Origin of the sequence: Mesorhizobium sp. M1365, assembly GCF_040317865.1 — a bacterium.
In the GTDB taxonomy this organism is placed as follows: Bacteria; Pseudomonadota; Alphaproteobacteria; order Rhizobiales; family Rhizobiaceae; genus Mesorhizobium.
This window is the reverse complement of sequence record NZ_JAMYLG010000009.1, coordinates 1-56,318: the sequence shown is the minus strand read 5'-3', so window position 1 is coordinate 56,318 and position 56,318 is coordinate 1. Positions and strand designations below refer to the sequence as shown.

Annotated in this window: 55 protein-coding genes and 1 other RNA gene (1 of these 56 running past the window's edge); 16 read left to right on the top strand and 40 right to left on the bottom strand. The window is 62.9% G+C overall.

What is annotated here, in order from left to right; genetic code table 11:
• The 12 genes in view from murB to mraZ are tightly spaced (at most 54 nt apart) and all read right to left on the bottom strand, a layout consistent with a single transcriptional unit that may run on beyond the window.
• A protein-coding gene (murB, locus tag NKH04_RS13345; protein WP_353044423.1) for a UDP-N-acetylmuramate dehydrogenase crosses the window boundary here: on the bottom strand, positions 1-847 show its 5' portion. Its footprint begins 119 nt before the window's first position; the window shows 847 of its 966 coding nt (coding positions 1-847); the start codon lies at positions 845-847; its stop codon lies beyond the left edge, outside the window.
• Positions 844-2,250: a UDP-N-acetylmuramate--L-alanine ligase gene (gene murC, locus NKH04_RS13340; protein ID WP_353044422.1), complete on the bottom strand. Its 1,407-nt coding sequence runs from the start codon at positions 2,248-2,250 to the stop codon at positions 844-846. Before murC ends, murB begins: the two co-directional genes overlap by 4 nt.
• Positions 2,247-3,374, bottom strand: coding sequence for an undecaprenyldiphospho-muramoylpentapeptide beta-N-acetylglucosaminyltransferase (murG, locus tag NKH04_RS13335; protein ID WP_353044421.1), 1,128 nt, complete (start codon positions 3,372-3,374; stop codon positions 2,247-2,249). The genes murC and murG overlap by 4 nt, the downstream gene beginning before the upstream one ends.
• 1 nt (position 3,375) lies before the next feature.
• Positions 3,376-4,527 (bottom strand): putative lipid II flippase FtsW, encoded by a 1,152-nt coding sequence (ftsW, locus tag NKH04_RS13330; protein WP_353044420.1) that lies wholly within the window; start codon positions 4,525-4,527, stop codon positions 3,376-3,378.
• Positions 4,527-5,927 carry a UDP-N-acetylmuramoyl-L-alanine--D-glutamate ligase gene (gene murD, locus NKH04_RS13325; RefSeq protein ID WP_352471558.1) on the bottom strand — a complete coding sequence of 467 codons (1,401 nt, stop codon included), beginning with the start codon at positions 5,925-5,927 and terminating at the stop codon, positions 4,527-4,529. The genes ftsW and murD overlap by 1 nt, the downstream gene beginning before the upstream one ends.
• Before the next feature lie 8 nt (positions 5,928-5,935).
• Positions 5,936-7,018 (bottom strand): phospho-N-acetylmuramoyl-pentapeptide-transferase, encoded by a 1,083-nt coding sequence (gene mraY, locus NKH04_RS13320; protein WP_023676767.1) that lies wholly within the window; start codon positions 7,016-7,018, stop codon positions 5,936-5,938.
• A gap of 24 nt (positions 7,019-7,042) precedes the next feature.
• On the bottom strand, positions 7,043-8,476 hold the full coding sequence (locus NKH04_RS13315; RefSeq protein WP_353044419.1) for a UDP-N-acetylmuramoylalanyl-D-glutamyl-2,6-diaminopimelate--D-alanyl-D-alanine ligase: 1,434 nt from the start codon (positions 8,474-8,476) through the stop codon (positions 7,043-7,045).
• Entirely contained in the window at positions 8,473-9,927 is a 1,455-nt protein-coding gene (locus NKH04_RS13310) for a UDP-N-acetylmuramoyl-L-alanyl-D-glutamate--2,6-diaminopimelate ligase (protein ID WP_353044418.1), read from the bottom strand. The genes NKH04_RS13315 and NKH04_RS13310 overlap by 4 nt, the downstream gene beginning before the upstream one ends.
• Before the next feature lie 54 nt (positions 9,928-9,981).
• On the bottom strand, positions 9,982-11,709 hold the full coding sequence (locus NKH04_RS13305; protein ID WP_352471555.1) for a peptidoglycan D,D-transpeptidase FtsI family protein: 1,728 nt from the start codon (positions 11,707-11,709) through the stop codon (positions 9,982-9,984).
• Between the two features lie 14 nt (positions 11,710-11,723).
• On the bottom strand, positions 11,724-12,101 hold the full coding sequence (gene ftsL / locus NKH04_RS13300) for a cell division protein FtsL (protein ID WP_352501064.1): 378 nt from the start codon (positions 12,099-12,101) through the stop codon (positions 11,724-11,726).
• A gap of 4 nt (positions 12,102-12,105) precedes the next feature.
• Positions 12,106-13,137 carry a 16S rRNA (cytosine(1402)-N(4))-methyltransferase RsmH gene (rsmH, locus tag NKH04_RS13295; protein ID WP_353044417.1) on the bottom strand — a complete coding sequence of 344 codons (1,032 nt, stop codon included), beginning with the start codon at positions 13,135-13,137 and terminating at the stop codon, positions 12,106-12,108.
• Positions 13,134-13,592, bottom strand: coding sequence for a division/cell wall cluster transcriptional repressor MraZ (mraZ, locus tag NKH04_RS13290; RefSeq protein ID WP_353044416.1), 459 nt, complete (start codon positions 13,590-13,592; stop codon positions 13,134-13,136). Before mraZ ends, rsmH begins: the two co-directional genes overlap by 4 nt.
• Before the next feature lie 405 nt (positions 13,593-13,997).
• On the opposite strand from mraZ, the gene NKH04_RS13285 reads away from it, so the two are divergent.
• Positions 13,998-15,113 (top strand): cystathionine gamma-lyase, encoded by a 1,116-nt coding sequence (locus NKH04_RS13285; RefSeq protein ID WP_353044415.1) that lies wholly within the window; start codon positions 13,998-14,000, stop codon positions 15,111-15,113.
• Positions 15,114-15,121: 8 nt separating this feature from the next.
• Here the strand turns inward: NKH04_RS13285 and NKH04_RS13280 are convergent, their stop codons facing one another.
• The 7 genes from NKH04_RS13280 to NKH04_RS13250 form a co-directional block, all read right to left on the bottom strand.
• On the bottom strand, positions 15,122-15,415 hold the full coding sequence (locus NKH04_RS13280) for a type II toxin-antitoxin system RelE/ParE family toxin (protein ID WP_353044414.1): 294 nt from the start codon (positions 15,413-15,415) through the stop codon (positions 15,122-15,124).
• On the bottom strand, positions 15,412-15,696 hold the full coding sequence (locus tag NKH04_RS13275; protein ID WP_352501068.1) for a type II toxin-antitoxin system ParD family antitoxin: 285 nt from the start codon (positions 15,694-15,696) through the stop codon (positions 15,412-15,414). Before NKH04_RS13275 ends, NKH04_RS13280 begins: the two co-directional genes overlap by 4 nt.
• Positions 15,697-15,849: 153 nt before the next feature.
• Positions 15,850-16,248, bottom strand: an RNA gene (rnpB, locus tag NKH04_RS13270) — RNase P RNA component class A.
• Positions 16,249-16,307: 59 nt separating this feature from the next.
• The gene (locus NKH04_RS13265; RefSeq protein WP_353044413.1) at positions 16,308-17,057 is read right to left on the bottom strand and encodes a lytic transglycosylase domain-containing protein; all 750 of its coding nucleotides are present in this window, start codon (positions 17,055-17,057) and stop codon (positions 16,308-16,310) included.
• A gap of 185 nt (positions 17,058-17,242) precedes the next feature.
• Positions 17,243-18,010, bottom strand: coding sequence for an N-acetylmuramoyl-L-alanine amidase (locus tag NKH04_RS13260; RefSeq protein WP_352471548.1), 768 nt, complete (start codon positions 18,008-18,010; stop codon positions 17,243-17,245).
• A complete protein-coding gene (locus tag NKH04_RS13255) occupies positions 18,007-18,726 on the bottom strand; it encodes a TerB family tellurite resistance protein (RefSeq protein WP_352471547.1) in 720 nt (239 codons plus the stop codon). The genes NKH04_RS13260 and NKH04_RS13255 overlap by 4 nt, the downstream gene beginning before the upstream one ends.
• A gap of 197 nt (positions 18,727-18,923) precedes the next feature.
• The gene (locus NKH04_RS13250) at positions 18,924-19,136 is read right to left on the bottom strand and encodes a hypothetical protein (RefSeq protein WP_352453143.1); all 213 of its coding nucleotides are present in this window, start codon (positions 19,134-19,136) and stop codon (positions 18,924-18,926) included.
• A 181-nt stretch (positions 19,137-19,317) separates the two neighbouring features.
• Between NKH04_RS13250 and NKH04_RS13245 the strand changes: the two genes are divergently transcribed.
• The 5 genes from NKH04_RS13245 to NKH04_RS13225 all read left to right on the top strand — a co-directional run bounded on the left by NKH04_RS13245 (position 19,318) and on the right by NKH04_RS13225 (position 25,955).
• Positions 19,318-23,211, top strand: coding sequence for a hydantoinase B/oxoprolinase family protein (locus NKH04_RS13245; RefSeq protein ID WP_353044412.1), 3,894 nt, complete (start codon positions 19,318-19,320; stop codon positions 23,209-23,211).
• Positions 23,212-23,293: 82 nt separating this feature from the next.
• Positions 23,294-24,541, top strand: coding sequence for a BtaA family protein (locus tag NKH04_RS13240; RefSeq protein WP_352850490.1), 1,248 nt, complete (start codon positions 23,294-23,296; stop codon positions 24,539-24,541).
• Positions 24,538-25,203: a class I SAM-dependent methyltransferase gene (locus NKH04_RS13235; RefSeq protein ID WP_353044411.1), complete on the top strand. Its 666-nt coding sequence runs from the start codon at positions 24,538-24,540 to the stop codon at positions 25,201-25,203. The genes NKH04_RS13240 and NKH04_RS13235 overlap by 4 nt, the downstream gene beginning before the upstream one ends.
• 135 nt (positions 25,204-25,338) lie before the next feature.
• Positions 25,339-25,638, top strand: coding sequence for a type II toxin-antitoxin system RelE/ParE family toxin (locus NKH04_RS13230; RefSeq protein ID WP_353044410.1), 300 nt, complete (start codon positions 25,339-25,341; stop codon positions 25,636-25,638).
• 8 nt (positions 25,639-25,646) lie between these two features.
• The gene (locus NKH04_RS13225; RefSeq protein ID WP_352820363.1) at positions 25,647-25,955 is read left to right on the top strand and encodes a HigA family addiction module antitoxin; all 309 of its coding nucleotides are present in this window, start codon (positions 25,647-25,649) and stop codon (positions 25,953-25,955) included.
• Positions 25,956-25,979: 24 nt separating this feature from the next.
• Here the strand turns inward: NKH04_RS13225 and NKH04_RS13220 are convergent, their stop codons facing one another.
• Entirely contained in the window at positions 25,980-27,359 is a 1,380-nt protein-coding gene (locus NKH04_RS13220) for a serine hydrolase domain-containing protein (RefSeq protein WP_353044409.1), read from the bottom strand.
• 405 nt (positions 27,360-27,764) lie between these two features.
• On the opposite strand from NKH04_RS13220, the gene NKH04_RS13215 reads away from it, so the two are divergent.
• Positions 27,765-28,562, top strand: a complete 798-nt coding sequence (locus tag NKH04_RS13215; RefSeq protein ID WP_502896455.1) for a glycoside hydrolase family 25 protein — start codon at positions 27,765-27,767, stop codon at positions 28,560-28,562.
• An 80-nt stretch (positions 28,563-28,642) separates the two neighbouring features.
• The gene (locus NKH04_RS13210; RefSeq protein WP_352501074.1) at positions 28,643-29,815 is read left to right on the top strand and encodes a lytic murein transglycosylase; all 1,173 of its coding nucleotides are present in this window, start codon (positions 28,643-28,645) and stop codon (positions 29,813-29,815) included.
• A gap of 129 nt (positions 29,816-29,944) precedes the next feature.
• Here NKH04_RS13210 and NKH04_RS13205 read toward each other — a convergent pair whose 3' ends face one another.
• The gene (locus NKH04_RS13205; protein WP_352767725.1) at positions 29,945-31,165 is read right to left on the bottom strand and encodes an alanine racemase; all 1,221 of its coding nucleotides are present in this window, start codon (positions 31,163-31,165) and stop codon (positions 29,945-29,947) included.
• 225 nt (positions 31,166-31,390) lie between these two features.
• Between NKH04_RS13205 and NKH04_RS13200 the strand changes: the two genes are divergently transcribed.
• Positions 31,391-32,308, top strand: coding sequence for a DMT family transporter (locus tag NKH04_RS13200; protein ID WP_352767723.1), 918 nt, complete (start codon positions 31,391-31,393; stop codon positions 32,306-32,308).
• Between the two features lie 36 nt (positions 32,309-32,344).
• Here the strand turns inward: NKH04_RS13200 and NKH04_RS13195 are convergent, their stop codons facing one another.
• The 4 genes from NKH04_RS13195 to NKH04_RS13180 form a co-directional block, all read right to left on the bottom strand.
• Positions 32,345-33,034, bottom strand: a complete 690-nt coding sequence (locus NKH04_RS13195) for an RES family NAD+ phosphorylase (RefSeq protein WP_352471536.1) — start codon at positions 33,032-33,034, stop codon at positions 32,345-32,347.
• Positions 33,035-33,472, bottom strand: coding sequence for an antitoxin Xre/MbcA/ParS toxin-binding domain-containing protein (locus NKH04_RS13190; protein ID WP_352501077.1), 438 nt, complete (start codon positions 33,470-33,472; stop codon positions 33,035-33,037).
• A 607-nt stretch (positions 33,473-34,079) separates the two neighbouring features.
• Positions 34,080-34,997 (bottom strand): methylenetetrahydrofolate reductase [NAD(P)H], encoded by a 918-nt coding sequence (metF, locus tag NKH04_RS13185; protein ID WP_023676795.1) that lies wholly within the window; start codon positions 34,995-34,997, stop codon positions 34,080-34,082.
• A complete protein-coding gene (locus NKH04_RS13180) occupies positions 34,997-36,019 on the bottom strand; it encodes an ArsR/SmtB family transcription factor (RefSeq protein ID WP_352492725.1) in 1,023 nt (340 codons plus the stop codon). Before NKH04_RS13180 ends, metF begins: the two co-directional genes overlap by 1 nt.
• A gap of 124 nt (positions 36,020-36,143) precedes the next feature.
• Here NKH04_RS13180 and tsaA point away from each other — a divergent pair, with 124 nt between their 5' ends.
• On the top strand, positions 36,144-36,680 hold the full coding sequence (gene tsaA, locus NKH04_RS13175) for a tRNA (N6-threonylcarbamoyladenosine(37)-N6)-methyltransferase TrmO (protein WP_353044408.1): 537 nt from the start codon (positions 36,144-36,146) through the stop codon (positions 36,678-36,680).
• The gene (locus NKH04_RS13170) at positions 36,680-36,991 is read left to right on the top strand and encodes a DUF2293 domain-containing protein (protein ID WP_352769083.1); all 312 of its coding nucleotides are present in this window, start codon (positions 36,680-36,682) and stop codon (positions 36,989-36,991) included. Before tsaA ends, NKH04_RS13170 begins: the two co-directional genes overlap by 1 nt.
• Before the next feature lie 290 nt (positions 36,992-37,281).
• Here NKH04_RS13170 and NKH04_RS13165 read toward each other — a convergent pair whose 3' ends face one another.
• Complete coding sequence (locus tag NKH04_RS13165) at positions 37,282-37,899, bottom strand: MOSC domain-containing protein (protein ID WP_352501081.1); 618 nt, start codon at positions 37,897-37,899, stop codon at positions 37,282-37,284.
• 207 nt (positions 37,900-38,106) lie between these two features.
• Between NKH04_RS13165 and NKH04_RS13160 the strand changes: the two genes are divergently transcribed.
• Positions 38,107-38,673: a methyltransferase family protein gene (locus NKH04_RS13160; RefSeq protein WP_352471529.1), complete on the top strand. Its 567-nt coding sequence runs from the start codon at positions 38,107-38,109 to the stop codon at positions 38,671-38,673.
• Positions 38,674-38,758: 85 nt separating this feature from the next.
• Here the strand turns inward: NKH04_RS13160 and NKH04_RS13155 are convergent, their stop codons facing one another.
• From NKH04_RS13155 to ettA, 6 genes are all read right to left on the bottom strand, one after another.
• Complete coding sequence (locus NKH04_RS13155; RefSeq protein WP_353044407.1) at positions 38,759-39,880, bottom strand: beta-ketoacyl-ACP synthase III; 1,122 nt, start codon at positions 39,878-39,880, stop codon at positions 38,759-38,761.
• 121 nt (positions 39,881-40,001) lie between these two features.
• Positions 40,002-40,340, bottom strand: a complete 339-nt coding sequence (locus NKH04_RS13150) for a hypothetical protein (RefSeq protein ID WP_352767715.1) — start codon at positions 40,338-40,340, stop codon at positions 40,002-40,004.
• A 114-nt stretch (positions 40,341-40,454) separates the two neighbouring features.
• A complete protein-coding gene (tam, locus tag NKH04_RS13145; protein ID WP_353044406.1) occupies positions 40,455-41,246 on the bottom strand; it encodes a trans-aconitate 2-methyltransferase in 792 nt (263 codons plus the stop codon).
• Entirely contained in the window at positions 41,243-41,506 is a 264-nt protein-coding gene (locus tag NKH04_RS13140) for a type II toxin-antitoxin system RelE family toxin (protein WP_352501113.1), read from the bottom strand. The genes tam and NKH04_RS13140 overlap by 4 nt, the downstream gene beginning before the upstream one ends.
• A gap of 2 nt (positions 41,507-41,508) precedes the next feature.
• A complete protein-coding gene (relB, locus tag NKH04_RS13135; RefSeq protein WP_352471524.1) occupies positions 41,509-41,742 on the bottom strand; it encodes a type II toxin-antitoxin system RelB family antitoxin in 234 nt (77 codons plus the stop codon).
• 58 nt (positions 41,743-41,800) lie between these two features.
• Positions 41,801-43,450, bottom strand: a complete 1,650-nt coding sequence (ettA, locus tag NKH04_RS13130) for an energy-dependent translational throttle protein EttA (RefSeq protein WP_352453385.1) — start codon at positions 43,448-43,450, stop codon at positions 41,801-41,803.
• A gap of 345 nt (positions 43,451-43,795) precedes the next feature.
• Here ettA and NKH04_RS13125 point away from each other — a divergent pair, with 345 nt between their 5' ends.
• The gene (locus NKH04_RS13125) at positions 43,796-45,091 is read left to right on the top strand and encodes a GGDEF domain-containing protein (RefSeq protein WP_352747548.1); all 1,296 of its coding nucleotides are present in this window, start codon (positions 43,796-43,798) and stop codon (positions 45,089-45,091) included.
• Between the two features lie 26 nt (positions 45,092-45,117).
• Here the strand turns inward: NKH04_RS13125 and NKH04_RS13120 are convergent, their stop codons facing one another.
• The 4 genes from NKH04_RS13120 to NKH04_RS13105 all read right to left on the bottom strand — a co-directional run bounded on the left by NKH04_RS13120 (position 45,118) and on the right by NKH04_RS13105 (position 48,165).
• Positions 45,118-45,726, bottom strand: coding sequence for a hypothetical protein (locus tag NKH04_RS13120; protein WP_353044405.1), 609 nt, complete (start codon positions 45,724-45,726; stop codon positions 45,118-45,120).
• Between the two features lie 73 nt (positions 45,727-45,799).
• On the bottom strand, positions 45,800-46,813 hold the full coding sequence (locus NKH04_RS13115; RefSeq protein ID WP_353044404.1) for a ribonuclease T2 family protein: 1,014 nt from the start codon (positions 46,811-46,813) through the stop codon (positions 45,800-45,802).
• Between the two features lie 120 nt (positions 46,814-46,933).
• Positions 46,934-47,383, bottom strand: a complete 450-nt coding sequence (locus NKH04_RS13110; protein WP_352769105.1) for a MarR family winged helix-turn-helix transcriptional regulator — start codon at positions 47,381-47,383, stop codon at positions 46,934-46,936.
• On the bottom strand, positions 47,380-48,165 hold the full coding sequence (locus NKH04_RS13105; protein ID WP_353044403.1) for an alpha/beta fold hydrolase: 786 nt from the start codon (positions 48,163-48,165) through the stop codon (positions 47,380-47,382). The genes NKH04_RS13110 and NKH04_RS13105 overlap by 4 nt, the downstream gene beginning before the upstream one ends.
• A 264-nt stretch (positions 48,166-48,429) precedes the next feature.
• Here NKH04_RS13105 and NKH04_RS13100 point away from each other — a divergent pair, with 264 nt between their 5' ends.
• From NKH04_RS13100 to NKH04_RS13090, 3 genes are all read left to right on the top strand, one after another.
• The gene (locus NKH04_RS13100; RefSeq protein ID WP_353044402.1) at positions 48,430-49,365 is read left to right on the top strand and encodes an alpha/beta fold hydrolase; all 936 of its coding nucleotides are present in this window, start codon (positions 48,430-48,432) and stop codon (positions 49,363-49,365) included.
• 78 nt (positions 49,366-49,443) lie between these two features.
• On the top strand, positions 49,444-50,619 hold the full coding sequence (locus NKH04_RS13095; protein WP_353044401.1) for a CaiB/BaiF CoA transferase family protein: 1,176 nt from the start codon (positions 49,444-49,446) through the stop codon (positions 50,617-50,619).
• Positions 50,616-52,265: a thiamine pyrophosphate-binding protein gene (locus NKH04_RS13090; protein ID WP_352851538.1), complete on the top strand. Its 1,650-nt coding sequence runs from the start codon at positions 50,616-50,618 to the stop codon at positions 52,263-52,265. Before NKH04_RS13095 ends, NKH04_RS13090 begins: the two co-directional genes overlap by 4 nt.
• Positions 52,266-52,305: 40 nt before the next feature.
• Here NKH04_RS13090 and NKH04_RS13085 read toward each other — a convergent pair whose 3' ends face one another.
• From NKH04_RS13085 to NKH04_RS13070, 4 genes are all read right to left on the bottom strand, one after another.
• Positions 52,306-52,749: a CHRD domain-containing protein gene (locus NKH04_RS13085; RefSeq protein ID WP_352851539.1), complete on the bottom strand. Its 444-nt coding sequence runs from the start codon at positions 52,747-52,749 to the stop codon at positions 52,306-52,308.
• A 147-nt stretch (positions 52,750-52,896) separates the two neighbouring features.
• Entirely contained in the window at positions 52,897-53,868 is a 972-nt protein-coding gene (locus tag NKH04_RS13080) for an ABC transporter substrate-binding protein (RefSeq protein WP_352471510.1), read from the bottom strand.
• Between the two features lie 40 nt (positions 53,869-53,908).
• A complete protein-coding gene (locus tag NKH04_RS13075) occupies positions 53,909-55,045 on the bottom strand; it encodes an ABC transporter permease (RefSeq protein WP_352851540.1) in 1,137 nt (378 codons plus the stop codon).
• A complete protein-coding gene (locus tag NKH04_RS13070) occupies positions 55,042-55,920 on the bottom strand; it encodes an ABC transporter permease (RefSeq protein ID WP_352919603.1) in 879 nt (292 codons plus the stop codon). Before NKH04_RS13070 ends, NKH04_RS13075 begins: the two co-directional genes overlap by 4 nt.
• Positions 55,921-56,318: the final 398 nt, after the last annotated feature.

Genomic DNA, 56,318 nt, shown 5'->3' with positions numbered 1-56,318 from the left:
CACCGAGATATTCAAGCTCGTAGCCCGTGGCCGTTCCGGTGTTGATCATGAAGTTGCAATGCATCGGCGACATCTGCGCCCCGCCGACCATCAGGCCGCGGCAGCCGGCCTTGTCGATCTCCTTCCAGGCGGAGGTGCCCTCAGGATTCTTGAAGGTAGAGCCACCGGTCTTTTCGCGGATCGGCTGCACGGTCTCGCGATGGTTCTGGACAGCATCCATCGCGGCCTTGATCGCCGCCTTGTCCTCAGGAATGCCTTCGAGCAGCGCCGACGTGAAGATCAGCCCGGACGGCGCCGCTGAACGGCGATAGGCATAGCCCATATCGGCATTGCTCAGCGTATGAACATTGCCCTTGCGGTCGAGTGCCCGTACCTCGACCACGCGCTCGCGCGTCTCGACGCCATTGGCGCCGGCGTTCATCCTCAGCGCTCCGCCAATGGCGCCGGGAATGCCGTGGTAGAAATGAAAGCCACCGATGCCGGCCTCGTAGGCAACGGCCGCAAGGCGCTTGTCGGGTGTCGCGGCACCCGCCTTGATCGTGGTCGGCGCAATCACTTCGGTCTCGCCAAAGCCTTTGGCCGAAAGCCGGATGACAAAGCCCGCAATGCCGCCGTCACGGACAAGCAAGTTCGAGCCGACGCCGACGATGGTCAGCGGAATTTCCTCCGGCACCGCCTTCAGGAACGTGGCAAGATCGTCCTCGTCGGCCGGCTGGAACAATGCGTCCGCCAGCCCGCCGGCTCGAAACCAGGTGATCTTGTCCATCTCGGCATTGGGCGTGATGCGGCCGCGCAGTCCGGCAAGCCGGTCGCCAAGCTTCTCGATCAACGCCTGGCCGCGCATCATGAGATGGTCCCGCCGAGTTCCTTGGGCAGCGCATAGGCCCATTGGGTGATGTTGCCGGCGCCGAGGAAGACGACGAAATCGCCCGGCTTCGCCACCTCGCGCACGATCGGCGCAATCGCCGCCGGACCTTCGATGTAGCGTGCGTCGCGATGGCCGCCGGAGCGGATGCGCGACACCAGTGCGTCGGACGTGACGCCGTCGATCGGTTCCTCGCCGGCTGCATAGACGGGCGCCACCATTACCGTATCGGCGTCGTTGAAGCAGACGGAAAACTCGTCGAACAGATCGCGCAGCCGGGTGAAGCGATGCGGTTGGGTAACGGCGATGATGCGACCCTTGGTAGCGCTGCGCGCAGCCTTCAGTACCGCCGTGATCTCGACCGGATGATGACCGTAATCGTCGAACACATCGACACCGTTCCACGAACCGGTATGGGTGAAGCGCCGCTTGACGCCGGCGAAAGACGACAGGCCCTTCTTGATTGCCTCAGCCGAAAGGCCGAGCTCATGCGCGACGGCAATCGCCGCCGTCGCATTGGAGACATTGTGGCGCCCGGGCATGGGCAGCCGCAGGCCTGATATCGTTATCTGGCCGTGCGTCTTGCGGTCGCGGATCACCACGTCGAATTCCGAGGTCGGGCCGTCCATGCGATGATTGGTGAAGCGCACGTCGGCCTGCGCATTTTCGCCATAGGTGATGACGCGCCGGTCCTCGATGCGGCCGACCAGCGCCTGCACCTCGGGATGGTCGGTGCACATCACACCAAAGCCGTAGAACGGCACATTCTCGACGAACTGACGAAACGCTTCGCGCACTTTGTCGAAGGAGCCGTAATGGTCGAGGTGCTCGGGGTCGATATTGGTGACGACGGCAATCTCGGCCGGCAGCTTGAGGAAGGTGCCGTCGCTCTCGTCGGCCTCGACCACCATCCATTCGCCGTCTCCCATGCGGGCATTGGTGCCATAGGCATTGATGATGCCGCCATTGATTACCGTCGGGTCGAGCCCGCCGGCTTCGAGTAGCGTCGCCACCATCGAAGTCGTCGTCGTCTTGCCATGCGTGCCGCCGATCGCCACCGCTTGGCGGAAACGCATCAGCTCTGCCAGCATCTCCGCGCGGCGGACAATGGGAAGCAATTTTTCCCGCGCGGCCTTCAGTTCCGGATTGGATTTCTTGATTGCGGTGGAGACGACGACCACTTCGGCCTCGCCGAGGTTCTCGGCCTGATGGCCGACGAAGCATTCGATGCCCTTGTCGCGCAGCCGCTGCACATTGGCGCTTTCGGCCTGGTCGGACCCTTGTACCTTGTAGCCGAGATTGTGCAGCACCTCGGCGATGCCGCTCATGCCGATGCCGCCAATGCCGATGAAATGCACGAGGCCGATCGTCTGCGGCATCTTCATGCGTGCGTCTCCTTCCTGAATTCCGAAACGGTTTTCCTGGACGCAATAGCCTCTGTCAGATCGGCGAGCAACCGCGCGGCATCCGGTTTTCCGGACGATTTCGCCGCCGCGGCCATTGTCGCCGCCTTGCCTGGATCATCCATCAGCCCACCGACAAGCACGGCGATCCGCTCCGCCGAAAGCGTGGATTGCGGATGCACCTCGGCGCCGCCCGCTGCCGCAAGGGCCGCCGCATTCGCCGCCTGGTCGTGGTCGAGCGCGTGCGGATAAGGCACCAGCAGCGCCGGCCGGCCGATCACCGCGATTTCCGATACGGTCGATGCGCCGGAGCGCGACATCACCAGATGCGCCGCCGCCAGCCGCGCCGCCATGTCGGTGAAGAAGGGCGACACCTCGGCCTCGATGTCAAGCGTGGCATAGGCCGCTTTCACCCGCGGCACATCGTCGGCGCGCGCCTGCTGGGTGATCGCCAGCCGCCTGCGCTGTGCATCGGAAAGCCGGGCGATCGCCGCCGGCACCGCATCGGAAAAGAACTGCGCGCCTTGGCTGCCGCCAAACACCAGAAATCGGAACGGCTCTTCACCGGCCGATGCGGCATAAGGCGTCTTCGCCGCTTCCAGCACTTGCGGCCTGACCGGATTGCCGGTGGTCACCGTCTTGACGCCTGTAGCACTTGTGTCTTCCGGCAGGAACCCACCGGCAATGGCGTCGACGCGGCCGGCAAGCGCCCGGTTGGCGCGGCCCATCACCGCGTTCTGCTCGTGGATCAGCGTCGGCACCTTGCGCCGGGTCGCCGCGTAAAGCGGCGGCAGCGTCGGATAGCCGCCGAAGCCGACCACGATGGCGGGCTTGATGCTGGCGATGAGGTTCGATGCCTGCCGCACCCCGCGCCAGATTTTCCAAAACGCGGCGAGCACGGCAAAAGGATTTTTCGACCCCATCGTCGCCGACTGGATCGAATGAATGGCGGCTGCCGGGAACCGCCCGGCAAAACGCTCGGCGCGCTCGTCCGTCGCCAGATGCATCGTCCAGCCGCGCCTGGTCAGTTCGTGCGCCAGTGCCTCGGCCGGGAACAGATGTCCGCCCGTGCCGCCTGCCGCCAGCAGGATGACCCCCTTCGCCATCTCACTCCGCCGGCATCGCACGCGCCGACGGCATGAAGCCCAGCTGCTTGCGCTTTTCCGGGCGCTTGCGCGTCAGCGCCAGCACCATGCCCATCGAGATGGCGATCGCGATCTGCGAGGAGCCGCCGTAGGAGATGAACGGCAGCGTCATGCCCTTGGCCGGCATCAGCTGCAGATTGACGGCCATGTTGATGACCGACTGCAGGCCGAAGACCGTGACCAGGCCGCCCACCGCGTAGCGGGTGAAATCGTCCTGCTCCCTGAGCGCCGTGTTGAGACCGCGCAGCACGATGAAGCCGAAGATGGACATGATGAAGAAACACATGATCAGCCCGAATTCCTCGCCGGCGACGGAGAAGACGAAGTCGGCGTGGCTGTCGGGGATGACCCGCTTGACGGTACCCTCGCCCGGCCCGACGCCGAACCAGCCGCCATTGATCAGCGCCTCGCGGCCCATGTCGACCTGGAACGTGTCGCCCTCGCCGGTCATGAAGCGGTCGATGCGGCCGGCAACGTGCGGGAACACCGCATAGGCAGCGAACACGCCGCCGACGCCGGCAGCACCCAGCGCGACGATCCACAGCCACGGCAACCCGGCCATGAAGAACATCACCCCCCAGGTGCCGAGCACCAGCATGGTCTGCCCAAGGTCAGGCTGCGCCACCAGCAGCGAGATGACCAGCGCAAGCAGCAACATGGCGAACAAATTGCCCGGAATGTCGGGCTGGCGCTTGTGCTCGGCGAACAGCCAGGCGCAGATGATGACGAAGGCCGGTTTCAGGAACTCGGACGGCTGGATCGAGAGGCCGGCAAGCGACACCCAACGCCGCGCGCCCTTCACCTCGACGCCGATATAGAGCACCGCCACCATCAAAAACAGCATGATGCACAGCATGACCAGCGCCATGCGCCGGATCTGCCTGGATTCAAGGAACGAGACGGCCAGCATCACCCCAAGTGCCGGAATGGTGAAGATAATCTGGCGCGTCGCGAAGTGGAAACTGTCTAGCCCGATGCGCTCGGCCACCGCCGGGCTTGCGGCGAAGGACAAAACGATGCCGAGCCCCATCAGCGACAGGAACGCCGCCAGGAACCACCGATCGATCGTCCACCACCAGGTCGCCACAGGGCTTTTGTCGAGACGGCTTTGCATTATCGTGTCCCTCCGATGGGCTTCACGCCATCAATGGCGGTTGCGGCTTGCCTGAACGCCTCGCCGCGGACTTCGAAATTCTTGAATTGGTCGAAACTGGCGCAGGCCGGCGACAGCAGCACCACTGCCTCGCCGCTACTATCCCCGGCCGCATCGCGGGCGGCGTGTTCGACTGCCGCCGCCAACGTGCCTGATATCTCGTAGGGCACCGCTTCGCCCAGCGTCGCCGAAAAGGCCGGTGCGGCTTCGCCGATCAGATAGGCCTTGGCGATGCGCGGGAAGAAGCCGCGTAACGGCTCGATGCCGCCCTCTTTCGGCAGGCCGCCGGCAATCCAGTAGATACGCGCAAAGCTCGACAGCGCCGGTGCAGCGGCATCGGCATTGGTCGCCTTGGAATCGTTGACGAACAGCACATGCCCTTTGCGGCCGACCTGCTCCATGCGGTGCGCCAGCCCAGGGAAACTCTCCAGTCCGGATTGGATCTCGCCGAGCTCGAGCCCGACCTTGAGGCAGGCGGCGGCGGCGGCCAGCGCGTTCTGCGCATTGTGCTGGCCGCGCAACGAGCCGATGCCTTCGAGGAAGGCGACACGGCTGTAGCGGCCGTGCACGGCTTCCATTAAGTTGGTGCCGTCAGCGAAATAGCCGTCGGTCAGCGGCAGCCGCTTGGAGATGCGGATGACCTGCCGGCCGGCCCGCTCCAGCCGATCGGCGATCTGGGCGCACCAGGAATCGTCGACACCGATGATTGCCGTCTCGCTGCCGGCCACCAGCCGCTCCTTGATCGAGGCGTAGTGTTGCATCGTGCCATGGCGGTCGAGATGGTCCGGCGTCAGGTTGAGCAGCACACCGGCCGTCGGGTTAATCGAAGGGGCAAGATCGATCTGGTAGGAAGAGCACTCAACCACATAATGCCGTTCAGGCTGCGGCGGATCGAGCGTCATCACTGCGCGGCCGATATTCCCGCCCATCTGCGTGTCGCGCCCAGCCGATTTTAGGATGTGCGCCGTCAGTGCCGTGGTCGTCGACTTGCCGTTGGTGCCGGTAATGGCAATGAAAGGTGCTGCCGGTGCCAGCAGCATCCGCTCGCGGCAGAAAAGCTCGATGTCGCCGATGATCTCCACGCCTGAGCCCCGCGCCAACTCGACGGTCCAGTGTGGCTTGGGATGCGTCAGCGGCACGCCGGGCGACAGCACGAAGGCGGAAAACCTCGCCCAGTCCGCACCGCGCAGGTCCGCTGTCGTGATGCCGACCGCGCCGGCCTTGGCGACGCTGTCGGGATTGTCGTCCCAGGCCAGCACATCCGCGCCGCCCTCGATCAGCGCGCGCGCCGTGGCAATCCCCGAGCCACCGAGCCCGAAGAGCGAAACGCGCTTGCCTGAAAAGGATGCGGCGGGGATCAAGCGGCCTCCTATCTGAGCTTCAGGGTCGACAGGCCGACCAGCGCCAGGATGACGGCGATGATCCAGAAGCGGATCACCACCTGGCTTTCGGTCCAGCCGAGCTTTTCGAAATGATGGTGGATCGGCGCCATCAGGAAGACGCGCTTGCCGGTCATCTTGAAGTAGCCGACCTGGATGATGACCGAGAATATCTCGACGACGAACAGGCCGCCGACGATGACCAGCACGATCTCGTGCTTGGTCGCCACCGCGACCGTGCCGATCAGCCCACCCAGCGCCAGCGAGCCGGTGTCGCCCATGAAGATCGCCGCCGGCGGCGCATTGAACCAGAGGAAGCCGAGACCGGCGCCGATCACCGCTCCAAGGACCACCGCAAGTTCACCGGTGCCGGGCACGAAATGGATCTGCAGATATTCGGCGAACACCGCGTTGCCGGAGAGATAGGCGATGACGCCGAAGGATGCGGCGGCGATCATGATCGGCACGATCGCCAGCCCGTCGAGACCGTCGGTCAGGTTCACCGCATTGCCGGCGCCGACGATGACGAAGCACGAGAACGGGATGAAGAACCAGCCGAGATTGACGAGAAACTCCTTGGCGAAAGGGAATGTCAACGATGACGAGAACGGCGCCTGGCCGTTATGCATGATCACCCAAGCGGCGATGCCGGCGATGACGAATTCGAGCCCCAGCCGCGCCTTGCCGGAAAAGCCGAGATGCGATTGCTTGGTTACTTTGAGATAATCGTCGTAAAAGCCGATCGAGCCGAATCCCAGCGTCACCAGCAGGACCACCCAGACGTAGATGCTCGACAGGTTCGCCCACAGCAGCGACGAACCGACGATGCCGGACAGGATCATCAGTCCGCCCATTGTCGGCGTTCCCGCCTTCTTGAAATGCGTCTGCGGCCCGTCGGCACGGATCGGCTGGCCCTTGCCTTGCCGCAGCCGCAGCGAATTGATGATGGTCGGTCCGAAAATGAACACGATCAGTGCCGCTGTGATCAGCGCTCCGCCGGTGCGGAAGGTTATGTAGCGGAAGACGTTGAAGACCGAGATCTTGTCCGCAAATTCGACGAGCAGTGTTAGCATGCGCTTGCGTCCCCCGGACCGATCCTAGGTCTGTCTGCTGGTTGTGGCTTCCGCCGGAAACTTGCCGAGCAACGCCTCGACCAGCTTTGAAAAGCCTGTGCCCTTCGACGATTTGATCATGACCACGTCGCCGGGCTTCAATTCCGATAGAAGAACCGGTTTCAGATCTTCCGCACCGGCGCGGTATTCCGTCCTGATCTCGTCGGGCAAAACGTCGGCCAGCGCCCGCATTTCCGGGCCTCCGAGAAAGACCGTGCGCGTGTCGGTGCCGACGATCAGACCGGCAAGCGCGGCATGCAATTTCGCCGAATGGCTGCCGAGCTCGAGCATATCGCCGAGCACGGCAATGCGCCTGCCCTCGCCCGACACCGGCGTCGTGTTGAGCAGTGCCATTGCAGCGCTCATCGACGCGGGATTGGCGTTGTAGCTCTCGTCGATCAGCGTGATCGGCCCGTTGGGATGACGCAACACATAGCGCTTGCCGCGTCCGTGTTCGGGCGAAAGATCGGCCAGCGCCTGCGCAACCCTGTTAACGTCGGCGCCGACCAGATGCGCGGCACCAAGCACCGCGAGCACGTTCTGCACCATATGGCGGCCCGGCGCGCCGATCCTGGCGACAATCTCGTGCCCGCCAATCTTGGCGGTGATGACCGAGTGATCGGCATTGAGCTCGCATTTGATCAGTTTGAAGGTCGCCCGGGCATTCTCGCCGAACCCGTAGACATGCTCGACGCCGGCCTCTTTGGCCATCTTCTCCAGCAGCTTCCAGCGTGCATCGTCGCGGTTGAGAAGGGCGGCGCCACCGGGCTCCAGTCCCTCGAAAACCTCTGCCTTGGCTTTGGCGATCTCGTCCAGGTTGCGGAAGAAGCCGAGGTGAGCGGCCGCTATCAACGTGACGATGGCGACATGCGGCCGGACCATCTTGACCAGCGGCCGGATCTCGTCGGGATGGTTCATGCCGATCTCGAAGACGGCATAGTCGCAATCCTGCGGCATGCGCGCCAGCGTCAGCGGCACGCCCCAGTGATTGTTGAACGACTGGGCCGATGCATGCACCGTACCGACCGCGGAGAGAGCGTGGCGTAGCGCTTCCTTGGTGGTGGTCTTGCCCGCCGATCCGGTCACGGCAATGACCCTGGCCTTTGAGCGTGCGCGCGCCGCAACGCCGAGCTTTTCCAGAGCGACAAGCACGTCCTCCACGACGATCATCGGTGCAGTCAGCCGCCCCAGCGACGGCAGCTTGCCCTCGGCGACGACCAGCACGCCGGCGCCCGCCTTGATGGCGGCGGTCACGAAATCATGGCCGTCCATGGCCTCGCCCTTGATGGCGAAGAAAGCGTCTCCCGGCTGCAGGCTGCGGCTGTCGATGGAAATGCCGGCGATGGCTTCAGGCATCGGACCGAGCGGCCGGCCATCCATGGCGGCAACCAGCGCCTCGGAGGTCCACAGATAGCTCACGCCGCTTGCTCCCGCAGCGCCGAGCGAACTTCCTCATGATCGGAAAAATGCAGCGTCTCGGTGCCGATGGTCTGGCCTTCCTCATGGCCCTTGCCGGCCACGATCAGCGTGTCGCCAGCGTGAAGCATCCCGACCGCCTCGTGGATGGCCTTGCGCCGGTCGCCGATCTCGATGGCGCCAGGTGCGGCTTCCAGGATCGCGGCGCGGATCGTCTCGGGTACTTCCGAGCGGGGATTGTCGTCGGTGACGATGACCACGTCGGCCAATCTTGTGGCGATCTCGCCCATGATCGGCCGCTTGCCTCGGTCCCGGTCGCCGCCGCAACCGAATACGACGATGACGCGGCCGGTGGTAAAGGGGCGCACCGAAGCCAGCACGTTTTCCAGCGCATCCGGCTTGTGCGCGTAGTCGACATAGACCGGCGCGCCGTTGGCGGCCGTCCCGACAAGGTCGAGCCGTCCCGGCGCGCCCTTCAATTTCTCCAGCGCCATCAACGCCTTGGCAACAGATGTACCAGTCGAAATGGCGAGGCCGGCCGACACCAGCGCATTTGCAATCTGGAAGTCGCCGGCCAGCGGCAAGTCGACTTCATGGAGAACGCCGTCCGCTTCGACCTCGGCGCGCTGGCGGTGGCGCTCGTGCTCGACCCGCTTCAGCCGCAGGAAATCGCCGTGGCGGCCGACCGTCAGCACATTCAGTCCCGCTGCCCGCGCCGCCTTGATCGTCGGCTCCGACCACGAGTCGTCGGCAAAGATGACCGCCGGCGCGCCCTTCGGCAGCAACGCGTCGAACAGACGCAACTTGGCGCGATGATAGTCCTCGACCGTCGGATGATAGTCCATATGGTCGCGGCCGAGATTGGTGAAGCCGCCGGCCGCAAGCTTGACGCCGTCGAGCCGGCGCTGGTCGAGGCCATGGCTGGACGCTTCCATCGAGGCGTGGGTGACGCCGGCCTCCGCCAGCTCCTTGAGCAGCCTGTGCAGTGCCACCGGATCCGGCGTGGTCAGCGAGCCATATTCGTTGCGGCCCGGCGCCACCACGCCGGTCGTGCCGATCGAGGCGGCGGCAAAACCCGCCTGCTCCCATATCTGCCGGGTGAATGCGGCGACCGAGGTCTTGCCGCTGGTTCCGGTCACCGCGACCATGGTTTGCGGTTGCATGCCGAAAAAACGTGCAGCACTCAGCGCCAGTGCAAGGCGCGGATCGTCTACGACAAGAACCGGGACTGGCAGCCCGGCGACCGCACTGCCTTTGCCGACCACGATCGCTGCAGCGCCGCGGCTTGCGGCATCGGCTGCGTAGGCTGCGCCATCCGCCTTGGAGCCGCTGAGCGCGAAAAAGACGACGCCCCGTGTTACCTGGCGGGAATCCGACGAAATCCCTGTAACCTCCATGTCGAAGGAAGCTGTCCCCTCGACAGGCAGGATACCGACTAGATTTTTCAGCTTCATCGAACCCCGTTCATCGCAACAAAATAGCGCGCAGTTGCCGGCGCGCCCCAAGAATCACTGATAGGAAACCAGCGTTGCACCATTTTCATGGCTGAAATCTGGCTTCACGCCAAGCATGGAAGCCGCACGTCGGATGATGTTTGCAGCCATGATGCCCGCGTTCGAGGCGGCCGTACCACCCATGCCGGGCTTTTCCGGCTTCGGTTCGTCGGCGATCGTAAGCACTATGTATTGCGGATCGTCCATCGGGAAAGCCGCAACGAAGGCGTTGAAATTCTTTTCCTTCGAGTAACGGCCGTTGACAACCTTCTCCGCCGTTCCCGTCTTGCCGCCCACCCGGTATCCTGGCACCCGTGCATTGCGGCCGGATCCCTTTTCGGCATTGAGTGCATAGAGATAGCGCATGCCCTCGACCGTCTTGTCGCTGACCACTTTCTTGGCCACCGCCATCGCCTGCTCCTGCGTGCGCGGCAGGAAGGTCGGGTCCATCAGATAGCCGCCATTCATCAGCGCGGCGCAGCCGACCGCTGTCTGCAGCGGCGTCGTCGACACACCGTGGCCGAAGGCGATGGTGATCGAATTGACCTGCTTCCAGACCTTGGGCTCGGTCGGCCGAGCGACTTCGGGCAGTTCGGTCTGCATCTTCTCGAGGATTCCCAGGCGATGCAGGAATTCGCGGTGTCCGTCGATGCCAACCGCTTCGGCTTCCTTGGCAGAGCCGATATTGGAGGAGTAGATGAACACTTCCGGCACCGACAGTACCCGGCCCTTGCCATGGAAATCATGGATGGTTTGATGGCCGATCCTGATCGGGCGCGACGCGTCGAAACGGCTTTGCAGCGTTATCTTGCCGGAATCGAGCGCCATAGCGGTGGTGAAGCTCTTGAAGGTCGACCCCATTTCATAGAGGCCGGCCGACATACGGTTGAGCCTGTCCTTGTCCTGCGCGTTATAGGGGTTGTTCGGATCGAAATCCGGAACCGACGCCATCGCCAGCACCTCGCCGGTCTTGACGTTGAGCACGACGGCGCCCGCCGCGATCGCGTGGTACTTTTCCATGCCGGTGGCGACCTCATCGCGCACGATATGCTGGACGCGCAGGTCGATCGAGAGCTGCACCGGCTTCAAATCCTTGGCCACCGCCAGACCCGACGCCTGAAGGTCGCTCAAGCCTTGTTCGTCGATGTATTTCTCCATGCCGGAGATGCCCTGATTGTCGATGTTGGTGAGGCCGACAATGTAGGACGAGGTTTCACCGGCCGGATAGAACCGGCGCTTTTCGGTGCGAAAGCCGAATCCGGGGATGCCGAGTTGCATGATGTCGGCCTGCTGCTTCGGCGTCAGTTGCCGCTGCAGCCAGACGAACCCGGCGCCGCTCTTCAGCTTGTTGTATGTCTGCTCGTAGTCGATCTCGGGAAGCACCGTCGACAGCTTTTCGATCGCCTCGTCGGCATCGACGATGCGGCGCGGTTCGGCAAACAGCGACGCGGTCTTGATGTCGGTCGCCAGCACTTCGCCGTTACGGTCGACGATGTCGGGTCGCGATGCCGTCACCCGGCTCTGCGGGCCGCCCGACAGGTCGGGATTCTGGAAACCCAGATAGACCAGCCGCCCGGCAATGGTCGAATAGATGCCGAAGAACACTGCCATCGTCATGACGATGCGGGTCCTGCCCTTGCCACCGGTCGCCTTGCGGGCACCTTCGACCACGATTGATCCGCCTGCACCGGGCTTCGAACCGCGCTTCAGCAGCCTGCCAATCTTTGGAAATCTGGCAGCCATTGGAAATCCGGTGATCATTGGACGACGCCTCCGGTCACCACGGGATCCTTGCCGCCGATATCGGCCATGCCGCCCAGCCGCTGCGATGAAAGGTCCTCGATATTGACGGGTTTCGCCGGCAGATCGTCCAGCCCGACGATCTGCCGCGCATTGACCGGCTCGAGTCCGAGTTGCGATTTGTAGATTTCGGTGAGCTTCTGCAGGCGCGACGGCTGGGTAAGCAGGCTCCAGTCCGCCTTGAGCAGGTCGATCGTGTCCTCCTCATAACGGATCTGCGCCTGGATCTTGTGCACTGCCGCCAGTTGCTCCTCGGCCTCGCGCTTGGTCTTGTAGGTCAGGGCGGCCGCCGAAACCATCACGGCGATCAGGACTATGTCGCTGGTACGAAACACGTGCTCACCTCTCTCCCGGTCGATCGGCGCCGGGAAGCTTTGGGCCAGGCAGTTTTGGCAGGCCGAAAATCGAAAAATCGCCGGCGCGCGCCGGCGCCGCTGTACGGATCGCAGCGCGCAGCCTTGCCGAGCGCGCCCGCGGATTTGCCGTTATCTCGGCATCGCCAGGCGTTACGCCGCCGCCCTTCTTGGTGAAGGTGGCGGTGCGCGCCTGCGCCTCGGGCAGGTGCCGCGATCCGGTCGCTGAATCGGCTCTGTCGGCGATGAAGCGCTTGACGATGCGGTCCTCCAGGGAATGGAAGGTCACCACGACAAGCCGCCCGCCCGGTTTCAGCACGCGCTCTGCGGCAAACAGTGCCTTGGCCAGTTCGCCGAGTTCGTCATTGACGAAGATGCGCAGCGCCTGGAAAACGCGGGTGGCCGGATGGATCTTGTCCTTTGGCGCGCGACCGATATGCGTCTCGATGGCATCGGCAAGATCGAGCGTGCGCTCGAAGGGGCGTTTTTCGCGACGGCTCTCGATCATGCGGGCGATGCGCCCGGCATGGCGTTCCTCGCCGAGAAAACCGAAGATGCGGGCAAGATCGCCCACCTTGAAGGTGTTCACGACGTCGGCGGCGCTCAGGCCCGCCTGCGCCATGCGCATGTCGAGCGGCCCATCGGCCCGGAACGAAAAGCCGCGCTCCGGCTGGTCGATCTGCATGGAGGAGATGCCGATGTCGAGCACGACGCCATCGGCACTTTCAACCTGTTCGTCGAGCGTCGAGAACGGTGCCTGGACAAGCCTGAGCTTGCCGCCGGACTGCTGTTCAAGGGCCCGCCCCGCCGCGATCGCATCCGGATCGCGGTCGATGGCGACGACCGAGGCTCCGCTTGCCAGAATGGCCTTCGTGTAGCCGCCGGCACCGAACGTGCCGTCGACGATCACCTCGCCTTTTGTCGGCGCCAGCGCCTCCAGAACTTCGGCAAGGAGGACCGGAATGTGACGGGCTGGTCCGCCAGCGGCATGAACTTCATCGCCGTCGCCCACCATCATTCCGGCCGCTCCCCGGGCTTCGTCCCCTGCCGAAGTTGCAAAAGCCGGGCGCGTGCTTCCGTCCCATAGGCGCTGAGCCGTTCCGGCTCCCAGATCTGAAAGAAATTGCCGCGGCCAACGAAGGCCACTTCCGCTGAAATGCCGGTATGCTCGCGAATGAAATCGCTCATCGTGATACGGCCGTCCTGGTCGAGCTTCAGAAACGTTCCATCGCCATGGCAGAAGAACGACATGTCGTCCGCCGTCTGCAGGAACGGGTCTTCCTGGGCGATGCGCTGCTCGTAGCGATCGAGCAGGTCGAGCCCACCGACATCCATCGCCGGGCGATCCAGGCAGCGTAGCGCATAAAGTTCCGAATAGCCGCGTTTCTGCACAACGGCACGGAAATGCGCCGGCACGGACACCCGTCCCTTCGCATCGATCCTGTTCACCGCGCTCGACAGAAACCGGTCCATTACGCGTTACGGCCGCTTGCGCCGCCGCACCCCTCTGCATCTTCCTGTCCGCGCCGCCCCAGCCCGGTCGGCGTCCAAAACCCACTTCGTTATAACGGGCGAACGCAGGCAAACGCGCAGCCGCCGCGGCTGCCCGATTGGCGTACGCTTCACCCTGACACGAAACGAAGGCTTGAGTATCGGAATGGGATATCATGGGGTGTTATGGGCGTCAACGGGAACAGTCTTCAAAACGCGCCTGCCACGACTGGGGAGAGCAGCTTTGACGGCACTCCCGTCTTTATCGTCTATTAAGCCTAACGAAGCGTTTAGAGCCGTGTGGCCCAACCGGAGCCGGCTTGCTGCGGATCGCTGCCGCGCATAGCCTCGGCATGTCCTTTTCCGGTCAGTAACGAGGTTGAAACCATGTCCGAAACAGCCAAGTCACGCGCCGCGGCACTTCCCCATCTGCGCCGCGGCGGGCTGGCCAAGGGCGACCCGATCCCCTTGCCCCTGACCATGGCCGCCATCTTTCATGCGCCCGGCGACGCCACCGGCTATGATCAATATGGCCGCTTCAGCAATCCAACCTGGGATGCGGTCGAGCACATGCTGGCGCATCTGGAAGACGCCCCATGCGTCGCCTTTCCCTCGGGGATGGCTGCCATCTCGGCGGTATTTTTCGGCCTGCTCAAAGCCGGCGACCGTATCCTGCTGCCGTCCGACGGCTATCACACGACGAGAGCGCTGGCAGAGCGCTTCCTCAAGTCCTTCGACGTCACTTACGATGTCCGGCCGACGTCGAGCTTCCTCGACGGCGGCTTCGACGGATACCGGCTTGCCTTCGTCGAAACGCCCGCCAACCCGGGACTGGATATATGCGACATCGCAGCCGTCGCCGAAGCCGTGCACAAAGCGGGTGCGGGGCTTGTGGTCGACAACACGACGATGACGCCTTTCGGCCAGCGCCCGCTCGATCTCGGCGCAGACATCGTCATTGCCGCCGACACCAAGGCACCAAACGGCCATTCCGATGTGCTGTTCGGCCATGTCGCCAGCCGCGACGCGGACATTATCTCGAGGGTGACCGACTGGCGCGAGACGTCGGGCGCTATCCCCGGGCCCTTCGAGGCATGGCTGGTGCATCGCGGCCTCGAAACGCTGGACGTGCGCTTCGACCGCATGTGCGCTTCCGCCGAAATGATAGCGCGACGGCTGAAAAACCATCGCGCGATCAGCGGCTTGCGCTTTCCGGGACTGGAGAGCGATCCATCGCACAATCTTGCCTGCGCCCAGATGGAGCGCTTCGGCTTTCTCATCTCGTTCGTGCTCGCCTCGGAGGACAAGGCCGAGGATTTCATCAACAACTGCGCCTTGATGCAGGCAGCGACGTCGTTCGGCGGCGTACACACCTCGGCCGAACGGCGATCAAAAAGGGGAGATGCCGTTCCGCCCGGCTTCGTTCGCCTGTCGATCGGCTGCGAGCCGGTGGAAGAGCTTTGGCAGGCGATCGAGGCGTCCCTAGACGCAATCGGTGGCTGAATCGGCAATCACGAATTCAGATCGTCGGCATCAATCTTGCGCCGGCCGTGCAGCACGCGAACGATTTCGATCGCCTCTTCGCGGACACGATACAAGGTGAGGTATTCGCCGACGATCAGGTGACGGATTCCGGTTGCGATGTCTTCGCGCGGCGCACCTGAGAAGGGGTGCAGGGTCAGCAAATCCCACCGCCTTTGCAAGAGATCCACGAGCCGAACCGCCGCATTTGGATTCTGTTCGGCAATGTAGTCGCCGATGGCTTCGAGGTCGATCAATGCCTGAGGAAGCAGGCGGTATTTCACTCCTCAAGGCCTTTGGTTCCGGCCATTTTCAGATATTTGGCGCGCAGCCGTTCCATGATTGGCGGCCCGTCCAGCCCCGGCCCGCTGTCGATCCCTTCCTGCACCAGCTTGCGCAATTCCTCGACCGTGTAGCCGAGCAGGTCGCGCCGGTCCTTCCATTGCCGCAGCGCGTCGCGGATCACCTCGCTCGCCGAGGCATATTCGCCGGCGGCGACCACGTCGTCGACCACCGCCGCCAATTCCGGCGACAGCGTGATGCTGCGTTTATCGACCTGTCCCATGACGCGCTCCTGAATACCGTCATCCAAATGGTACGATTTAATCGCACCATTTTCAAGGAATGCCGCGCTTAATTGCGGGTCGAAAACTGAACCAACGGCTGCGCCCGAAGACGCAACCTGCTGATATCAGGAGATTTCCTTTTATCGGGGAAAACTGCCAGCTGGCCTGTAAGCCGGGTTCTGTATGGCCCTCGCCGCTTACACGGCGAGAACGTGGCGGCCATTCATCTTGGGCGCATGTTGCCATACGCCTCACGCAACCTACCCGGACGGTGAGCCGGAAACAGCCCTCGAGGGTTTCCCCTCGCACCGCCCCTATTCGGTCTTGCTCCCGGTGGGGTTTACCGTGCCGCTCCTGTTGCCAGTCGCGCGGTGGGCTCTTACCCCACCCTTTCACCCTTGCCACGATTGGATCGTGGCGGTTTGCTTTCTGTGGCACTTTCCCTGGGGTCGCCCCCGCCGGCCATTAACCGGCACCGTGTCTCCATGGAGCCCGGACTTTCCTCACCCGCAGCCTTTCGGCTTCGCGGGTGCGGCCGCCCGGCCAGCTGGCAAGGCGTATAAAGGGGTTCAGGCCCGAAAACGCAAACGAAAAAGCAAGTTGTCGCTTGTCAGGCGGGCGCTCCAAGCGCAGCCAGCTGGACCTTGACCTTGCCGCAATAGGCTGCGGACACCGGGTTCATCCGTGTGGCGGCATGGCCGGCATTGTATTTCAGGATCGTGCCGCAGGTCGTGCCGCCGCCGAGATCCCGCGCCATGGCGAGGTACTTCATGCCGTATTTGATGTTGGTATCTGGATCATAGAGGCCCTGAACCGAACCGCTATAGCCCATCATCCGCGCCGTCGCCGGCTTGATCTGCATCAGGCCGATCTCGCCGGCGCTGCCGACCTGGTTCGGTTGGTAGTTGCTTTCGATCTTGATGACGGCGTTGGCGAGCGACACCGGGACGCCATAGCTGGCGGCATAACGCGCAATGATCGCCGAATACTGTCCGCTGGCGCCGACTACCACCGCCTGAGGCGCTGGCCTGCCCTTCGGAGCGACTGACGCCGTTGCCATGTGGTCGATGCTTTTGCGGTTACGCTTCACATAGTGTTTTGAGATTGTCTTTCTTGCAGCGGTTGGCTTTTTCGCAGGGGCCGGCTTTTTCGTCCTTACCGCGGTTGCTTGTTCCACTTTTGCGGTGGCGGTCTTCTCTACTTTTGCACCACGGGTGGCTTTCGGCACGGCGGTTTTGCCGGCTGCGGCACTGAAGCCCTGATCGGCCCGCTGGCTCAGCGGTGCGCTGTTTGCCGCACTGAAGGCAAAAGTCATTACGCCGGCAGCAATGGCTGCCGTTAAAACGGTCAATTTCTGCATGTGATCCTGTTCTGTTTGATCTGCACAAAGAACTTCGCGCAGATACCCTCAATCAACATCGGAACATTTGGGGGGATAGACGTCCGACAATCTGTACGGATCGCCTTTGACGACGGAATTGGCGCCAAAGAAGGCGACGCAAGTCACTTTGAGTAACAGATTGTAATTTTTAAGCTGGCAAAAGATTATTTGAGAGAGGCTATCCTTACGGAAGCGAGCAGCCTTTCCAGCGTGCGGATCGTCGATCCATCAGCCATGCCATCGACCAGGCGCTGCCGGAAATGCCGCTGAAATGCCTCTACCACGATTTCGGTCTGCCGATCGAAGGCGCCGGTGATCTCGACGCCATAACCATAGAGCGCCAGCATCGACTGCAGCGCCTCTACCTCGGCGCCGGTATCGCCTGGCTTCAGCACGGCGCCGCGCCGGATCGGTGCTGCCGGCACAACATGGCCGATACCGACGGCAAACAAGGCCTTCCATGGAAATTTCTCGCCTGGATCGACCTTGCGCCCCGGTGCCACGTCGGAATGGGCAAGCACCCGCTGCGCCGGAATGGAATGGCGCTCGATGATGCCGGCGCACAGGCCGATCACCGCACCGATCTGCGGTTTTGCAAAGTTGCGATAGCCGAGCGTATGCCCCGGATTGACGATCTCGATGCCGATCGAACAGGAGTTGATGTCGCTCTGTCCGAACCACGAGCTCTTGCCGGCATGCCAGGCGCGGTCGCTTTCCCTTACCATCTGAACAATGCGGCCGTCCTCATGGACCAGGTAGTGCGACGAGACCTCGCTTGCCGGATCGCACAACCATGCCTCGGCACCGGCGCCGGTAGCCATGCCGGTGTAGTGCAGCACGATCATATCAGGTCCGAGCGTCCCGCGCCGTGGTCCGAAATTCGGCGATACCCTGACCTCGGCGCTCGGCTCATCGGGCGGAAAGCCGCTCATGCGTGCCGCAGGCCTCGCTCGATCATTTCATAGGCCGCGTTGATCGCCGCCAGCCTGGTCGTTGCGATCTTGATGAATTCCTGCGGCAGGCCGCGTGCGATCAGCCGGTCCGGATGATTGTCGGAGACCAGCTTGCGGTAGCGCCTGCGGACCTCCTCGAACGGCTTCCCACGCTCGATGCCGAGCACAACATAGGGATCGGCCGCACCCAGATCGACATGCCGGGCCAGGATGCTCTGGTAATGCGCCTCATCGATGCGGAATATCTCGGCGATGCGATGCAGGAATTCGCCCTCGCGCTCATGCACCAGCCCGTCGGCCTTGGCGATGTGGAACAGCCCGTCGAGTATATCCTCGAGCATCAGGCAGTTCGAATGGCCCGAACCGCAAAGCTGCGCCATCCGCTCGGCATAGGTCTCGAAACCGGCAATGTCGCGTTTGGCCAAATCGTAGAGCCGCGCCACATTGCGCCTCTGTTCCTTCGGCACCTCGAATATTTCCTGGAAGGCGCGCACCTCGTCTTGCGTGACGATGCCGTCTGCCTTGGCCATCTTGGCCGACAGGGCGATCATCGCCACCGAGAAGGCGACGCGCCGGCGCAGATCGGCATCGCCGGAGAAAACCGTGCGCACGGCCTCGACCACTTCGGCGACGCCTGACGACGCTGAAGATGAAACGCGTGTGACGAAGTCGCCAAGGCGGTCCCAAATCGACATGGGGGCTTCATAGGACCAACCACCCATCGCTATCAAGCCAAGACAGTGCCGCAGGGGCTGGCCCAATCGATTTGGCGCAATGCCTGAGGCGGCTGGCGCCAGCGCTCACGTCGTCGCACTCGGCCGCCAGGCGCTGGTATCGTAAGCAGCAGAAAGGCCGGCCTGTGAGGCCAGCCTTTCCTTGGCTGTCACATTGACTACTGAGCCGGAGCAGCCGGCGCAGGCGCAGGTGCCGGAGCCGGAGCCGGCTCGGCAGGCTTGTTGGCGTCAGGAGCAGCCGGCTTCATCGTCTGATCGGATGCCGGCGGGTTGGTGCTCTGCGTCGTGGTGTTGTCGGTGCCGCTGTTGCTGCAGGCGGCAAGGCCAAGCAACGCAAGCGCCGACACCGACGCAAGAATGAGTTTCTTCATGATATCTCTCCTCTAATCACGCCTCCGTTACCGGCGGCGGTCGAGGACACAATGCGTAAGCTGCGCATGAGTTTCGTAACGTTGCATTTCTGCCTGTAACATATTCCAATCACTTGACGATTGCCGGTCAGGGCCTCGCGAGCTAACAGATCGAACAGGGAAAAATCCCGGGAGCGCCGCTGTGACTGCAAAATGGGATTTCTGGATCGACCGCGGCGGCACCTTCACCGATGTCATCGGCCGTGACCCGCAAGGCGCGCTGCACCCGCGCAAGCTGCTGTCCGAGAATCCCGAAGCCTATGCCGACGCTGCCATCCAGGGCATTCGCGATTTGCTCGGCGTCCAACCCGGCGCTCCAATCCCCTCCGCTCTGATCGGCGATGTCAAGATGGGCACCACGGTTGCCACCAATGCGCTTCTCGAGCGCAAGGGCGACCGTGTGCTGCTGCTCATCACCAAAGGCTTCCGCGATGCGCTGAGGATTGCCTATCAGGCCAGGCCAGATATCTTTGCCAAGCAGATCATCCTTCCCGAACAGCTCTATGAGCGCGTCGTCGAGATCGACGAAAGGGTTCGCGCCGACGGCAGTGTCGAGCGCCTGCTCGACATTGCTTCGGTACGCCCGGCTATTGAGCAAGCCAAGGCGGATGGCATCGATGCGGTCGCGATCGTCTTCATGCATGCCTGGAAACATCCCGAGCACGAAAAGGCGGTCGCCAAAGTCTGTCGAAAGCTCGGATTCTCGCAGGTCTCGGTCAGTCACGAGGTCTCGCCTCTGATCAAGCTGGTCGGCCGTGGCGACACCACGGTGGTCGACGCCTACCTGTCGCCGATCCTGGCAAGGTATGTGCAAAGGGTTGCGGCGGAACTGGGTGCCGCGCCAATCTCCCCCCTTGTTGTGGGGGAGATGGCTGCGCAGCAGCCAGAGGGGGTCATCTCAGAAGGCACCGCCAGAGTGTCGAACCCAGTCGAGCCGACCCCACCCGGCGGCTTCGCCGCCACCCTCCCCTCAAGGGGGAGGGAAAGCCCTCGCCTCATGTTCATGATGTCGTCGGGCGGCCTCACCGCCGCCGACATGTTCCAGGGCAAGGAGGCGCTGTTGTCCGGCCCGGCCGGCGGTGTCGTCGGCATGGTCGAGACGGCAAAACTCGCCGGTTTCGGCAAGGTCATAGGCTTCGACATGGGCGGCACCTCCACGGATGTCGCCCATTACGATGGCGACTACGAGCGCGCCTTCGACACCGAGGTCGCCGGCGTGCGCATCCGCGCGCCGATGATGCGCATCCACACCGTCGCTGCAGGCGGCGGCTCGATCCTGCATTACGAGGCCGGCCGCTTTCGCGCCGGGCCGGATTCGGCCGGCGCCAATCCCGGCCCGGCCGCCTATAGGCGCGGCGGCCCGTTGGCCGTCACTGACGCCAATGTCATGCTGGGCAAGCTGCAGCCCGAGTTCTTCCCGGCTATTTTTGGACCGGGCCAGGACGAACCGCTCGACGTCCAGACGGTTCGCGAAAAATTCGCGGCACTTGCCGCCGAGATCGGCGACGGCCGCTCCCCGGAAACCGTCGCCGAAGGGTTCATCACCATCGCCGTCGAAAACATGGCCAACGCCATCAAGAAGATTTCGGTGCAGCGCGGCTACGATGTCACCGAATACCTCCTGAACTGCTTCGGCGGCGCCGGCGGCCAGCACGCTTGCCTGGTCGCCGATGCGCTGGGCATGGAGGCGGTGCTGATCCATCCGTTCTCCGGCCTGCTATCGGCATACGGCATCGGCCTGTCCTCTGTATTTGCGTCACGCCAGCAGGCGCTGCTGAAGCCGCTGGCGGACAATTCCGGGCCAGCGATCGATGAACTCATCGCAACGCTGCGCAAAGCCGTCATCGACGAACTCGCCGCGCAAGGAATCAGCGAAGACGCGGTCGTCTCGAGACCGGTGCTGCAGATCCGCTACGACGGCACCGATACCGCGCTGCCTGTGAACTTCGGGCACGGCTCGATTGCGCAGGCCAAGGCGGACTTCGAATCGGCGCACAAGGCACAGTTCGGTTTCGTCTACGACGACAAGCCGATGATCGTTGAGTCGATCGGCGTCGAAGGTACCGATACCGGCGGCACCGGCCGCGACGAAAGCGATTCAGTTGTTGAAGACATGGCCGCAAGTCCTTCCGGGAACCGGAAAATCTTTGTCGACGGCGTCTGGCGCGACGCCGGCATTTTCCCTCGCGAAACGCTGAAGCCTGGTAACAAGATCGCCGGCCCCGCTTTGATCATCGAGCCAAACCAGACCATTGTCGTCGAGCCGGGCTGGCAGGCCGAGATCACCGCCAAGGATCACGTGTTGATGCGGCGCGTCGAGAAGAAGCGCCGACACGCCGCACTCGGCACCGAAGCCGATCCGGTGATGCTGGAGGTCTTCAACAACCTGTTCATGTCGATCGCCGAGCAGATGGGCGTGACGCTGCAGAACACCGCCTATTCGGTCAATATCAAGGAGCGCCTCGACTTCTCCTGTGCCGTCTTCGACCGGAATGGCGCGCTGGTCGCCAACGCGCCGCATATGCCGGTGCATCTCGGCTCGATGGACCGCTCGGTGGAAACCATCATCCGGCTCAACTCCGGCGACATCCATCCCGGCGACGTCTTTGCGCTGAACGCACCTTACAATGGCGGCACCCATCTGCCTGATATCACAGTGGTGACGCCGGTGTTTTCCCTCCCCCTTGAGGGGAGGGTGGCCGCGAAGCGGCCGGGTGGGGTCCTCGCAGAAGGCACCACAAGTGCGTCGAGCACTGCCGCAACGACCCCCTCCGGCGGCTTCGCCGCCACCTCCCCCACAAGGGGGGAGATCGGCCAATCGCCGAAGATCCTCTTCTACGTCGCCTCGCGTGGCCATCATGCCGACATCGGCGGCACCGCGCCCGGCTCGATGACGCCGCTTGCCACAACCGTCGACGAGGAAGGCGTGCTGTTTGACAATTTCCGCATCGTCGATCGCGGCCGGTTCCGCGAGAAGGACCTGGAGACGCTGCTCACCGACCACCCCTACCCGGCGCGCAATCCGCACCAGAACATCGCCGACCTCAAGGCGCAGATCGCCGCGAACGAAAAGGGCGTCGCCGAGCTGCGCAAGATGGTCGCGCATTTCGGCCTCGATGTGGTCGAAGCCTATATGGGCCATGTCCAGGACAATGCCGCCGAAAGCGTGCGCCGCGTTCTGGAGCGGCTGCCCGACAGTTCCGAATACGAATACCCGACCGACACCGGGCAAAAGATCAAGGTGAAGATATCGGTCGACCGGCGGAAGCGCGAAGCGACCGTCGACTTCACCGGAACGTCGCCGGTGATGAAGAACAATTTCAATGCGCCAGAGCCGGTCGCCCGAGCCGCTGTGCTTTATGCCTTCCGCGTCATGGTCGAAGACAACATCCCTATGAATGCCGGATGTCTGCGGCCGATCAACATCATCATTCCCGACGGCTCGATGCTGAAACCCGCCTATCCCGCGGCAGTCGTCGCCGGTAATGTCGAGACCTCGCAACACGTCACCAACGCGCTATTCGGCGCCATGGGCGCGATGGCCAATGCGCAGGGCACGATGAACAATCTCACCTTCGGCAACAAGCAGTACCAGTATTACGAGACGATCTGCTCGGGCTCGCCGGCCGGCCGGATGAACGACGGCCGCGGTTTTGCCGGCACCTCCGGCGTCCACACCCATATGACCAATTCGCGCCTGACCGATCCGGAAGTGCTGGAACTGCGTTTCCCGGTATTGCTGGAGGATTTTCATATCCGCGAAGGCTCCGGCGGCGAAGGCAAATGGAATGCCGGCGACGGCACCAGGCGCACTATCCGCTTCCTCGAAAAAATGGAATGCGCGATCCTGTCCTCGCATCGCAACCGCCCGCCGCGGGGACTGGACGGAGGCGGCGATGGCGAGGCCGGTTCGACCAAGGTCCGCCGCAAGACCGGCGCGATCGAGACGCTGAAAGCCTGCGATCAGACCATCCTCGACGCTGGCGAGGCGGTCATCGTGACGACGCCGACCCCAGGTGGATTTGGCAAGGCCTGAACTCGCGTCAACAGGCTGTCACCGGCCTGTCATCACCCTGCGCTACCCGCTTGCGGCAACGCAAACGGGGAATCGCCTTGCCATGACGGACATTTCTGGGGACCTGGTTTTTCGCCGCGGCAAGGAAGTCGGCAAGGCCGTCTACCAGAACCGCCCGCTGTCGAAAGCCGGCATCTCCGAGCGCCTGTTCGCCTTCCTGTTCTCCGGCCTCGTCTATCCGCAGATCTGGGAAGACCCCGAAATCGACATGGACGCGATGCAGCTCGGGACGGGCCACCGCATCGTCACCATTGCCTCAGGCGGCTGTAACATCCTTGCCTATCTCACCCGCTCGCCGGAAAGGATCGATGCCGTCGACCTCAACGCTGCCCATATCGCGCTGAACCGCATGAAGCTCGAAGCCGTCCGTCACCTGCCGTCGCAGGGCGACCTGTTCCGTTTCTTCGGCGCGGCTGAGACCGGGCACAATTCACAGGCCTACGATCGCTTCATCGCACCGCATCTCGACCCGGTCAGCCGCCATTATTGGGAGCGCCGCAACTGGCGCGGCCGTCGCCGCATCGCTGTCTTCGACCGCAATTTCTACCAGACCGGCCTGCTTGGCCTGTTCATCGCCATGGGCCATCGCACCGCAAAATTTTTCGGCGTCGACCCGGCCGGCATCATGGACGCCAAGAGCATCGCCGATCAGCGCCGCTTCTTCGACGAAGAGCTGGCGCCGGTCTTCGAAAAACCGCTGCTGAAATGGGCGACATCGCGAAAGGCTTCGCTGTTCGGCCTCGGCATTCCGCCGGCCCAATACGATTCGCTGATCACCTCGGGTGACGGCACCATGGCCAGCGTGCTGAAGGCACGACTGGAAAAGCTCGCCTGCGATTTTCCGCTGAAGACCAATTATTTCGCCTGGCAGGCTTTCGCCCGCCGCTACCCTGATCCGGGCGAGGCCGCCCTGCCCGCCTATCTCGAAAAGCGCAACTACAAGACGATCCGCAACAATGTCGATCGCGTTGCCATCCACCACGCCAATCTGATCGAGTTCCTTGCCGGCAAGGATGCCGGCTCGGTGGATCGCTTCGTGCTGCTCGATGCACAGGACTGGATGACCGACCACCAGCTCAATGGTTTGTGGGCCGAGATCACCCGAACCGCCTCCACCGGCGCCCGCGTCATCTTCCGTACCGCCGCGGAACCCAGCCTGCTGCCCGGCCGCGTCTCGAATTCGCTGCTCGACCAGTGGCGCTACGAGAACGACGCCTCGCGCGAGTTTTCGGCGCGCGACCGCTCGGCCATCTATGGTGGCTTCCATCTCTATGTGAAGCGGTCCGCATGAGCACGACCGAATTGCCGGCCAGCCATGCCCAGCTGATGGACGGCGTCTACCGCTGGCAGCGTCATATCTACGACCTGACCCGCAAATACTATCTGCTCGGCCGCGACCGGCTTATCGCCGGACTGGATGTGCCGGCCGGCGGCACCGTGCTCGAGCTCGGCTGCGGCACCGGCCGCAACATCATCCTCGCCGCCCGCCGCTATCCCGGCGCGCGCTTCTTCGGCCTCGATATTTCGGCCGAGATGCTGGAGACGGCCACTGCCGCCCTCGCGCGCGAAGGCCTCTCCGGCCGCGTCACCCTGGCGTGCGGCGACGCCACCGATTTCGACGCGAAAGCACTGTTCGGCGTCAAAAGTTTCGACCGCATTTTTGTCTCGTATTCGCTGTCGATGATTCCCGGCTGGGAGAAGACAGTGTTCGCGGCTCTTGCTGCCCTGTCACCGGGCGGCTCGCTGCACGTCGTCGATTTCGGCCAGCAGGAGGCCCTGCCCGGCTGGTTCCGCACGCTGCTGCGCGGCTGGTTGAGAAAATTCCATGTCCAGCCGCGTGAAGCCCTGCGCGACGTCCTGGAATCGGAATCTGCGAGATTTGGTGCAAGCCTTCGATTCAGAACACTTTATCGCGGCTACAGCTGGCTCGCCGTGATCAAGATCGCCATCTAATATCAATTTTGGCGTGGAAGGTTTTGGGGCTCCAATCCTAAATGGGGGCCGTGGCTGAAATCAGTTAATTGGCTAAATCACACATTGCCATGTGACCCAAGGAGTGGTACATTATCTCCTCGCCGGAAGCATGGGATGATCATCGGATTTAGAGATGGATGGCTGCGGGCTTTCTTCGTGGACGACACCCATTCCCGCAATATTCCGTCCGATCTCGAAAGCCGCTTGTTCCGCAAGCTCCAGATGATTGACGACGCGGCGATCGATCAGGATTTGCGTGTGCCGCCCAGCAACCATTTCGAGAAGTTGCGCGGCAATCTCGAAGGCTTCCATTCGATCCGCGTCAACAAACAATGGCGGCTGGTCTTCCGCTGGGACGGGGGCCGCGAGGCGTCGAACATCTATCTCGACGACCACAGCTATATATATAAGTGAGGTGAGACATGTTGATGACCGCACGCAAGCCAGCAACGGTTGGCGAAATTCTTACGGAAGAATTCATGCAACCACTCGGCCTGACACAGGCGGCTTTGGCCGAAGCTATGAGCGTCCAGCGCAAGCATGTGAACGAATTGTGCAACGGCCGCCGCAACGTGACGGCGGCTACCGCGCTCATTCTGGCGCGGGTGTTTGGCAACAGCCCGGATTTCTGGTTGAACGTCCAGCGCCGTAACGATCTTTGGACGGTTATGAATTCACCCGACGAGCGGGCGCGTGTTGATCGCGCCAAGCCTTTGACGACAGCCGCATAGACAAGACTGCGACCGCCGCATTCCTCAGTGCAGCGCCTTGACCAGCCCCGCTACCATCGCCTGCGGCCGGTAGCCGAGCCTGGCCGGCGTCAGCCCGAGCCGCACCACAACCAGCTGCTCCGAGGGGATGATGGCAACCGTTTGCCCATCATGCCCCTCCATCCAATAGGTGTCCTTGGGCAGGCCGGCGGTAGTGCCGGCGCCGGGGTTTTCTTCGTCGCCCGGTCCTTCTATCCATAATTGCCCCTTGCCGTAGACTTTCGAGGCAGTTGCCGGTTCCCGCATCCAGTCGACGAAGCCGGCGGGCAGCATCTCCTTGCCGTTCCAGACGCCGCCCTGCAGCAGGAACTGGCCGAAGCGCGCCCAGTCGCGTGCCGTGGCGTAGAGGTAGGACGAGCCGACGAAGGTGCCGTGCTCGTCGGCCTCCAGCACTGCACTCTGCATGCCGAGCGGATAGAACAGCGCGGTCCTAGGCCACGCCAGTGCCTTGTCCTTGTCGCCGATCGCGTCCTGCCACAATCGGGACAGCATCACCGCCGTGCCGCTCGAATAGGAAAACACCTTGCCGACCTCGCCGGTCAGCGGCTTGGATCCGGCAAAGCCGGCCATGTCCGGTTCGAGGTAGAGCATGCGCGTTACGTCGGCGACGTCGCCGTAATCCTCGTTGAATTCCAGCCCGCTCGACATCGCCATCATGTCGGCGAGGCTGATCACGGCGCGGCCATCTCCCTTCCAGGGACCGAACAGACCCTGGTTGGTCATCGCCAGCTTGCCGTCCTTCACCAGCGTGCCGACGATCGCCGCATTCACCGTCTTGGTCATTGACCAGCCCAATAGCGGCGTCTTTTCGGAAAAGCCGTCGCCATAACGCTCAGCGACGATGCGGCCGTTCTTGACGACCACGACCGCCCGCATGCCGGCGCCGGTCATGGCTGGATCGTCGAGGACTTTCGCGACCTCGGGATCCTGCGAGGCATCGGCCTTGTCGCCCTCCGGCCAGATCAGATCGGGCAGCGGCGCCGGCGTCGGTGGAGCTCCGGCGACAGCCTTGGCGGCGGCAATATCGCCGTCGGGAACCGAGGCGCAGCCGAGCCCGTCGCGCGCAACCGCGACACTTTTGCCGAGCGCGCCGAACAGGCCCGCCGAAACCGTTCCCTTCTCCTTGTCCACCGACACTCTCATCAGCTTCAGCAGCGGATGACCCGGCGCCTGCACATCGACGGCGAGCACGTCGTCGGCGTCTCGCCCGGCGATGAAGACGTTCGAGCAGACGATCTTGGCGGCATAGCCGGAACCGACGCGGATCAGTTCCGGCGGCGCGAAATACAGCCAGCCGGCGAGTATCGCGGCGGCCAGCACAGCCAGGCCGAGCAGCCATTCGACGAACTTCAGGAGGATCTGCATTTTTTCGAATTCCCCTGAGCGCGATCTATGTCATCGATTTGCCGCCATTGTTTCGGCAAAATCGCGGCTCTTGTCGAGCGCCGTCAACCGAATATCAACCATGATCGGCGATCACAGGTGCAGGTCGCCCAGAAGTGCGCAGCGGTTTTGGGACAACGACATGGATAGACAAAAGAGCCAAGCGCGTCGAAGCGACGCGCTTGGGACAGACCGGGCGATCCTGTGGGGTGACCGTCCGGCGGGGCTTGAATGCATGCGTCCCAAAACTGCGTAACGGTTTGGGAATGCATGAAACGAAGATCCAGGCGCGTCGCGTAAGTCGGTTTCAGACACGCTGCGCCCGGTCGAGGGGCACCCGCGGAAAGACCCATCAGCGGCCGGCTGAAACCGGCTCGGGAAGTAGCGATGCGCCGTTTCGCGGTTCTCATCACGCTGACGCTGCTTGGTGCCTGCTCGACGGTCGAGGATCTGACGCCATCGCTGTCGTCGTCCAGCGCCTCGATGGTTGCGGTACGCGCGCCGCGTTTTGCCGATTCCGACCCGCATGAATGGGACAGCGGCGCACCGTGGAGCTATGCCGTCCACGGCACCGACGTTTCCAAATACCAGACCTCGATCGACTGGCCGGCGGCCAGGGCCAGCGGCATTTCCTTCGCCTTCATCAAGGCAACCGAGGGCGGAGACCGGTTCGATGAAGCTTTCAGCGAGCATTGGAGCCGCACCAAGGCCTCGGGCATTCCCCGCGCCGCCTATCACTTCTTCTACTTTTGCACGCCGGCCGCTACCCAGGCGCGCTGGTTCATCCAGAACGTGCCCAAAGACAGCTCGGCGATGCCGCCGGTTCTCGACATGGAATGGAACCCGAAATCGCCGACCTGTAAGCTGCGGCCCGATCCGGCCACGGTACGCAGCGAGATGAGCACGTTCCTCGAAATCGTCGAAAAATACTACGGCAAGAAGCCAATCATCTACACGTCTGTCGATTTCTTCGAAGATAACGGTTTATCGGGCTTCCGCAATTACCCCTACTGGCTGCGCTCCGTCGCCGGGCACCCGCGCCAGAAATACGGCAGCCATCCCTTCACCTTCTGGCAGTATACCGGAACGGGTGTCGTGCCGGGCATGGCCGGAAACGCCGACATCAGCGTCTTCAACGGCTCCGAAGCCGCGTGGAAGAAGTGGTTGCGGCAGAACACCCGTTGACACCAGGCCTGCCGCCTGCTTTTCGACACAGCCAACGACGAATGCCTGCAACCGCCGGTAATCTTCTTGGAAGGATAGCGATGCGATTGCGCTTTGGACTTCTCGCGGCGCTGCTCCTGACCGCCGTGCCGGCCGCGGCACAGCAATGCGGCGGGGATTTCGAGTCATGGAAGCACGGCGTGGCGGCGGAGGCCAGGGCGGCCGGCGTCGGCGCTGCCGGCCTTGATGCGCTGGAAAACGCCACCCTCGATGAGAAGGCGTTGGCACGCGACCGCGCCCAGGGCGTCTTCACCCAGACCTTCATCGAATTCTCGAACCGCATGATCTCGTCGCATCGGCTGAAGCAAGGTGCGGCCAATCTGCAAAAATATGCCGAGGTCTTTGTCCGCGCCGATCGCGAATACGGCGTGCAGGCGCCGGTCATCGCCGCCTTCTGGGCCCTGGAGACCGATTTTGGCGCCGTGCAGGGCGATTTTCATACGCTGAACGCGCTGGTGAGCCTTTCGCATGACTGCCGCCGTCCGCAGCTGTTCCGGCCGCAGATCGTGCCGCTGCTGATGTTGATCGATCGCGGCGTGGTGCCGGCCGACGTGACCGGTGCCTGGGCCGGCGAGATCGGCCAGACGCAGATGTTGCCTTCCGACTATCTCGGCCACGGCGTCGACGGCGACGGCGATGGCTTGGTCGACCTGCGCGGCAGCGCGCCGGACGTGATCATGAGCACGGCCAGCAAGATCCAGTCGCGCGGCTGGAAGCGCGACCAGCCCTGGATCGAGGAAGTCCGTGTGCCTGACGATTTGCCGTGGGAGCAGACGGGACGCACCAACAAGCTGCCGTTGACGCAATGGAGCCAGTGGGGCGTTACCAGGCCCGACGGTACACCGCTTCTCGACAACGGCCTGAAGGCCGGCCTGGCGCTGCCCATGGGTCGCAAGGGGCCAGCCTTCCTGACCTACGACAATTTCGACGTCTATCTCGAGTGGAACCAGTCCTTCACCTATGCCCTGACCGCGGCAAATCTTGCCGCCCGACTGGGGGGCGCGCCGCGATTCGATCCGCGCAACCCCGAACCCGGCCTCGACGCCGACCAGATGAAGGCGCTACAGACCAAGCTCGAGGCGAAAGGCTATGACGTGGGCACCGTCGACGGCATCCTGGGCACCAACACCCGCGAAGCCATCCGTAAGGAGCAGATGCGTCTGGGCCTGCCGGTCGACGGCTGGCCGACTCCGGAGTTGCTGGCCAGGCTGTGATGGTGGTGAATGGCGAATGGTGAATGGTGAAAAGAATAGCACCGGAGCCGCATTGAGCACCAGAATTACCACTATTCATTTATTCACTATTCACTATTCACTATTCACCATTCACTATTCCACCATCCACTAATCCGCCATCGTCTCCAGGCTGGCGAACCCCTGCGGCGCATCGCCTTCGTCGAACGGCGTCGCCACCTCGACGAAGGTGTCGGGATAGAAGCCGTTGAACCGTGTTCTGAGCGACAGCGAATAGGCGCCGATATGGCCGATCTCGATCCAGTCGCCGGTATCGACTGTCTCGGGCAGCCAGAACGGCCGCGACAATATATCGACGGAATCGCAGGTCGCGCCGCAGACCTTGAACGGCACGATGGTCTTGTCCTCGCCATTGCGCGAGCGGATCGCCGGATCGGGGATGAAGCGCGCCGGCAGCGTGATCTTGCCGGTCCATGAATCCGACAGCGACGCCCAGATGCCGTCATTGATGTAGAGCCTTTTGCCCTTGCGCAGCAGCACGCGCACGATCAGCGACAGGCAGCGCGCCACGATCACCCGGCCGGGCTCAGCCACCAGCGGCAACTGGTCGAACTGGTACTCCTGGAGGTCGCCCGACAGCCGCGACATGATCTGGCCGAGCGACGGCATTTCCGGCTTGCGGCTGTTCGGATCATGACCGTATTCGGCCGGAAAGCCGCCGCCGACATCGAGCCCGGCAATGTCGAAGCCGACGCGGTTGCGCACCCAGTCGGCGGAGGCCAGCGCCCGCTCGTAGGTGTCGGGATCCTCGATCTGGCTGCCGACGTGAAAGCACAGCCCGACCTTGTAGCCCGTCCGGTTCAGCCGTTCGGCCAGTTCGACCGCATTGGCCGGTCCGGCGCCGAACTTCTTCGACAGTTCGTAGGCCGCCGAGCCTTTCGTCTGGATGCGCACGAACACGGTGATGGCGCCCGGATCGATGTCGAGCGCCCGCACCACCCTGGTCAGCTTGGTGACCTCGTCCTCATGGTCGAGCGAAATGACGCGGATGGCGTATTTTTCCAGCGCCAGCCTGATGTCCGACTGCGCCTTCACGGGGTGCATGTAGAGCATCTCGGCGTCCGGCGAGACGGCGCGCACGGCGGCGAATTCGCCGGGCGAGGCCACATCGAAGGCACCGACGCCGGCCTCGACCAGGGCGTTGAGCACGATCTGCTCGCCATTGGTCTTGACCGCATAGGCGGTCTTGCCGGGAAACATGCCCATGAACTGTTTGGCGTCCGCCTTCAGCACCTGCGGGCGGAAGCAATAGATCGGATCGTCCGGGCGAAGCGCCAGCGCTGCCTCGCGGGCATTTTCGAATCGCTGCATGGACGAATCCCTTGACTGAGGCTGCGCACAATTAATCCAAGCTAGCGGCTAATGAAAACAATTCTATGTCTCGCCGCCCTGGCTTCGCGGCGCTACGCCGGTGCTGCACGCCGGTTATGAGCGAGCTAGGCCATCGCTCAGGTTTCGGGTGGCCCTTGCGGCCGGATCGGGTATGGCGTGAACAGACGCCTGAAGAGCAAGGCATCTCGTCTGGGAGGACGACCAATGGCGATAGCTGCCACCACCACGATGCGCGGTCCGATGGTGCTCAAGGACTGGGCGCAGCTTCTGCTGCTCGGCGCCATCTGGGGCGGCTCGTTCTTCTTTGCCCGTATTGCGGTAGCGGAACTTCCGCCGCTGGTGCTGGTGCTGTTCCGCGTCACCATAGCTGCGATCGCGTTGCAGCTCTATCTTGCGGTCCGAGGCCCGTCGTTTCGCCTCGCCTTGCCGCATGCCGGCCTGTTCTTCCTGCTGGCGCTCGCCAACAACGTCATCCCTTTCTCGCTGATCTTTGCCGGCCAGACCAAGCTTGGCGCCGGTGTCGCCTCGGTGCTCAATTCGACGACGCCGTTCTGGACGCTGATCCTCGCCAACGCCCTGACCAGCGACGAAAAGCTGTCGTGGAACAAGCTTGCCGGCATCGCCCTCGGTATCGCGGGAACGGCGGTGATGATCGGCCCCGGCCTCGTCGCCGGGCTCGGCGGTCCGGTCTGGGCGAAATTCGCGCTCATCGGAGCATCGCTATCCTATGCGGTTGCGCTGATGATCGCCCGCCGCTTCAAGGGTGTGCCGTCACCGGTCATTGCCACCGGCCAATTGACCTGCTCGACCATCATTATGATCCCGGTCGTTCTGTTCACCTATGATGCCGCCAATCTGTTTTCGGCCTCGCCGCCGGTCTGGGCGGCGGTGCTGGCACTGGCGCTGCTGTCGACGGCCTTCGCCTACATCCTCTATTTCAATCTCGTCGCCTCGGCCGGCGCCACCAACGCCTCGCTGGTCACGCTGATCGTGCCGGCCAGTGCCATCCTGCTCGGTTTCCTGTTCCTGGGCGAGCGGCTCGAACTGTTCGAACTCGGCGGCATGGCGCTGATCGCCCTCGGCCTCGTCACCATCGACGGTCGCCTGTTCGGGCGGCGTTAGAGATGGCGCAGCGAAGTTGTCGCTCCCGATCGTGCGCTATATGGGCGTGATCGCGGGAACAGATGAACCCTGCCATTCCAGACGCCAGATACCGCCTTGCCTGAGATTCTGAACGAGATCGGGAAGGAAGGCGGCAAGGCAGGTCCCGCCGACATGTCTCACGGAAGGATACACAAGACCGGTCGCGGCGTCTTGCTTGCGGAGTTGCTTCGCCAGCGCCTGACCGGCAGGATAGGCTAAGGCGGTATCCGGATCGAGCACCGGGTCCTTGCTGAACTCAGCACCGCGCAGATCGTGAAACGAGCCTATGAAGTCGGCAACGAGCTCCGCGTAGTCGGTGACGTTTTCAAACCGTTCGATTGCGGCAAGCTCGCGCGTCAGATGAAAAGAGACCTCGCCGAGCGCGGTTTCCGCATCGAACCCACAGTACCAGACGCCCCTGGCATCATCGTTGAAACGATTGCCGCCCGGACGGGTGTAAGCGAAAGCCGCATTGATGAAGGTGTAGCCCGGCCTCCCGAAAACCAGTTCGCGCGGATCGAGGTCGGGCAATCCCCCTTGCTGCGCCTGAAGACGGCCGCTGGTGGCCCCTTCGAGCTCCGCAAGGTCCTCCAAATCTCCATGATTCCTGGCCAACGGCATCAGAACCGGTTCCTTGAGCCTGCCTGTCGAAATGAGCCGGATCGTGTCGCGCTGGGAAATGTCAGCGCGCGGCGGGATCTGCATTCAAAGTCCACCGCGCAAAGCGTCGATGTGTTGGCGAACCTGCAGCAGCTTCGGAATGCCGCCCTCGATCATCACGTCCAGGGGGCGCCGGCCACCATAAAGCGGCCCTTTGTTCGGCAACCGCACCCATTCATCGGCAAGCGCTTCGGAGAACAGAAGCCGCAGTCCCTTGAAGATGCCGATCAGGGCGCTGATGCGTGTCAGCGAATCCTGGGAGAGAACGCCCTCCCACTCGCCTTTCTTCATGCGGAACCAGGTTCTCTCCGACACGTCGCCGATCAAGGTACAGATCTCGGTGCTGGTCAGATGCCAGATGTCTGCGAGCCTGACGATGCCGGCAACAGCCGCTGGCGTGAGCCGCGCCCGTGCCGAGGCATCCGCCAGATTTGCCGGCAAAGCCTGATTTGCAGGATCGCGAACCGCATAACCGACACTCATTCCGGCCTCCATCACTTGGCAGACAATATACTGCCAATTGGCAGAAAATTCAAGTCCTGGCTATCTCACAACGCTGCCGGTTGCCCACCGCATTCGTATAGCGTGCGTATAGCGTGCAGCATCCGGTTGGATGCGCAAAGGGATGCGTCGAATCTTCAGTCGGTCCGAAAATCGATTCCGATTTTCCGCCGCGGTAGCGCTGCCATTCTCGCTGCTGCCACGGCTTTGCCACAAATTATTCACAGGTCCCGAGCCGGCTTTTGACAAAGAGTTTCAATGCCTAACGGCAAACGGCAGGTCGCAAATTCCACAATCTCGTCGCATTGCAGCAAAGTTTCCGCTTGCCTGTGGCACAAATGACCCTAGACTCTCGCCATAGCTCTTTAAGAGGAGGCTATGACATGGGACTGACGAGGCCGATCAACGCATTGATGATTTGTGCTGCGTTTGCATTCATCGGCGCCCTCATTATGGGCGTCCTTCCTTAAGGCCGCTGAGCGGGGGAAGACCAGCACCGAATACTCCAAACCATTTGAAAAGGCCGGGCATTTTGCCCGGCCTTTTGCATTCCCCCGATCTTTGACATTTCAAAAAGGAGCTTGCCGCCTTACGCCGCGGCTGATCCCGCCGCCTCGACTTCGTGCGACCTGATGCCGATCATGTGGCAGATGGCGAAGACCAGATCGGCTCGGTTCATCGTGTAGAAGTGGAAATCGCCGACGCCGCGCTCGACAAGGTCCAGCACCTGCTCGGCGGCCACGGCAGATGCCACCAGCGCATGCGTTTGCGGATCGTTCTGCAGCCCATCGAAACGCTCGGCCAGCCATGCCGGCACCAAGGCGCCGCACCGCGCCGAGAAGTTGGCGACCTGGGTGAAATTGTGCACCGGCAATATGCCCGGCACGATGGGTATGTAGATGCCGGCCCGCCGTGCCCGCTCGACATAGCGCTCATAGAGATCGTTGTCGAAGAAGAACTGGGTGATCGCCCGCGTCGCTCCGTTGTCGGCCTTGCGCTTCAGCATATCGAAGTCGGTGGCGAAATCCGGGCTTTCCGGATGCTTTTCCGGATAGGCCGAGACCGATATGTCGAAATCGCCGGCGCCCTTCAGCGCATCAACCAGTTCGGCGCCATTGGCATAGCCTTCCGGATGCGGCCGGTAGGCCGCGCCGACGCCCTCGGCCGGATCGCCGCGCAGGGCGACGAAACGCTTGACGCCCATATCGGCGAACTCCCGGATCACCGCATCGACCTCGTGACGCGCCGCATCGACACAGGTCATGTGCGCCGCCGGCGTCAGCGTCGTTTCATTGAGGATGCGCTTGACGGTGCGGGCCGTCCGCTCGCGGGTCGAACCACCGGCGCCATAGGTGACCGAGACGAATTTCGGCTTGAGCGGCTCAAGCCGGGTGACCGTGTCCCACAGCCTTGCTTCCATCTCATCGTTTTTCGGCGGAAAGAACTCGAACGAAACCCTGACCTTGTCGCCGATGTCGGGGCGGCGGGAGAAGCGGAACTGGTTCATCAGGCGGTTTCCCCTATCGGATACGCATTGGCCGGTTGTCTGTCGTTGGAAGGCTCGGCAATCAGCATGCGCCGATCGCGGCCGAGCCAGAGTTTGACGGTGAGCTTGGCCTCGTTGCCGCCGCGCGGCTCGAATTCCTGGCTGTCCTCGAGGTCGAGGCCGGCCTCGGAAAACCAGTCGCCAATCTGCCGGTCGGAAAAGCCGAGACGCATATGCGCGTGCTCGTCGCGTAAAAACTCCAGCGTGTGCGGCGCGAAATCGACGATCACCAGCCGGCCGGCCGGGCGCAGCAGACGCGCCGCCTCGCGGATGGCGCGGGCGGGATCGTCGAGATAGTGCAGCACCTGATGGATGGTAACGAGATCGAAGGCGTCGCGTTCGACCGGTGGCGCAAAAATGTCGCCCTGGCGCACCTGCGCATTCGAAACGCCGGCCTTGTCGAGATTGGCGCGCGCCACCGTCAGCATCTCGCGCGACATGTCGATGCCGATACCGCGCCGATAGAGCGGCGAAAAGATCTCGAGCAGCCGTCCGGTGCCGGTGCCGAGATCGAGCATCGACTGGAACGGCCGCTTGCCGACGAGCTTGATGAGGGCTGCTTCGACGGCGCGATCCGGCACATGCAGCGAGCGGATATGGTCCCAGCTTGCGGCGTTGACCGAGAAATATTCGGCGGCCCGGTCCTGCCGCTTGCGCTTGACTGCGGCCAGCCGTTCGAGATCACGCTCGACCTGCGGATCGGCGCCGCGGATGCCGGAGACCAGCCTGAGCACGAAATCGCGCGACGCATCGGAATCCGATAGCCGGAAGAACGCCCACGAGCCCTCCTGGTAGCGGCCGATCAGCCCGGCCTCCAGCAGCAATTTCAAATGGCGCGAGACGCGCGGCTGCGACTGGCCGAGGATTTCGGTGAGGTCGGACACGGTCAGATCGCCGCGCGACAGCAGCGCCAATATGCGCAGCCGGCTGGATTCCGCCGCCGCCTTCAATGTATCTACCATCGTGTCGAGAGCGACATGCATGCGAGCATTCTCTTTGAAAAGATATAAACATATGTTTATGTCGGTTTGGATAGGCTTGCAAGCGCTATGTCGCTTCCGGACAAGAAAATGACGCATGCGTGGCGGATCGCGCAAAAACGGACGCATGATCGGGGCGAGAACCATGTTCGAGACGCGCAGCGGCGAAAAGCTCCTGGAAACCGACCCGGCAACGATGCCGCCGGATGGCCATGTCGTCTTCATCGGCCGCATCGCTTCGCCTTGGATCACGCGGGAGACTTGCCCCAAAAACATGAAGGCCGCGCGGGAGACGGAACAGCCGGCGGTTCTCACGATCGATCCGCTCTATCGGGACGGCCTGCTTGGGCTGGAACGCGCCAGCCATGTGATCGTCCTGTCCTGGCTGCACCATGCGCCGCGGCAACTGATTGTCCAGAAACCCCGCCATGCCACAGAACCGAAAGGCGTCTTTTCGCTGCGCTCCCCTGCCCGGCCGAACCCAATTGGGCTGCATGTCGCAAAGCTGGTTGCCGTCGACATCAACACCGGCCGCGTCGATCTCGATGCCATCGACGTGCTCGACGGCACGCCGGTCATCGACATCAAGCCTTATTTCGCCTCGACCGATGCCTTTGCCGATGCGACCATCGCCGGGCGGGACGAGCCAGGGCCGGTGGAGTGATGAGCGCGCCGACCGGCCGCCGCCGCGCTATCGCCAAGGCGCTGACAGCGCTGCTGCCGCTGGCGCCCTATGCCGACATGGAGAAGATCCGTGCCGATGCCGGCGCCGTGCACATGAAGACCTTGCCGCCGAGCATTGCCGTGTGGCTGGCGACAATAGCCCACATCCGCCATATGCACACCGACTACGAAAAGCTGCTGGCCGAAGGCTATGACCGCGATTCCGCGCGCTTCTTCGTCATCGAACAGACCAACAATGTGCTCACCCGCTGGCGCGCCACCCGTCTGCTCGACGATGAGGATGAGGCGTAGAGAATGGCAGGCACACGCGTCGAGTTCTGCGCTCTTCACTGCTGTGATTAGCGAAATCGAGAGGTGACGGCCAATCTCCCCCCTCGTGGGGGAGATGTCCGACAGGACAAAGGGGGGCGCTGTCCCGCCAACCTCACGTCGGCAGCATCGGAACTTTCAAAGCCTGAAATAAAAAACCCGCCTCGCGGGCGGGTCGTTGGAGCCCAATTGGCACCATACCCAAATTAATAGCATAGCTGCCGGCACAAAGCAAGAACAAAATACGCCGTGACTAGAGGTCGCGTTCTGGACTAGGCCCGGTAAATCCACTGCTCGGGCACGCGCACCGAAATCTCCTCGCCGGCCGCGATCGTGCCGGGCTTCTCGACCCAGGCGACGAGCCCGCGCAACCGCTTCGCCGCCTTCGGGAACAGCAGCGCGCCGGCCTCATGGTCGGCCATACCGGCATTCTCGGCGACCGACCTGCCCGCGATCCGGCAAGGCCCGTTCTGCGCGTCGACCTTGACGGTCGCGCCGCCTTTGAAGAACAGCAGCGTGCCGGACGGCAGCATGGAGAGGCGCGGCAGGCCATCGATCAGGAGATTGGCGCCGATCCATTCCGGCTTGATCTCGGCGATGCCCATCCGTTCGGCGACGATTGCCAGTTCGTCCGCAGCCACGATCGACAATTGCCGTTCGTTGCGCATCTCAGTGCCGCGCGGATACCAGGGTTCCCGCCCGCCGGAGCGCCGCGTCGTGCCGGCATGGAAATCGCCGTCGATGCCGTCGAAACCGAGTTGCAGCGTATCCACCGCTCGTGTCTCAAAACGATCGAATGATGCGAGATAGAGCGCCGCCACCCTGGCGGCGAGTTTTCGCGACGGGACGATCTCGACCGGAGTTTCGGCTTCGGGAAACATATCCGGCATTGGTTTCATTCCTAGCTGCCGGATGCAGTTAGCCGAAGTCGATTCATAGGGTCCAGTCGAAAGCGTTGATGCTCCAATCAAGACGGCTGATACGGGTCGGCACCACCAGCGTCATGGTTGAACCAGCCTCATGCAAAAGCGTGCCGCATTGCTGCCGCGCTGCATCGGTTGATAATATCGATCAGGTCAAGCCCGCGGAGGTTTATCATGCATCCCGCATCGGCAATCGCACAGCTCTGGCTGCTCTGGGTGGTTTCATGGGCCGCGGCGGCCTTCTGGGCCGACCGGGCCGAAAAACGCGCCGGCTTCGGGGTGGAGCTTCCATCCCGCGCCGTCATGGTGCTCGGCACGATCCTGCTCTTCATCCCGGCGCACGGTTATGCCGGCCCGCTGAGGCTTTGGACGCCGAACCTTGCCGAAGCGTGGATCTGCGTGGCGCTGATTGCCGCCGGCCTGGCATTTGCCTGGTGGGCGCGGCTGCATCTTGGCCGCCTGTGGTCGGCTACGGTCACCGCCAAGGCCGCGCATCGCGTCGTCGACACCGGCCCTTACCGGCTGGTGCGCCACCCGATCTATACCGGCCTGCTTCTGGCGATCCTCGCCACCATGGCGGCGAAAGGCACTGTCTGGGGCGTTGCCGGCGCCATCCTCATCACCGTCGGCATCGTCATGAAGGCAAGGCTGGAGGAGCGTTTTCTGCGCGGTGAACTGGGTAGCGCTTACGACGACTATGCCAGGCGCGTTCCGATGCTGGTGCCGTTCGCGCCGGGCTAATGCATGTCGCCCAAAAGCATGCCCTCGGGCTTGAACCGAGGGTGTGCAGCGGTTTTGGGACAACGACATGCGTAAAACAAAAAATCTAAAGCATGCGCAATAGCGCGCCGCCGATCGAGTAGCCGGCGCCGAAGGCGCAGAGCAGGCCGTAGTCGCCGGCCTTCATGTCGGCATGGTTCTCCGACAGGGCGATGATGGCGCCGGCGGCGGCGGTGTTGCCGAGGCGCTCCAGCACCATCGGCGCGCGGTCGTGGTCGACGTCATGGCCGAACGACAGTTTCAGGATCATGGCGTTCATCCGCGCATTGGCCTGATGCAGCCAGAAGCGCCGGATCGCTTGCGGCGTCAGCCCGTGCTCGGCCAGGAACTCGACGATGAATTTGTGGCCGGCAACGGTGACTTCCTTGAATACCTTGTTGCCGATCTGCTTGATCAGATTGCCTTCCAGATCGATCATGTACGGATCGTCCTGGGTGGCGCGGGTATAGTAACCGAGATTGGTGCGGATGCTGTTCGACATCTGCGTCCAGGCGCGCGTGTCGAGCACCTCGAAGCGGCCCGGCCGCTTCTCGCCCTGGGCAAGCCCTTCGACGACCATCGACACGGAAGCGTCGCCGAAGATGAAATGCGTCTGCCGGTCGCGAAAATTGAGATGGCCGGTGATGATCTCGGGCGTCGTCACCAGCACGCGTTTATGCGCCCCTGCCCGTACCAGATTGACGGCGATGTGCAACGCCGCCGCTGCCGAAGAGCAGCCAAGCCCCATATCGAAGCCGGCGCCTTTCGTGCCCAGCGCCTGCTGCATTTCGATGGCGATCGCCGGATAGGGCCGCTGATGGTGCGAGGCCGAGCAGATCACCAGGTCGATGTCGCCAGGCTTCAGCCCGGCATGATCGAGCGCCTTGCGGGCCGAAGCGATGCCGAACTCGGCCTCCAGCGACAGCGCATCGTCGGGCCGCGCCGCGAAACGCGGCGCCATGCGGGTCGGATCGAGGATGCCTTCCCGTTCGATGACATGGCGGGTCTGGACGCCCGAGGCATGGACGATGAAGGCACTGTCCGATTTCTGTACCAGCGGCTCGCCCGACACCTCGCGGCGGACGTTCTCCACGTCCACCCAGGCGTTGAAGCTGGCGACGAGCTCCTCGTTGGTGATCGAAGCTTCGGGGATTTCAACGCCGATGCCGCTGATGATGACGCGATGCATTTCCAGTTCGTCCCGTGCGCAGGCGTTGCGGCTTCATGTCGACGCCGCAAAAAGCTCGGCGCAACCTCTTTTGCACCTAGCCAGTTTATGCCGGCTTAAATCAAGTCCCTGGGACGGGTCTTTACCAGGCGCAGAGCTTGGTATTGGTCTGCGGGTTGTTCCAGCAGGCACCGTCATCGCGGCTGCGCACGAATTGCCCGGGCAGCGGCACGTTGCGGCGGCCGAGATTGACATAGCCATAGGCAAAACCCGGTCCGTCGATTTCCAGGACGTAGGTCGGATAACCCGGCGCCGAGATGCGAAAGCTGCCGGCATCGTCCAGCGCCCGATAGCTGCACGAGAAATAGCCGTCGTCGCTGGTGAAGCAGCGCGCTCGCTTGGCCTCCGCCGATAGAGACAAGGCAAGCACAGCGGCCGCACAAATGCTGCCGCCGAAAACGAGCTTTTTCAGTGTCATCATCCACCCCCCCATGGCCTATGAAGGGACGTTATCCCTGCCCCAGCGAGATGCGCATGACGGCGAAAGCCGGTCAAGCATCCGCCATGCACTGTTTTTGGGTGTAGCTAAGAGTTTCTAAGCGGAACGCCGCGCCACGATGAAGAGACGGGGAAAGCGCAGCAACACCTTGCCGCTTGCCGTTTTCGGATAGGCTTCGCTGATCCCGCCCGCGTAGCGCTTCAGGAAAAGCTGCCGCTCGTTTTCGTCGAGCGGATCGAGGAACGGCTTCAGCCCCGTCGATTTCACCCACTCGACGATCGCCTCGGCATCGGCCAGCGGATGGTTGTAGATCGTGTGCCAGACATCGAGCCGATCCGAGAATGGCGACAAAAGGTCGTAATAGAACGCGACCGGCGGCAGCGGCGCGCGGGCCGCGCGCTCGAGCTTTTCGGCAAACGGCATCTCGGCCGCGGTCTCCCGCATCAGCCGGTGCGAAGGTTCGGCCATATTGTCCGGCATCTGCACGGCAAGCGCGCCGCCGGGCGCCAAAAATCCCATCAACCGCTGGAAGACCGCCGGATGCTCCGGCAGCCATTGAAACACCGCATTGGCAAAGATCACGTCGACCGGTTCGTTCGGCTGCCACGCCGCCGCATCCGCCAAGGCAAAGCTGATGCCGGGCAGGCGCGCCCTGGCCTTCTCGATCATGTCGGGCGAGGTATCGAAGCCGCTGATCTGCGCCCGCGGCCAGCGCTCGACCAGCAATTCGGTCGAATTGCCCGGCCCGCAGCCAATGTCGACCACCCGGCGCGGTTCCGGCATCGGCACCTGCGCAACGAGATCGCGCGCGGGGCGGGTGCGCTCGTCCTCAAACTTCAGGTAGAGGGCGGCGGACCAGTCGGGTCTCACCTTCGCGACTGTATTCATCGATAGACCTCGCGACGGTCGCCTACTTGAACCACCCAAATCGCGACAGCGCTATCATCGATCCTTGTCAGAACTCGGAATGAGCCCACACGATATTTCCAGAGACCTGCCAGTGGTCCTGTTAGCGCTTCGCCAAGTTCGCGTGGATTATCGCGCGAGGCGAGCCTGTTTTCCAGGAAGTCCACAATCCGACGCTGATCGGACCTTTGCAATCTGGAGATATCCTTCAGTGCACGCTTCTCGACACGAATTGTCCACACGATCAACCGTCACTGCGGTCGCTTGCGTCCAATCCCAGTCGTTCCTTAGCTTCGGCCAGAGAAAGCCATTCACCTTCACCATCGTTAAGGCGCTCGAGGGCGATTAGTCCGTCTTCCAGATCCTGAATTTGCTCGACAATGGCCTCAACGACTACGTCATGTTTTGTCCGGCCAGTTTTCCTTGCGACGATCTCGAGGCGTTTTTCCAGCGCGGTAGGAAGCTCGACATTAAGCATGTTTATCTCCTTCCGGTAATTCTACGAGCAGCCTGGGGCGCTTGCAACCAATCCGTTGTTACCGAGTCAGCCGCTTATACGTCATCCTGTGCGGATTGACCGCCTCAGGCCCAAGCCGGCGGATTTTGTCCTGCTCGTAGTCCTCGAAATTGCCTTCGAACCATTCGACATGGCTGTCGCCTTCGAAGGCGAGGATGTGCGTCGCCAGGCGATCGAGGAACATGCGATCGTGCGAGATGATGACGGCGCAGCCGGCGAAGCTCTCGAGCGCGTCTTCGAGTGCCGCCAGCGTTTCGGTATCGAGATCGTTGGTCGGTTCGTCGAGCAGCAGCACATTGCCGCCGGTCTTCAGCATCTTGGCCAGATGCACGCGGTTGCGTTGGCCGCCGGACAAGTTGCCGACCTTCTGCTGCTGGTCGCCGCCGCGGAAATTGAACGACGCGCAATAGGCGCGGGTGTTGGCTTCGAACTTGCCGAGCTTGACCACTTCGGCGCCGCCCGAGATCTCTTCCCAGACCGTCTTGGTCGGGTCGAGCGCGTCGCGGCTCTGGTCGACATAACCGAGCTTGACCGTCTCGCCGACGCGGATGGTGCCGGCATCGGGCTTTTCCTGGCCGGTGATCATGCGGAACAGCGTCGTCTTGCCGGCGCCGTTCGGGCCGATGACGCCGACGATGCCGCCGGGCGGCAGCTTGAATTCGAGATCGTCGATCAAAAGCGTGTCGCCAAAGCCCTTCGACAGGCCCTCGACCTCGATCACCACATTGCCGAGCCGCTCGCCATGCGGAATGACAATCTGGGTATCGCTCGGACGCCGCTTGTCGGCTGCATCCAGCAGATCCTGGAAGGCCTGGATACGGGCTTTCGACTTGGTCTGCCGGGCTTTCGGGCTGGACTGGATCCACTCGCGCTCGCGGCCGATCGCCCGCTGGCGCGCATCGTCCTCGCGGCCTTCCTGCTTGAGCCGCTTGGCCTTGGCTTCGAGATATTTGGTGTAGTTGCCTTCGTACGGGATACCGCGGCCGCGATCGAGCTCGAGGATCCAGCCGGTGACATTGTCGAGGAAGTAGCGATCGTGGGTGATGATCATCACCGCGCCCGGATAGGCCCGCAGATGCTTTTCCAGCCACGCCGTCGTCTCGGCGTCGAGATGGTTGGTCGGCTCGTCGAGCAGCAGAAGGTCGGGCTGGCGCAGCAGCAACTGACAGAGCGCGACGCGACGGCGTTCGCCGCCCGACAGCTTGGTGACATCGGCCTCCTTGGGCGGGCAGCCGAGTGCCTCCATCGCCATCTCGACCTGCTGTTCGAGATCCCACAGGTTGAGCCGGTCCATCTCGTCCTGCAGCTTGGCCGACTCGTCCGCCGTCTCGTCGGAATAGTTCATCATCAATTCGTTGTAGCGCTCGATGATGGCGGTCTTGGCGGCGACGCCTTCCATGACGTTTTCGAACACGTTCTTGTTCGGATCGAGCGCCGGCTCCTGCGCCAGGTAACCGACGGTAGCACCCTCGGCCAGCCAGGCCTCGCCGCTCCACTCCTTGTCGATGCCGGCCATGATCTTGAGGATCGTCGACTTGCCGGCGCCGTTGGGGCCGAGGATGCCGATCTTGGCGTCCGGGTAGAAGGACAGATGAATGTTCTCGAGCACCTTCTTGGTGCCGTAGGCCTTGTTGAGGCCGGCCATGTGATAGATGAACTGGCGTGCCACGCGCGCTTTCCCTGAAAAGTCGACTGATGTCGGATTGGATGGAAGTTGGGGGCTATGTAAGCGATGCAGCCGCGAACGGCAAACAGTTTTGGCCCTAAAGCAATTCCAGGAAAAACCGTGAAACGGTTTTCCGTCCGGAATTGCGTCAAAACAAAAAAGATGGAGCGGTTCAGCGGTTCCGTGAAACGATGACCCGCTCCAGGCGGATTTGGTCGCAGCCGCAAACGCTTAGCCGCTTCATTTCGTGCCGGCGCCCAGGCGAAAGCTCCGGTTAATCATTCCGCGTCAAACAATGTTGGATGGGAAATCGCTGGCAGCCGCGATTTCGGGGAGAGAGATCGGGCCGTGTTGAACAGTTTCCTGCTTTTTGCCGAAGCGGTTCTCTATTTCGGCATCATGGTCACGCTTTTCCGGTTCAGGGGCCGCATCGGCCTCGGCGTCTTTGTTTGCGCCCTTGGCGTCATGCATTTCCTGGAAACCTATCTCGCCAGCGTCTTCTACGTCGCGCTGCCGTTCGGCATGGTATCGCCGGGTTCGGCCGTGCTGTTTTCCGGCAAGCTGGTGATGCTTCTCCTGCTCTACATCAAGGAGGACGCGGCAACTGTCCGGCAGCCGATTTACGGCCTGCTGCTCGGCAATGCCCTGATGGTCGGGCTCGTGCTGATCCTGCGCCTGCACGACATCGCACCGCTGCCCGACGGCAAGCTTCCCGACATCGGCTTCATCGATGAGATGGGCTGGCTGATGGTGTGGGGCACGACGCTGCTGTTCGTCGACGCCATCCTGATCATTCTGCTCTATGAAAAGCTCGGCAAATACCTGCGCAAGGCGCTTTTCACCCGCATCCTGGTCTCCGTCGCCTGCGTGCTCACCTTCGACCAGGCAGGCTTTTTCACGGCGCTGCATTTCGTCACCGGTGCGCCGGTCGCGGTGTTCTTCGGCGGCTGGTTCGCCAAGATGGCAGCGGCCCTGGTCTACAGCACCATGCTGGTCGCCTATATTAGGTGGTTCGAGGCGCGGCAGGTGCCGGCGCCGCGCGGGCTTTCCGACATTTTCGACACGCTGACCTATCGCGAGCGCTATGAGGCGCTGGTCGAGCATGTTGGTCGCGACGGCCTCACCGGCCTCCTGCACAGGGGGCGCTTCGACAGCGATGGCGAGGCCGCCGTCGCCGCCAGCCTGCGGACCGCCAGGCCGCTCAGCCTGCTGATCATCGATGTCGACCACTTCAAATCGATCAACGACCGCTTCGGCCACGCCGAGGGAGACAAGGTGCTGAAAGCCCTGGCGATTTTGCTTGGCGAACTTGTCGGGACCGAAGATCAATTGTTCAGGATCGGCGGTGAGGAATTCGCCATCCTCGGCTGGCGTCCGCAGCCGCTCGCCAGGCTGCTGGGTGAAACCGTCAGGCAAGCGGTCAAGACGTCCGCGAGCACCAGCCGGTTCGACATTACCGTCAGCGCCGGCATCTCGACGGTCAGCGAGACGACCCGTTGCCTTGCCGATCTCTTTGCGCTGGCCGACCAGCGTCTCTACAAGGCCAAATCCACGGGACGCGATCGCGTTGTCGGGGAACCGGGCGGCAACGAAGCAGACGCCCGCAACACATGGACCAGGCCGGAGCGCAGCGCCGGCGCGTAACGCTGCCCAGGCCTGCGATTGGCTAATCAGGATTGTTTGCGCCATCCGCCGATCGCAACCGAAACCGCCATCAGCGCGATCGCCAGCCATTTCAACGCGGTAATAATCGGGCCGGCTTCGATATCGTAGGCAATGAACAGAAGAATGCCCGGCACCAGCAGGCCGCAGAGCACGAGCGTGATCCGGTTGATCTGCCATGACACTTTTGCCGCAAGCGCCTGGTCGCCGGGCACGGCGACAAGCGCGGCCCGCATTGCCTTCGGCGCCACCAGCGTGGTCGAAAGACGCAGCGAAATCGGCAGGCCGATGCCGATGATCAGGAAGGCGCATGCCGCCAGGAGCAGCGAAAACTTGAGCGCACTGGTTTCGGCCGGTACCGGGAACAGCAGCGCCGCCAGCGGCAGGAAGACACAGAACATCCCGAGCGCGGCGATGGCGATGAAGATCGCCGCGTTGACCAGCGTAAACAATTGGTAGGTGCCGCTGCCGACGGGTTTGGCGAGCGTGGTCATGCGCGCCCACTCCACCTCGGTGTAGGAAAAGCCCGGCCACTCCATATGGCCGTCGCGGATCGCCGTCATGCCCTTGGCCCAGAACGCCAGCCGCGCCAGCGCGCCGCTCGTCATACCACTCATCGCCACCCCCTGCGAATGATAACCCCGGGATCATACCATCCCCGGCGCAAAGCGACAGTCGCGTACGGCCTGTTTACTGGAACCCGACGGCATCGACCGCGCCCTTCGGGCAGCCGGCCTTGGCTGTCGGCGCCGAGGCAAGCAGCAGGGCACCGAGCGAAGCGTTCGAAGCGATCGGGCCGGTCAGGCCGAGCGTCAGTTCGCCGATCAGCCGCCTGCCGTTCGAAGGATCGACCACGCAGGACACGCGGACCCGGTCGCCCGCGCCTTTGCCGAAGGCACCGTCGAAGGTGCTGCGGATCTGATCGGATGTCAGTTGCTTGCCGACGTTCTTGATGAAGAGATCGCGCACCGGCGATGCATTCATCGCGCGCATCAGGTTCAAGGCGTCGGCGAAATACTCCTGCTGGCTCTTGCCATAGCAGGTGCCGTGCTTGATCCATTCATGCCTTTCGAGGGCGGACGCGGTGCCCGGCATCACCTGGTCGAGTTCCGCTCGCGTTTTCGGGTCAAGGGTGACCGGCGGCAAATCCCGCCAGTGTGCCGGATCATCGTTCGCCTTGTCGCTTGCCGCGACCTGGCAATAGAAATTTCCGTTCGGCTGCGGCCACAACCCATGCAAGGTGAAGTGGGTCGCATCGAAACCGGCGGCGGTCTGCGCACGGCATTCGGCCTTGCTGGATTTGGTCTCGCAGAAAGCCGGCTGCCAGCTCAGCGCGAAGACATATTCCGGCTTTCCGGACGCCGATGGCTTGTTCGGCTCGGCAGGCGCCGGTGCAGCCGGCATCGTCGACGCGCTGCCGCCCGAAACACGACCGCAGCTGATCTTGACCCAGCGGCGCTCCGGATCGGCGCCCGGCACGCGAATGAGATAGTGCGTGGGCGCGTCCTTGTTGCCGGCCAGCAGATCATAATTCTGACCAGCCGCGGTCGAGACATTGCCGGGATTCTTGCCGCTCTTGATCGCCTGCGTTGCCGGACAGGCGGCATCGGCGACGAAAGAGCCGGTCATCTTCACATCGGCCCGCGCCGCGCTTGCGCCAGCAAACGCAACAAACACTGCCCCCCATATCGCCCAAATCCGCATTCCGGCACTCCTCGTGATTCACGCCGCAAGCTAGAAACTTGCGACATGTCAGAATTACGATTTCTTTCGCCGGCCGTAAAAACAATCGCCAGCGCATTGAGACGGCTCCCGCGTGGTCGATCAGGATCCGCCCGCCTCCACCCGATCCGTCAGGGTGCGCAGCAGATCAAGCGAGGCTTTCAGCGCGTCGGCGTCCATACCCTCCGAAACGCGGTTCGCCCAAACATGCTGGCGTGTGCCGATATTCTTGACCGCTGCCCGGCCGGCATCGGTTATCGACAACAGCTTGGCGCGGCGATGCGCCGGGTTGTCGGCGTAGGCGGCAAGCCCCTCCGCAGCCAGTATGTCGGCCAGCCGCTGTACACTCTGACGGGCGAGACCCATGTCGCGGGCGATGTCGGCCACAGATTTCGGCTCCTTCAAAACTGCACCCAAAACCTGCCAGCGCGCTGCCGTCAGCCCGATTGGAGCGGCCAGCCGGTCGGCCGCATCCAGAAAACTGCCGTTCATCCTGAACACGGCAAGCACCAGTTCGGTGAGCACATTTGCCGCTTCGGTCCTGGTCGTCATTTCTGGCCGGCCTCGATGGTCGCGACGAAATTATTAACGGCTTCGGCTACGACCTCGGGCTTGTCAAGCATCACCCAATGGCCGCTGCCCGCCACGATCTGGCGCGGAATGTCCGTGCGCAGCCGGTAGAGCGCGGCTGGAGTGTCACTGGCCTCGGTAGCCAATACGAACATAGGCCCGCGATACGCATCGAGTGCCGGCTCCGGGTTCCATTCGGCCAGTGCCTTGCCGACACCTGCCCTCGCCGCCGGATCGACCACTGCCGCATCGGCCAGAACACGCTGGCGAACAGCCGCGTTAGGGCCGGCAATCGACGTGTAATAGGCGTTCAGGACATCACGGCCTTGCGGACCGGCCAGATCGCGGACAAAGCCGTCACGAATCGCCTGCGGCAGCGCACGAGGATCGGTCGCCGGGTCGACGAGCAAGACACCGGCTACCCGGTCGGCATGGCTGGCGGCATAAGCGAGCGCCACGCCACCACCGCCGCTGTGCGCGACAATGAGAAACCGCTTCAGGCCAAACGCGTCGGCCACGGCACCGACATCCATTGCGCGACCGTCATAACCATAGTCACCGTCCTGCGCCGGCGCGGAGGCGCCATGACCGCGAAAATCGAAGGCTACCGCCTCGCGGCCTTCGACGGAGAGCTGCATCACCCGGTCCCAGTGGGAAGCGCGGCTGCAATCTCCATGCAGGAACATGATCGGCAGGCCATTGCCGGCGTTGATCCTATAAGTGGCAAGCTGGCCTTGCGGGCCTGGAACAGTGGACCTCATCATGGTCATCTCCCTGGTTTCCTGACTGAACGCAGCAATCCCTGACAACAGGGTGGCCGTCGTGAAGGCGAAGCCCGCCAGCAAGATTGCACGCCGCGAAATGGCCCCGGTGGTTTTCATAGTCATACCCCCAATCTGCGCTGACCATTTGACAGCATGCTGTCATGTAATCACATTGACAGCATGCTGTCAACTACCGTCGAATGGGTACCCTGTCCCTTGACGTCGATCGCTGCGTCGCCCAACAGTCGCCGACGGGAGCGAGACATGCCATTTGACAAGCAGAGGATGCTGGCATCGCCGACCGGCGCCGAGCTCAACCTTTATGTGAAACACGCCATCGGCCAACCGCGCGCCATTGTCCAGGTCAATCACGGGTTGGCCGAGCACGCGGCGCGCTATGCCCGTTTCGCCGATTTCCTTGGCGAGCGCGGCTACCAGGTCTACGCGCACGACCACCGTGGCCACGGCGCCACCAAGGCGCCCGACGCGCCACCTGGCAGGTTCGCCGATGCGGATGGCGGTGCCAAGGTCATCGCCGATGTCGCTGCCGTCCATGATCTCATCGCCAGGGAACAGCCGGGCCTGCCGGTCATCGTCTTCGGTCACTCCTTGGGCGCGTCGGTCGCGCTGAACTTTGTCCTCCGCCACTCGGTGCGCATCCATGCCGCCGCGATCTGGAACGGCAATTTCTCGGCCGGACTGCTCGGCCAAATCGCGCTGGCCATGCTTGGTTGGGAAAAGTTCCGGCTTGGCTCAGACGTGCCGTCGCGCCTGCTGCCCCGGCTGACGTTCCGGGCCTGGGGCAAGGCGGTGCCCAATCACCGGACGCCGTTCGACTGGCTGTCGCGCGATGCCGTTGAAGTCGAGCAATACATCGCCGACCCGCTTTGCGGCTGGGACGCATCGGTGTCGATGTGGCAGGACATCGTCATGATGACGCTGCATTGCGGCAGCGACCGCAATTTTTCCGGCGTGCGGCGCGACCTGTTCGTCAATCTGGTCGGAGGCGAGCAAGATCCGGCCTCGGACGGCGGCAAGGCGGTCAGCCATCTTGCCGGCCGGATGCACATGATGGGTTTTTCGAATCTCGTTTCAAAGGTTTACGCCAAAACCCGCCACGAAAGCCTGAACGAGGTCAACCGAGACATCATCATGGAGGATTTTGCCGCCTGGTCCGACCACGTGCTGAGGGCACAGTGATACTGGCCCATTGCAAGGGCCGTGACAGCGGCGCGCGGGATTGATAGAGGCTGCGCTTTCGATCAACCACGGTGATCCATGACTGAGCCTCCGCTCAAAGGCATCCGCGTCATCGAACTCGCACGCATCCTCGCCGGGCCATGGGCCGGACAGCTGCTTGCCGACCTCGGCGCCGACGTGATCAAGGTCGAGAGCCCGGACGGCGGCGACGACACCCGCAAATGGGGACCGCCCTTCGTCATCGGCCATGACGGCGAGAACCTTTCGGCCGCTTATTACCATTCCTGCAACCGCGGCAAGCGCTCCATCGCCATCGACTTCTCGACGCCCGAGGGTGCCGAGACGGTGCGCCGGCTGGTCGCGACATCGGACGTGCTGATCGAAAACTTCAAGGTCGGCGGACTGAAGAAATACGGTCTCGACTATGACAGTCTGAAGAAAATAAACCCGCGGCTGATCTATTGCTCGATCACCGGTTTTGGCCAGTCGGGACCGTATGCGCCGCGTGCCGGCTATGATTTCATCATCCAGGGCATGGCCGGCATGATGTCGATCACCGGCGAAGCCGGCCGCGAACCGCAAAAGGCGGGCGTCGCTATTTCGGATGTTTTCACCGGGCTTTATTCGGTCATCGCCATCCAGGCGGCGCTTCGCCATGCCGAGAAGACCGGCGAAGGCCAGCATATCGACATGGCGCTCTACGACACCCAGATCTCGACGCTCGGCAACCAGAACCTCAACTATCTCGTCTCCGGACAGTCGCCGGTGCAGATGGGCAATGCGCATATGAACATCGCGCCCTACGAAGTGGTGCCGGTAAAGAATGGCCACATCATCCTGGCGGTCGGCAATGATGGCCAGTTCGCAAAGTTCTGCGCTGCCGTCGGCCTCGATGAGCTGGCGTCGAACCCTGACTTCGCCACCAATCCCGCCCGCGTCGCCAACCGGGCAAAGCTGCGCGAGCATATGATCGAGGCGCTGAAAGCCTTCGATCGCGACCCGTTGCTGGCCAGACTTGAGACTGCCGGAGTGCCGGCCAGCCCGATCAACAACATCGGCCAGATGTTTGCCGACCCGCAGACCATCGCGCGCGGCATGCGGCTCGACCTCGATGACGGCCATGGCAATCTCTTGCCCTCGGTGCGGGCGCCGATGGTCATGTCCGGCACGCCGCTGGTCTATGAACGTCCGTCACCGCGTCTCGGCGAACACACCGAAGAAATCCTTGCCGAACTGGAGAGGTCAGGAAAATGAAGACCGGCGGACAACTCATCGTCGATGCGCTCGAAGCCAACGGAACGGACCGTATCTATTGCGTACCCGGCGAATCCTATCTGGCGGTGCTCGACGCGCTGCATGATTCACCGATCCGCACAATCGTCTGCCGCCAGGAGGGCGGTGCCGCAATGATGGCCGACTGCCATGGCCGCCTGACCGGCAGGCCCGGCATCTGCTTCGTCACCCGCGGCCCAGGCGCCACCAATGCCTCGGCCGGCATCCACATCGCGATGCAGGATTCAGTCCCCCTCATCCTGTTCATCGGCCAGGTCGCCAGCCACGCCAAGGGGCGCGAGGCCTTCCAGGAGGTCGACTACGTCAGATTCTTCGGCGATATCGCCAAATGGGTGGTCGAGATCGACGACGCCGCACGCATACCCGAATTCGTCACACGCGCCTTTGCGGTGGCGACGTCCGGTCGCCCGGGCCCGGTCGTCATCTCGCTGCCCGAAGACATGCTGACCAGCCTCGCGGAGGCACCGGACGCCCGGCATTATACCCCTGTTGAGACGCGGCCTGGCGAAGTCGAGCTCGACGCACTGGAACTGTTGCTCAACCAGGCAAAGCGGCCCTTCGTCATCCTCGGCGGTACGCGCTGGGACGCGCAGGCCGTTGCACGGATGCGGACGATAGCCGAAGCCTGGTCGCTGCCGGTCGGCTGCTCCTTCCGCCGCCAGATGCTGTTCGACCATCTCCACCCGAACTATGCCGGCGATGTCGGCATCGGCATCAATCCCAAGGTAGCAACCGCCATCAAGCAGGCCGACCTCGTGCTGCTGATCGGCGGCCGTATGGGCGAGATGCCGTCATCCGACTACACGCTGCTGAAGAGTCCCTACCCCGACCAGACGCTGGTCCATATCCATGCCGACGCCGGCGAACTCGGCCGCGTCTACCGGCCGGCGCTGGCGATCAATGCCTCGCCTGCCGCTTTCGTCGAAGCCTTTGCCGGACGCAAGCCGACCGCAACGCCGGTCTGGGCGGCTGAGGCAGCGAAGCTGCACGCCGCCTATCTCGACTGGTCGACGCCTCCGGAGAGCGGCCCCGGCGCCGTCCAGATGGGGCCGATCATGAATTATCTCGAAACGATGCTGCCGGACGACGCCATCCTCACCAACGGCGCCGGCAACTACGCCACCTGGGTGCATCGCTACCATCGCTTCCGGCGTTTCGGCACGCAGGCAGCACCCACATCCGGCTCGATGGGCTACGGCACGCCGGCGGCGGTCGCCGCCAAGCAGCTTTTCCCCGACCGCGACGTGATCGCGTTCGCCGGCGACGGCTGTTTCCTGATGAACGGCCAGGAATTCGCCACCGCCGTGCAATACGGGCTGCCGATCATCGTCATCGTCGTCAACAATGGCATCTACGGCACCATCCGCATGCATCAGGAGCGCGAATATCCCGGCCGTGTCGTCGCCACGGACTTGAAGAATCCCGACTTTGCTGCTTTGGCCCGTGCCTATGGCGGCCATGGCGAGACGGTGGAAAAGACCGCCGACTTCGAGGCGGCCTTCGAGCGAGCGCGGGCCAGCGGCAAGCCGTCGATCGTAGAGATCCGGCTCGACCCTGAAGCCATCACGCCGACCCGCACGATGTCCCAGATTCGCGACAAGGCCTGACAAAACAGGATGATTGCCCTGTTTTGTCGTCGTGATCTGCCTATTTGGCCTTCTCGATCTGGCCGCGGATCTCGCCGTCCGCATGGGCCGCGGTGTGGATGTTGACGTAATATTTGCCAGCCTCAAGATCGGTGGCCTGGGCATCGGTCAATGTCGCCGAACCCTTGATCGGGCTCTTCAGCTTGCCTTCGAACGGCACCACCGGATCGGCGTTTTGACCCTTTGCCGCCGGGCCGTGAATGTGTGCGGCCTTCGCCGGCCCGCTGAGGCCGGAATATCTCACGGTCCAGCTGAGTTTCTTGGTGGCGGTGTTGAACCTGAGCGTGGCGGTGCCCTTGCCCTTCGTGGTGACGGGCGGGTTCTGCTGAGCACCATCGAGCGCCGCCGTCATCCTTATGGTTTCGGCCAAGGCCGGTGAAGCAGAGAAGATGGCTGCAGAAATGGCCAGCGCCGAAAGCATCGGCGTGAAGGACTGGATGCGCATGGAAACCTCCGTTGTGACACCCTTGAGGCGGATGCACCGGCACAACGATTTTGCGAGCGGATGTTTCCGCCGGTAACGTTTATTTTACCTCCCACTAAAAAGGGGCGGTCGCCCGCCCCTTTTCCGCTACAAGCCAGTTTGACAGCCCTATTTGATGGCCTTGTCGGTGATCGCCGTCGTGTAGGCGCCGGTAGGCTCCTTGCTGATGATCTTCTGGTCGAGCAGCGCCTTGGCGGTGCGCTCGTAGGTCGCCGGATCGAGCTTGCCATCGGCATTGTCGATCAGCTTGGCGACTTCGCCCATCATGCGCTTCTGGTGATTCTCGTCCTGGCCGCCATTGTCCATGACGATGCCGGCCGCTTCGTCGGAATGGTCGACGGCGTATTTCCAACCCTTCATCGAAGCGCGCACGAAACGCACCATCTTGTCCTCGAAGGCCGGATCCTTGAGCTTGTCCTCCAGGGCATAGAGCCCGTCTTCGAGCAGATCGTTGCCCATGGCGGAATAGTTGAAGACGGTCAGCTCTTCCGGCTTATAGCCGGCGTCGATGAGCTGCCAGTACTCGTTATAGGTCATGACCGAAATGCAATCCGCCTGCTTCTGGATCAGCGGCTGCACGTCAAAGCTCTGCTTGAGCACGGTGACGCCGTCCGGCCCGCCATCGGTCTTGAGGCCAAGCTTGTTCATCCAGGCATAGAACGGATACTCGTTGCCGAAGAACCAGACGCCGAGCGTGTGGCCCTTGAAGTCGGCTTCCGTCTTGACCGGCCCGTCCTTCGGGCAGACCAGCTCCATGCCGGCCTTCTTGAATGGCTGGGCGATGTTGACCAGCGGCACGCCCTTCTCGCGCGCAGCCAGCGCACCGCCCATCCAATCGACGATGACGTCGGCGCCGCCGCCGGCGATGACCTGCTCGGGCGCAATGTCCGGGCCGCCGGGCTTGATGTCGACGTCGAGGCCCTCGGCTTCATAGAAGCCCTTGGCCTTGGCGACATAATAGCCGGCGAACTGTGCCTGGGTGACCCATTTCAGCTGCAGCGTCACCTTGTCCGCGGCCATCGCCTGGAACGCGGCAAGCGACATCGCGCCGGCCAGCATCGAAACAACAAGTCTTTTCATGTTTTTACCCTCTGAAGTTAGCGCCCTAAACCCACCGCCCCTATCCACCACGGACAGAGGGATGCCAAAACGTGACTGCTCTCTCGAAAAGAGCGACCACGCCATAAAAGACCGAACCCGCAAGTGCTGCAACTGCGATTTCCGCCCACACCATGTCGATGTTCATCCGCCCGACTTCCGTCGAAATGCGGAATCCCATGCCGACCACCGGCGTGCCGAAGAACTCGGCGACGATGGCGCCGATCAGCGCCAGCGTCGAATTGATCTTCAACGCATTGAAGATGAAGGGTGCCGCCGCCGGCAGCCGCAGCTTGAACAGCGTCTGCCAGTAGCTCGAGGCATAGGTGCGCATCAGGTCGCGCTCCATATGGCCGGAGGCGGCAAGCCCGGCGACGGTGTTCACCAGCATCGGGAAGAAGGTCATGATGATGACCACCGCTGCCTTCGACTGCCAGTCGAAGCCGAACCACATGACCATGATCGGCGCGACGCCGATGATCGGCAGCGCCGACACCATATTGCCGATCGGCAAAAGCCCGCGCCGCAGGAACGGCACGCGGTCGGCGGCGATGGCAACAAGGAAGCCGGCGCTGCTCCCCACCACATAGCCGAAGATAACCGCCTTGAAGATGGTCTGCCTGATATCGGCCCCCAGCACCGGCAGCGAGCCGACGATGCGTGCACCGATGGCGCTTGGCGGCGGCAACAGGATGAAGGGAATGCCGGCACCACGCGTCACCGCCTCCCAGATGATCAGGATCCAGGCGCCGAAGATGGCCGGAATGATCAGGCGCAGGGCGGTTGACGCCCAGCGCGACGTCGGGCGAAACGACGACAAGACCGTTACGCAGCGCCAGGCCAAAAACCACGCCGCGACGAGCAGCAGATAGAAGGATGCGCGAGCGCTGCCCTCATTGCCGGTTATGCCGGCGAGCAGCATCCACGCTGCGCCATTCGCGCCAAGGAACAGCAACACCACCCCGATCATCGGTGGAAAGTTGTCGGCCTCGATTGCCACGAGCAGCAAAATGAAAATCAAAACCGCAGTTGCCATGCCGTAACCGGGCGTAGCGCTGACGAGCGGCCAAAGAAGCAGCGCGCCGGCAAGCAGGACAAGCGCTGCATACCCCTGCCAGGATCGAGGCGTGATTGAGGAAAGGTTCAGGATGGAGCTCATGCCGGCCTCCCGCCCATGGCGCGGTCGACAAGGCGCCCGGCGATGCCGACGACCATCACCAGCAGCGCCGCGACCACCGACCCGGCAACCAGAGCCGACCAGATGTCGATGGTCTGGCTGTAGTAGGCGCCGGCGAGCAATTTGGCGCCGATGCCGGCGACGGCGCCGGTCGGCAACTCGCCGACGATGGCGCCGACCAGGCTGGCGGCCACCGCCACCTTCATCGAGGTAAACAGGAACGGCACCGAAGCCGGCACCCGCAATTTCCAGAAGGTCTGCGAGGCACTGGCATTATAGGTGTGCATCAGGTCGAGATGGGTAAGCTCGGGCGAGCGCAGTCCCTTCACCATGCCGACTGCCACCGGAAAGAACGACAGATAGGTCGAGATCAGCGCCTTCGGGATAAGCCCGGTGATGCCGATCGCCGCCAGCACGACGATGATCATCGGCGCCACCGCCAGGATCGGAATGGTCTGCGAGGCGATGATCCACGGCATCAGACTGCGGTCGAGCGTCGCCACATGCACGATGCCGACGGCGATGACGATGCCGAGCGCCGTGCCGAAAGCAAAGCCGAGCAGCGTCGACGACAGCGTCACCCACGCATTGTAGACAAGGCTGCGGTTCGAGGTGATGCTGCGCAGAAAGGTGTTTTCGAAAAAATTCACCGCCACCTGATGCGGCGCCGGCAGCGTCGGCTTCGGCTGTACCAGCGTCTTGCCGATGAATTCCACAATACCCGGTGTCTGATTGGCGCGGCGGTCGAGATCGCGCTGGAACGGCGTGTTGAGGATGACGGCCATGACGTACCAGACGACGACAACGCCCAGGAGGATCGAGGTCACCGGAACGATCTTGTCGCGAAACGAGTCCATCTAGCAGGCCTCGCCGGGTAAGCGCCCTCCTCTCCCCAACGGGGAGAGGGTGACTGGAGCGAAGCGGAGGCCGGGTGAGGGTGACCGCGCTTTTGTCATCCTAGGGCGGAACCGCCGCGAAGCGGCGTGCGTATCGGGAGCGCCCCACCACGCTTTCGTCATCCTAGGGCGAAGCAAGGAGCGAAGCGACGCGGCGCAGACCCTAGGATCCATGCCGTAACCTCCCCGCTCCGCAACGGTGCTGAAAATGGCTCCCTCCACACCGCTCTGGCCGGCGAATATTCTGAACCGCTTGCGCCTTTCGGCTAATGTCACGGCATGATGGGGTGGACGGCGCCCGACGGCATCGGATGTGCCAGAATGAGTTCGTTGAGATCTCAAACAAGGGAGCCGTCCGT

Coding starts and splice junctions, on each gene's coding strand:
- NKH04_RS13090 (WP_352851538.1), top strand. CDS start 50,616: ATGAAGACCGGCGGACAACTCATCGTCGATGCGCTCGAAGCCAACGGA.
- NKH04_RS13080 (WP_352471510.1), bottom strand. CDS start 53,868: ATGAAAAGACTTGTTGTTTCGATGCTGGCCGGCGCGATGTCGCTTGCC.
- NKH04_RS13225 (WP_352820363.1), top strand. CDS start 25,647: ATGTTGATGACCGCACGCAAGCCAGCAACGGTTGGCGAAATTCTTACG.
- metF (WP_023676795.1), bottom strand. CDS start 34,997: ATGAACCAGTTCCGCTTCTCCCGCCGCCCCGACATCGGCGACAAGGTC.
- NKH04_RS13255 (WP_352471547.1), bottom strand. CDS start 18,726: ATGTCGATTTGGGACCGCCTTGGCGACTTCGTCACACGCGTTTCATCT.
- NKH04_RS13075 (WP_352851540.1), bottom strand. CDS start 55,045: ATGAGCTCCATCCTGAACCTTTCCTCAATCACGCCTCGATCCTGGCAG.
- NKH04_RS13250 (WP_352453143.1), bottom strand. CDS start 19,136: ATGAAGAAACTCATTCTTGCGTCGGTGTCGGCGCTTGCGTTGCTTGGC.
- NKH04_RS13085 (WP_352851539.1), bottom strand. CDS start 52,749: ATGCGCATCCAGTCCTTCACGCCGATGCTTTCGGCGCTGGCCATTTCT.
- NKH04_RS13235 (WP_353044411.1), top strand. CDS start 24,538: ATGAGCACGACCGAATTGCCGGCCAGCCATGCCCAGCTGATGGACGGC.
- relB (WP_352471524.1), bottom strand. CDS start 41,742: ATGCTTAATGTCGAGCTTCCTACCGCGCTGGAAAAACGCCTCGAGATC.
- NKH04_RS13200 (WP_352767723.1), top strand. CDS start 31,391: ATGGCGATAGCTGCCACCACCACGATGCGCGGTCCGATGGTGCTCAAG.
- NKH04_RS13120 (WP_353044405.1), bottom strand. CDS start 45,726: ATGAGTGGTATGACGAGCGGCGCGCTGGCGCGGCTGGCGTTCTGGGCC.
- NKH04_RS13305 (WP_352471555.1), bottom strand. CDS start 11,709: ATGGCTGCCAGATTTCCAAAGATTGGCAGGCTGCTGAAGCGCGGTTCG.
- NKH04_RS13240 (WP_352850490.1), top strand. CDS start 23,294: ATGACGGACATTTCTGGGGACCTGGTTTTTCGCCGCGGCAAGGAAGTC.
- murG (WP_353044421.1), bottom strand. CDS start 3,374: ATGGCGAAGGGGGTCATCCTGCTGGCGGCAGGCGGCACGGGCGGACAT.
- NKH04_RS13095 (WP_353044401.1), top strand. CDS start 49,444: ATGACTGAGCCTCCGCTCAAAGGCATCCGCGTCATCGAACTCGCACGC.
- tsaA (WP_353044408.1), top strand. CDS start 36,144: ATGATCGGGGCGAGAACCATGTTCGAGACGCGCAGCGGCGAAAAGCTC.
- NKH04_RS13115 (WP_353044404.1), bottom strand. CDS start 46,813: ATGCGGATTTGGGCGATATGGGGGGCAGTGTTTGTTGCGTTTGCTGGC.
- NKH04_RS13165 (WP_352501081.1), bottom strand. CDS start 37,899: ATGCCGGATATGTTTCCCGAAGCCGAAACTCCGGTCGAGATCGTCCCG.
- NKH04_RS13160 (WP_352471529.1), top strand. CDS start 38,107: ATGCATCCCGCATCGGCAATCGCACAGCTCTGGCTGCTCTGGGTGGTT.
- ftsW (WP_353044420.1), bottom strand. CDS start 4,527: ATGCAAAGCCGTCTCGACAAAAGCCCTGTGGCGACCTGGTGGTGGACG.
- NKH04_RS13310 (WP_353044418.1), bottom strand. CDS start 9,927: ATGAAGCTGAAAAATCTAGTCGGTATCCTGCCTGTCGAGGGGACAGCT.
- NKH04_RS13220 (WP_353044409.1), bottom strand. CDS start 27,359: ATGCAGATCCTCCTGAAGTTCGTCGAATGGCTGCTCGGCCTGGCTGTG.
- NKH04_RS13170 (WP_352769083.1), top strand. CDS start 36,680: ATGAGCGCGCCGACCGGCCGCCGCCGCGCTATCGCCAAGGCGCTGACA.
- tam (WP_353044406.1), bottom strand. CDS start 41,246: ATGAATACAGTCGCGAAGGTGAGACCCGACTGGTCCGCCGCCCTCTAC.
- NKH04_RS13105 (WP_353044403.1), bottom strand. CDS start 48,165: ATGATGAGGTCCACTGTTCCAGGCCCGCAAGGCCAGCTTGCCACTTAT.
- NKH04_RS13100 (WP_353044402.1), top strand. CDS start 48,430: ATGCCATTTGACAAGCAGAGGATGCTGGCATCGCCGACCGGCGCCGAG.
- rsmH (WP_353044417.1), bottom strand. CDS start 13,137: ATGATGGTGGGCGACGGCGATGAAGTTCATGCCGCTGGCGGACCAGCC.
- NKH04_RS13110 (WP_352769105.1), bottom strand. CDS start 47,383: ATGACGACCAGGACCGAAGCGGCAAATGTGCTCACCGAACTGGTGCTT.
- NKH04_RS13285 (WP_353044415.1), top strand. CDS start 13,998: ATGTCCGAAACAGCCAAGTCACGCGCCGCGGCACTTCCCCATCTGCGC.
- mraY (WP_023676767.1), bottom strand. CDS start 7,018: ATGCTAACACTGCTCGTCGAATTTGCGGACAAGATCTCGGTCTTCAAC.
- NKH04_RS13275 (WP_352501068.1), bottom strand. CDS start 15,696: ATGGGACAGGTCGATAAACGCAGCATCACGCTGTCGCCGGAATTGGCG.
- murC (WP_353044422.1), bottom strand. CDS start 2,250: ATGAAGATGCCGCAGACGATCGGCCTCGTGCATTTCATCGGCATTGGC.
- NKH04_RS13180 (WP_352492725.1), bottom strand. CDS start 36,019: ATGCATGTCGCTCTCGACACGATGGTAGATACATTGAAGGCGGCGGCG.
- NKH04_RS13210 (WP_352501074.1), top strand. CDS start 28,643: ATGCGATTGCGCTTTGGACTTCTCGCGGCGCTGCTCCTGACCGCCGTG.
- NKH04_RS13265 (WP_353044413.1), bottom strand. CDS start 17,057: ATGCAGAAATTGACCGTTTTAACGGCAGCCATTGCTGCCGGCGTAATG.
- NKH04_RS13205 (WP_352767725.1), bottom strand. CDS start 31,165: ATGCAGCGATTCGAAAATGCCCGCGAGGCAGCGCTGGCGCTTCGCCCG.
- mraZ (WP_353044416.1), bottom strand. CDS start 13,592: ATGGACCGGTTTCTGTCGAGCGCGGTGAACAGGATCGATGCGAAGGGA.
- NKH04_RS13190 (WP_352501077.1), bottom strand. CDS start 33,472: ATGAGTGTCGGTTATGCGGTTCGCGATCCTGCAAATCAGGCTTTGCCG.
- NKH04_RS13230 (WP_353044410.1), top strand. CDS start 25,339: ATGATCATCGGATTTAGAGATGGATGGCTGCGGGCTTTCTTCGTGGAC.
- NKH04_RS13260 (WP_352471548.1), bottom strand. CDS start 18,010: ATGAGCGGCTTTCCGCCCGATGAGCCGAGCGCCGAGGTCAGGGTATCG.
- NKH04_RS13070 (WP_352919603.1), bottom strand. CDS start 55,920: ATGGACTCGTTTCGCGACAAGATCGTTCCGGTGACCTCGATCCTCCTG.
- NKH04_RS13155 (WP_353044407.1), bottom strand. CDS start 39,880: ATGCATCGCGTCATCATCAGCGGCATCGGCGTTGAAATCCCCGAAGCT.
- NKH04_RS13150 (WP_352767715.1), bottom strand. CDS start 40,340: ATGATGACACTGAAAAAGCTCGTTTTCGGCGGCAGCATTTGTGCGGCC.
- NKH04_RS13215 (WP_502896455.1), top strand. CDS start 27,765: ATGCGCCGTTTCGCGGTTCTCATCACGCTGACGCTGCTTGGTGCCTGC.
- NKH04_RS13195 (WP_352471536.1), bottom strand. CDS start 33,034: ATGCAGATCCCGCCGCGCGCTGACATTTCCCAGCGCGACACGATCCGG.